The sequence below is a fragment of the Sphingomonas sp. QA11 genome (genome assembly GCF_028473665.1).
Lineage (GTDB): Bacteria > Pseudomonadota > Alphaproteobacteria > Sphingomonadales > Sphingomonadaceae > Sphingomonas > Sphingomonas phytovorans.
On record NZ_CP098774.1, the window covers coordinates 2502037 to 2556600 of the forward strand.

Annotated in this window: 60 protein-coding genes, 1 tRNA gene and 1 pseudogene (2 of these 62 cut by a window edge); 33 read left to right on the top strand and 29 right to left on the bottom strand. The window is 65.1% G+C overall.

The features are described 5' to 3' along the window. From NDN01_RS11640 to NDN01_RS11685, 10 genes are all read left to right on the top strand, one after another. Nucleotides 1-726: the 3' portion of a fumarylacetoacetate hydrolase family protein gene (locus NDN01_RS11640; RefSeq protein ID WP_272627551.1), read on the top strand. The gene continues 27 nt to the left of window position 1, outside the view; 726 of the gene's 753 nt are visible here — the last part of the coding sequence; the start codon falls outside the window, past its left edge; it ends in the stop codon at nt 724-726. Beyond that, on the top strand, nt 723-1049 hold the full coding sequence (locus tag NDN01_RS11645; RefSeq protein ID WP_272627553.1) for an aromatic ring-opening dioxygenase subunit LigA: 327 nt from the start codon (nt 723-725) through the stop codon (nt 1047-1049). The genes NDN01_RS11640 and NDN01_RS11645 overlap by 4 nt, the downstream gene beginning before the upstream one ends. Continuing rightward, entirely contained in the window at nt 1046-1864 is an 819-nt protein-coding gene (locus tag NDN01_RS11650; protein ID WP_272627555.1) for an extradiol ring-cleavage dioxygenase, read from the top strand. The genes NDN01_RS11645 and NDN01_RS11650 overlap by 4 nt, the downstream gene beginning before the upstream one ends. Further along, complete coding sequence (locus NDN01_RS11655; protein ID WP_272627558.1) at nt 1864-2253, top strand: 5-carboxymethyl-2-hydroxymuconate isomerase; 390 nt, start codon at nt 1864-1866, stop codon at nt 2251-2253. The genes NDN01_RS11650 and NDN01_RS11655 overlap by 1 nt, the downstream gene beginning before the upstream one ends. 8 nt (nt 2254-2261) lie before the next feature. After that, the gene (hpaH, locus tag NDN01_RS11660; protein ID WP_272627560.1) at nt 2262-3068 is read left to right on the top strand and encodes a 2-oxo-hept-4-ene-1,7-dioate hydratase; all 807 of its coding nucleotides are present in this window, start codon (nt 2262-2264) and stop codon (nt 3066-3068) included. Next, nucleotides 3065-3823 carry an HpcH/HpaI aldolase family protein gene (locus NDN01_RS11665; RefSeq protein ID WP_272627561.1) on the top strand — a complete coding sequence of 253 codons (759 nt, stop codon included), beginning with the start codon at nt 3065-3067 and terminating at the stop codon, nt 3821-3823. The genes hpaH and NDN01_RS11665 overlap by 4 nt, the downstream gene beginning before the upstream one ends. 20 nt (nt 3824-3843) lie before the next feature. Then, nucleotides 3844-5253, top strand: coding sequence for an aldehyde dehydrogenase family protein (locus NDN01_RS11670; protein WP_272627562.1), 1410 nt, complete (start codon nt 3844-3846; stop codon nt 5251-5253). A gap of 22 nt (nt 5254-5275) precedes the next feature. Beyond that, nucleotides 5276-5929, top strand: coding sequence for a glutathione S-transferase family protein (locus tag NDN01_RS11675; protein WP_272627563.1), 654 nt, complete (start codon nt 5276-5278; stop codon nt 5927-5929). 102 nt (nt 5930-6031) lie between these two features. Then, nucleotides 6032-7213: an amino acid aminotransferase gene (locus NDN01_RS11680; protein ID WP_272627565.1), complete on the top strand. Its 1182-nt coding sequence runs from the start codon at nt 6032-6034 to the stop codon at nt 7211-7213. A 72-nt stretch (nt 7214-7285) separates the two neighbouring features. Then, the gene (locus NDN01_RS11685) at nt 7286-8044 is read left to right on the top strand and encodes an IclR family transcriptional regulator (RefSeq protein ID WP_272628178.1); all 759 of its coding nucleotides are present in this window, start codon (nt 7286-7288) and stop codon (nt 8042-8044) included. Nucleotides 8045-8118: 74 nt separating this feature from the next. Here the strand turns inward: NDN01_RS11685 and NDN01_RS11690 are convergent, their stop codons facing one another. The 3 genes from NDN01_RS11690 to NDN01_RS11700 all read right to left on the bottom strand — a co-directional run bounded on the left by NDN01_RS11690 (nt 8119) and on the right by NDN01_RS11700 (nt 12620). Next, nucleotides 8119-10398, bottom strand: coding sequence for a TonB-dependent receptor plug domain-containing protein (locus NDN01_RS11690; protein WP_272627566.1), 2280 nt, complete (start codon nt 10396-10398; stop codon nt 8119-8121). An 87-nt stretch (nt 10399-10485) separates the two neighbouring features. Continuing rightward, on the bottom strand, nt 10486-11784 hold the full coding sequence (locus NDN01_RS11695) for a spinster family MFS transporter (RefSeq protein WP_272627567.1): 1299 nt from the start codon (nt 11782-11784) through the stop codon (nt 10486-10488). Continuing rightward, nucleotides 11781-12620 carry a metallophosphoesterase family protein gene (locus NDN01_RS11700; protein WP_272627569.1) on the bottom strand — a complete coding sequence of 280 codons (840 nt, stop codon included), beginning with the start codon at nt 12618-12620 and terminating at the stop codon, nt 11781-11783. The genes NDN01_RS11695 and NDN01_RS11700 overlap by 4 nt, the downstream gene beginning before the upstream one ends. A gap of 137 nt (nt 12621-12757) precedes the next feature. On the opposite strand from NDN01_RS11700, the gene NDN01_RS11705 reads away from it, so the two are divergent. Further along, nucleotides 12758-13696 (top strand): LysR substrate-binding domain-containing protein, encoded by a 939-nt coding sequence (locus tag NDN01_RS11705; protein ID WP_272627571.1) that lies wholly within the window; start codon nt 12758-12760, stop codon nt 13694-13696. A gap of 205 nt (nt 13697-13901) precedes the next feature. Further along, nucleotides 13902-14288 (top strand): DUF3237 family protein, encoded by a 387-nt coding sequence (locus NDN01_RS11710; protein ID WP_272627573.1) that lies wholly within the window; start codon nt 13902-13904, stop codon nt 14286-14288. Between the two features lie 136 nt (nt 14289-14424). On the opposite strand, the gene NDN01_RS11715 is transcribed toward NDN01_RS11710, so the two are convergent. The 3 genes from NDN01_RS11715 to NDN01_RS11725 all read right to left on the bottom strand — a co-directional run bounded on the left by NDN01_RS11715 (nt 14425) and on the right by NDN01_RS11725 (nt 17101). Then, complete coding sequence (locus NDN01_RS11715; RefSeq protein WP_272627575.1) at nt 14425-15642, bottom strand: MFS transporter; 1218 nt, start codon at nt 15640-15642, stop codon at nt 14425-14427. 57 nt (nt 15643-15699) lie between these two features. Next, nucleotides 15700-16686 (bottom strand): AraC family transcriptional regulator, encoded by a 987-nt coding sequence (locus tag NDN01_RS11720; protein WP_272627576.1) that lies wholly within the window; start codon nt 16684-16686, stop codon nt 15700-15702. 142 nt (nt 16687-16828) lie between these two features. Next, entirely contained in the window at nt 16829-17101 is a 273-nt protein-coding gene (locus NDN01_RS11725) for a family 16 glycoside hydrolase (protein ID WP_272627577.1), read from the bottom strand. Between NDN01_RS11725 and NDN01_RS11730 the strand changes: the two are divergent. Continuing rightward, nucleotides 17101-17202: pseudogene (locus NDN01_RS11730) on the top strand (NAD(P)(+) transhydrogenase (Re/Si-specific) subunit beta); the annotation flags it as partial. The gene NDN01_RS11725 and the pseudogene NDN01_RS11730 overlap by 1 nt on opposite strands. Nucleotides 17203-17380: 178 nt before the next feature. On the opposite strand, the gene NDN01_RS11735 reads toward NDN01_RS11730, so the two are convergent. After that, a complete protein-coding gene (locus tag NDN01_RS11735; RefSeq protein WP_272627579.1) occupies nt 17381-17557 on the bottom strand; it encodes an Arm DNA-binding domain-containing protein in 177 nt (58 codons plus the stop codon). 184 nt (nt 17558-17741) lie between these two features. After that, nucleotides 17742-17831 (bottom strand) — tRNA-Ser (locus NDN01_RS11740). A 149-nt stretch (nt 17832-17980) separates the two neighbouring features. Between NDN01_RS11740 and hspQ the strand changes: the two genes are divergently transcribed. The 5 genes from hspQ to NDN01_RS11765 all read left to right on the top strand — a co-directional run bounded on the left by hspQ (nt 17981) and on the right by NDN01_RS11765 (nt 23015). After that, nucleotides 17981-18361: a heat shock protein HspQ gene (gene hspQ, locus NDN01_RS11745; RefSeq protein WP_272627605.1), complete on the top strand. Its 381-nt coding sequence runs from the start codon at nt 17981-17983 to the stop codon at nt 18359-18361. Between the two features lie 617 nt (nt 18362-18978). Beyond that, nucleotides 18979-19356 (top strand): 50S ribosomal protein L21, encoded by a 378-nt coding sequence (gene rplU, locus NDN01_RS11750; RefSeq protein ID WP_272628180.1) that lies wholly within the window; start codon nt 18979-18981, stop codon nt 19354-19356. 12 nt (nt 19357-19368) lie between these two features. Then, complete coding sequence (rpmA, locus tag NDN01_RS11755; RefSeq protein WP_272627607.1) at nt 19369-19638, top strand: 50S ribosomal protein L27; 270 nt, start codon at nt 19369-19371, stop codon at nt 19636-19638. 170 nt (nt 19639-19808) lie between these two features. Next, a complete protein-coding gene (locus NDN01_RS11760) occupies nt 19809-20354 on the top strand; it encodes a GNAT family N-acetyltransferase (RefSeq protein ID WP_272627608.1) in 546 nt (181 codons plus the stop codon). 180 nt (nt 20355-20534) lie between these two features. Next, a complete protein-coding gene (locus tag NDN01_RS11765) occupies nt 20535-23015 on the top strand; it encodes a TonB-dependent receptor plug domain-containing protein (RefSeq protein ID WP_272627609.1) in 2481 nt (826 codons plus the stop codon). A gap of 39 nt (nt 23016-23054) precedes the next feature. Here NDN01_RS11765 and NDN01_RS11770 read toward each other — a convergent pair whose 3' ends face one another. Further along, nucleotides 23055-23915 (bottom strand): metal-dependent hydrolase, encoded by an 861-nt coding sequence (locus NDN01_RS11770; protein ID WP_272627610.1) that lies wholly within the window; start codon nt 23913-23915, stop codon nt 23055-23057. Nucleotides 23916-23981: 66 nt separating this feature from the next. On the opposite strand from NDN01_RS11770, the gene NDN01_RS11775 reads away from it, so the two are divergent. The 10 genes from NDN01_RS11775 (at nt 23982) to lptG (ending at nt 34776) form a co-directional block, all read left to right on the top strand. After that, a complete protein-coding gene (locus NDN01_RS11775) occupies nt 23982-24566 on the top strand; it encodes a TetR/AcrR family transcriptional regulator (RefSeq protein WP_272627611.1) in 585 nt (194 codons plus the stop codon). A gap of 47 nt (nt 24567-24613) precedes the next feature. After that, entirely contained in the window at nt 24614-25660 is a 1047-nt protein-coding gene (obgE, locus tag NDN01_RS11780) for a GTPase ObgE (protein WP_272627612.1), read from the top strand. A gap of 70 nt (nt 25661-25730) precedes the next feature. Next, nucleotides 25731-26657: a hypothetical protein gene (locus NDN01_RS11785; protein ID WP_272627613.1), complete on the top strand. Its 927-nt coding sequence runs from the start codon at nt 25731-25733 to the stop codon at nt 26655-26657. Between the two features lie 45 nt (nt 26658-26702). Continuing rightward, nucleotides 26703-27833: a glutamate 5-kinase gene (gene proB / locus NDN01_RS11790; RefSeq protein WP_272627614.1), complete on the top strand. Its 1131-nt coding sequence runs from the start codon at nt 26703-26705 to the stop codon at nt 27831-27833. Beyond that, a complete protein-coding gene (locus NDN01_RS11795; protein ID WP_272627616.1) occupies nt 27830-28735 on the top strand; it encodes an NAD-dependent epimerase/dehydratase family protein in 906 nt (301 codons plus the stop codon). Before proB ends, NDN01_RS11795 begins: the two co-directional genes overlap by 4 nt. Before the next feature lie 137 nt (nt 28736-28872). Then, nucleotides 28873-29115, top strand: a complete 243-nt coding sequence (locus NDN01_RS11800) for an acyl carrier protein (protein WP_272627618.1) — start codon at nt 28873-28875, stop codon at nt 29113-29115. A gap of 4 nt (nt 29116-29119) precedes the next feature. Then, nucleotides 29120-30382, top strand: a complete 1263-nt coding sequence (gene spt, locus NDN01_RS11805; protein ID WP_272627620.1) for a serine palmitoyltransferase — start codon at nt 29120-29122, stop codon at nt 30380-30382. 54 nt (nt 30383-30436) lie between these two features. Then, on the top strand, nt 30437-32377 hold the full coding sequence (locus NDN01_RS11810) for an ATP-binding protein (protein WP_272627622.1): 1941 nt from the start codon (nt 30437-30439) through the stop codon (nt 32375-32377). Nucleotides 32378-32470: 93 nt separating this feature from the next. Continuing rightward, a complete protein-coding gene (lptF, locus tag NDN01_RS11815) occupies nt 32471-33682 on the top strand; it encodes an LPS export ABC transporter permease LptF (protein ID WP_272627624.1) in 1212 nt (403 codons plus the stop codon). Next, complete coding sequence (lptG, locus tag NDN01_RS11820; protein ID WP_272627625.1) at nt 33679-34776, top strand: LPS export ABC transporter permease LptG; 1098 nt, start codon at nt 33679-33681, stop codon at nt 34774-34776. The genes lptF and lptG overlap by 4 nt, the downstream gene beginning before the upstream one ends. 4 nt (nt 34777-34780) lie before the next feature. On the opposite strand, the gene NDN01_RS11825 is transcribed toward lptG, so the two are convergent. Then, nucleotides 34781-35887, bottom strand: coding sequence for a fatty acid desaturase family protein (locus NDN01_RS11825; RefSeq protein WP_272627627.1), 1107 nt, complete (start codon nt 35885-35887; stop codon nt 34781-34783). 154 nt (nt 35888-36041) lie between these two features. Here NDN01_RS11825 and NDN01_RS11830 point away from each other — a divergent pair, with 154 nt between their 5' ends. After that, the gene (locus NDN01_RS11830) at nt 36042-37202 is read left to right on the top strand and encodes an N-acetyltransferase (RefSeq protein ID WP_272627628.1); all 1161 of its coding nucleotides are present in this window, start codon (nt 36042-36044) and stop codon (nt 37200-37202) included. A 48-nt stretch (nt 37203-37250) separates the two neighbouring features. On the opposite strand, the gene NDN01_RS11835 is transcribed toward NDN01_RS11830, so the two are convergent. From NDN01_RS11835 to NDN01_RS11870, 8 genes are all read right to left on the bottom strand, one after another. Further along, nucleotides 37251-37484, bottom strand: coding sequence for a hypothetical protein (locus NDN01_RS11835; RefSeq protein WP_272627629.1), 234 nt, complete (start codon nt 37482-37484; stop codon nt 37251-37253). A gap of 186 nt (nt 37485-37670) precedes the next feature. Continuing rightward, complete coding sequence (locus tag NDN01_RS11840; RefSeq protein ID WP_272627630.1) at nt 37671-38459, bottom strand: transporter; 789 nt, start codon at nt 38457-38459, stop codon at nt 37671-37673. A 47-nt stretch (nt 38460-38506) separates the two neighbouring features. After that, nucleotides 38507-39277, bottom strand: a complete 771-nt coding sequence (xth, locus tag NDN01_RS11845) for an exodeoxyribonuclease III (RefSeq protein ID WP_272627632.1) — start codon at nt 39275-39277, stop codon at nt 38507-38509. Between the two features lie 5 nt (nt 39278-39282). Further along, entirely contained in the window at nt 39283-39624 is a 342-nt protein-coding gene (gene erpA, locus NDN01_RS11850) for an iron-sulfur cluster insertion protein ErpA (protein WP_272627635.1), read from the bottom strand. A 57-nt stretch (nt 39625-39681) separates the two neighbouring features. Then, nucleotides 39682-40875, bottom strand: a complete 1194-nt coding sequence (locus NDN01_RS11855; protein ID WP_272627637.1) for a M23 family metallopeptidase — start codon at nt 40873-40875, stop codon at nt 39682-39684. A 108-nt stretch (nt 40876-40983) separates the two neighbouring features. Beyond that, nucleotides 40984-41787 (bottom strand): ferritin-like domain-containing protein, encoded by an 804-nt coding sequence (locus NDN01_RS11860; RefSeq protein WP_272628182.1) that lies wholly within the window; start codon nt 41785-41787, stop codon nt 40984-40986. Further along, nucleotides 41784-42257, bottom strand: coding sequence for a peroxiredoxin (locus NDN01_RS11865; RefSeq protein ID WP_272627639.1), 474 nt, complete (start codon nt 42255-42257; stop codon nt 41784-41786). The genes NDN01_RS11860 and NDN01_RS11865 overlap by 4 nt, the downstream gene beginning before the upstream one ends. A gap of 13 nt (nt 42258-42270) precedes the next feature. Beyond that, nucleotides 42271-44958: a bifunctional [glutamine synthetase] adenylyltransferase/[glutamine synthetase]-adenylyl-L-tyrosine phosphorylase gene (locus tag NDN01_RS11870; RefSeq protein ID WP_272627641.1), complete on the bottom strand. Its 2688-nt coding sequence runs from the start codon at nt 44956-44958 to the stop codon at nt 42271-42273. A gap of 77 nt (nt 44959-45035) precedes the next feature. On the opposite strand from NDN01_RS11870, the gene NDN01_RS11875 reads away from it, so the two are divergent. Then, the gene (locus NDN01_RS11875; RefSeq protein WP_272627643.1) at nt 45036-45227 is read left to right on the top strand and encodes a hypothetical protein; all 192 of its coding nucleotides are present in this window, start codon (nt 45036-45038) and stop codon (nt 45225-45227) included. An 18-nt stretch (nt 45228-45245) separates the two neighbouring features. Here NDN01_RS11875 and NDN01_RS11880 read toward each other — a convergent pair whose 3' ends face one another. From NDN01_RS11880 to NDN01_RS11890, 3 genes are all read right to left on the bottom strand, one after another. After that, nucleotides 45246-45893 carry a sigma-70 family RNA polymerase sigma factor gene (locus tag NDN01_RS11880; RefSeq protein WP_272627645.1) on the bottom strand — a complete coding sequence of 216 codons (648 nt, stop codon included), beginning with the start codon at nt 45891-45893 and terminating at the stop codon, nt 45246-45248. Nucleotides 45894-45981: 88 nt separating this feature from the next. Next, a complete protein-coding gene (locus NDN01_RS11885; protein WP_272627646.1) occupies nt 45982-46119 on the bottom strand; it encodes a hypothetical protein in 138 nt (45 codons plus the stop codon). 79 nt (nt 46120-46198) lie between these two features. Continuing rightward, nucleotides 46199-47005 carry a response regulator gene (locus NDN01_RS11890; protein ID WP_272627648.1) on the bottom strand — a complete coding sequence of 269 codons (807 nt, stop codon included), beginning with the start codon at nt 47003-47005 and terminating at the stop codon, nt 46199-46201. 332 nt (nt 47006-47337) lie between these two features. Here NDN01_RS11890 and NDN01_RS25975 point away from each other — a divergent pair, with 332 nt between their 5' ends. From NDN01_RS25975 to NDN01_RS11905, 3 genes are all read left to right on the top strand, one after another. Beyond that, nucleotides 47338-47427 (top strand): NepR family anti-sigma factor, encoded by a 90-nt coding sequence (locus tag NDN01_RS25975; RefSeq protein WP_272627650.1) that lies wholly within the window; start codon nt 47338-47340, stop codon nt 47425-47427. 8 nt (nt 47428-47435) lie between these two features. Then, nucleotides 47436-49019, top strand: a complete 1584-nt coding sequence (locus NDN01_RS11900; protein WP_272627652.1) for a sensor histidine kinase — start codon at nt 47436-47438, stop codon at nt 49017-49019. Between the two features lie 259 nt (nt 49020-49278). Then, nucleotides 49279-49413: an entericidin A/B family lipoprotein gene (locus NDN01_RS11905; RefSeq protein ID WP_272627654.1), complete on the top strand. Its 135-nt coding sequence runs from the start codon at nt 49279-49281 to the stop codon at nt 49411-49413. A gap of 57 nt (nt 49414-49470) precedes the next feature. Here NDN01_RS11905 and tatC read toward each other — a convergent pair whose 3' ends face one another. From tatC to argS, 8 genes are all read right to left on the bottom strand, one after another. Next, nucleotides 49471-50253 carry a twin-arginine translocase subunit TatC gene (tatC, locus tag NDN01_RS11910; protein ID WP_272627656.1) on the bottom strand — a complete coding sequence of 261 codons (783 nt, stop codon included), beginning with the start codon at nt 50251-50253 and terminating at the stop codon, nt 49471-49473. After that, nucleotides 50250-50708 carry a Sec-independent protein translocase protein TatB gene (gene tatB, locus NDN01_RS11915; RefSeq protein ID WP_272627658.1) on the bottom strand — a complete coding sequence of 153 codons (459 nt, stop codon included), beginning with the start codon at nt 50706-50708 and terminating at the stop codon, nt 50250-50252. Before tatB ends, tatC begins: the two co-directional genes overlap by 4 nt. Nucleotides 50709-50830: 122 nt before the next feature. Then, nucleotides 50831-51064: a twin-arginine translocase TatA/TatE family subunit gene (locus NDN01_RS11920; RefSeq protein ID WP_272627660.1), complete on the bottom strand. Its 234-nt coding sequence runs from the start codon at nt 51062-51064 to the stop codon at nt 50831-50833. A 27-nt stretch (nt 51065-51091) separates the two neighbouring features. Next, the gene (scpB, locus tag NDN01_RS11925) at nt 51092-51694 is read right to left on the bottom strand and encodes an SMC-Scp complex subunit ScpB (RefSeq protein WP_272627662.1); all 603 of its coding nucleotides are present in this window, start codon (nt 51692-51694) and stop codon (nt 51092-51094) included. Continuing rightward, nucleotides 51691-52434, bottom strand: coding sequence for a segregation and condensation protein A (locus NDN01_RS11930; protein ID WP_272627664.1), 744 nt, complete (start codon nt 52432-52434; stop codon nt 51691-51693). Before NDN01_RS11930 ends, scpB begins: the two co-directional genes overlap by 4 nt. A gap of 58 nt (nt 52435-52492) precedes the next feature. Beyond that, complete coding sequence (locus tag NDN01_RS11935) at nt 52493-53500, bottom strand: glycoside hydrolase family 3 N-terminal domain-containing protein (protein WP_272627667.1); 1008 nt, start codon at nt 53498-53500, stop codon at nt 52493-52495. A gap of 70 nt (nt 53501-53570) precedes the next feature. After that, nucleotides 53571-54296: an SPOR domain-containing protein gene (locus NDN01_RS11940; protein WP_272627668.1), complete on the bottom strand. Its 726-nt coding sequence runs from the start codon at nt 54294-54296 to the stop codon at nt 53571-53573. Next, a protein-coding gene (gene argS / locus NDN01_RS11945) for an arginine--tRNA ligase (RefSeq protein WP_272627669.1) crosses the window boundary here: on the bottom strand, nt 54296-54564 show its final stretch. 1459 nt of this gene lie beyond the right edge of the window; the window shows 269 of its 1728 coding nt (coding positions 1460-1728); the start codon falls outside the window, past its right edge; the stop codon is at nt 54296-54298. Before argS ends, NDN01_RS11940 begins: the two co-directional genes overlap by 1 nt.

Below are 54564 nucleotides of genomic sequence, written 5' to 3' on the forward strand. Positions count from 1 at the left end.
GGACGCGAGCAATGGGGTGTCGTCACGCCGGACGAGGGCGCGATCACGCTCGCTGATGGAACACATGTCCGCTGGGACGAAATCACGCTGCTGCCACCGGCGACACCTGGCGCGACGATCTTCGCGCTGGGATTGAATTATGCCGATCACTCGGCGGAACTCGGTTTCAAGCCGCCGTCGCTGCCGCTCGTTTTCCTCAAGGGACCGAACGGCTTTGTCGCGCATGGCGGCGTTTCGCCCAAGCCGCGCGACGCTGATCAGATGCACCCGGAGTGCGAACTGGTCGCGGTGATCGGACGGACGGCACAACGGGTCCCCGCGCGCGATGCGCTCGATCATGTCAGCGGCTACACGATCGCCTGCGACTATGCCGTGCGCGAGTTTCTGGAGAATTATTATCGCCCGAACCTGCGCGTGAAGAACCGCGACGCGCTGACCCCGCTCGGCCCGTGGGTGGTGGACGCAGCGGACGTCGGCGATCCGCAGGCGCTGGCCCTCTCCACCACGGTCAACGGGACAAAAGTCCAGTCGGGTTCGACCGCAGACATGGTATTCCCGGTCGCGGAACTGATCGCCTATCTCTCATCCTTCATGACGCTGTCGCCCGGCGACATGATCCTGACCGGCACGCCGCATGGCGTTCATTTCGTCAGCGAAGGCGATGAAGTGGCATGCGAAATCGATCGCATAGGGAGCCTCGTCCATCGCGTGGGGTTGCAACCATGAGCCTCTACCAGTTGCAGAAACTGCTGTTCGAACTGAACCGCGACCAATCCCTGCAAGCCGCCTTCACCAGTGATGCGGCGGCGGTGAGCGACCGTTACGAACTGACCGGGGAAGAACGTGCCGCCATCCTGGAGCCGGACATCGGCCTGCTCTACGTGCTCGGGGTCAACGGACAGATCCTGATGCATTTCGCCGCATTCAGCCAGATCGAATGGTCCGACTATCTCCAGCGGATGCGCGACGGCGTGCGGATACATGGCCCGGTCCGTGCCGGAGTCTATGCGATGACAACCGATATCGATGAGAAAGTGGCTGGAGTATGACACTCGTCTTCAGCGGAATTTGCAGCCACGGTCCCGGAATCACCGGCCGCGCCGACCTCGCTCCGCCTGAGTTGCGCGACCCGTTCTATGCGGCGTTTCGCGAGATGCACACGGCGATCCGCGCGACAGGAGCTGACGTACTGATCGTCATCGCGGCGGAGCATTTCGCCAATTTCTTCATGAACAACATGCCGGCCTATGCGATCGGCGCGGCGGATCATTATGACGGCCCGATCGAGAATCCGGACTGGTTGCGCATCCCGCGCCAGCGCATCCGTGGCGACGCCGACCTGTCGCGCCGCCTGATCGCCGAGGTCCAGCAGACGGTCGACGTCGCTTATGCCGAGGAATGGAAATTCGACCACGGCATCATGGTGCCGCTGCATTTCCTGGATCCCGAAAACGAGCTGACGGTGATCCCCGCCAACATCAATTGCCAAGGGCCGCCCCTCACTCCGTTGCACCGCGCCTACGCCTTCGGGCGTGCGCTGCGCCGTGCCGCCGACAAGGTTCCGCAACGGATCGCGCTGGTCGGGACCGGCGGCATCTCGCACTGGCCAGCGACCCCCGACAGCGGGCGGATCAACGAGGCGTGGGATCGTGACTTTCTCGACCGCTGGTCCTCCGGCGACGAGGCGCGGATGACGGATTACACCGATGCGGAAACCTATGCCGATGGCGGCCAGGGCGGTTATGAAATCCGCACGCTGATCGCCGCCGCAGCCGCCGCCGGCGGCAAGGGGCATATCGATTTCTATCGACCGATCCCGATTTTCAGCACCGGCTGCGTAATCGGCCGGTCGGAGATCGTGTGATGGCACACGCCACCATCGAATGGACCGCCAATTTGGAAGGCGCGTTCGATCTTGGCGGTCTCCTGTCGCTGATCGCGGCGGAGATGCGCGAGCGTTCGAGCGACGTGTTCCCGGTCGGCGGCATCCGGGTGCGTGCGATCCGGCTGACCGACTATGTCATCGCCGACAGCAATTGCGCGGACGATGCCTTCATCAACATCGACGTGAAGATGGGGGTGGGCCGCGATGCTGCGTTCAAGCAGGCATTCTTCAACCAGATGTTCGACGCGGTGAAGGCATTCCTCGGCGATCTGTTCGAACGTCGCTCCCTCGCCCTCTCGCTCTACGTCGAAGAAGCGGAGGGGTGGAAGCACAACACCATCCATCACCGCCTCACTGCACGGAAATGACCTGAACCATGGCTCTCTCCACCGACCAGTTCGAGCAGCTCGCCGACGAACTGCACGAAGCGGAACGCACCCGCACGCAGGTCGCGCAATTCTCGCTGCGCCACCCCGGGATCACGATCGAGGACGCATATGCGGTCCAGCGCGCCTGGACACGGCGCAAGATCGCCGAGGGGCGGAAAGCCATCGGACACAAGATCGGGCTGACCAGCCGCGCGATGCAGCGCTCATCCAATATCGACGAACCCGACTATGGCCTGCTGCTCGACGACATGCTGTTCCCCGACGGGCGCGACATTCCGATCGAGCGCTTCATCGTGCCGCGCGTCGAGGTGGAACTCGCCTTCCGCCTGAAACAACCGCTGCGCGGGCCCGATTGCACGCTGTTCGATGTCCTCGACGCGGTGGACTATATCGTCCCGGCAATCGAGATCATCGACGCGCGGATCGAACAGATCGATCGCGCCTCCGGCACGACGCGCAAGGTGTTCGATACGATTTCGGACAATGCGGCCAATGCCGGGCTGGTGCTTGGCGGGCGGCCGATCCGGCCCGGCGACGTCGATCTGCGCTGGGTTTCGGCGCTGCTCTACCGCAACGGCGTGATCGAGGATTCCGGCGTGGCGGCCGCGGTGCTCGGACATCCGGCGCTCGGCCCCGCCTGGCTCGCCAACAAACTCCACCCCTATGGCGAAACGCTCGAGGCGGGCGAGATCATCCTCGGCGGCAGCTTCACGGCACCAGTGCCGGCGCGCGCGGGCGACACCTTCCATGTCGATTTCGGCCCGCTCGGCGCCATTTCGGTACGCTTCGCATGAGCGCGTTTCGTGAATGGATCGACTCGGCGCCCGGCGCCCGGCTTGGCCTGTGGCAAGCGCTCGCCTCCCCCTACACGGCGGAGATCTGCGCGACCCTTGGCTTCGACTGGCTGCTGTTCGACGGCGAACACGCGCCCAATACCGCGCAGACGCTGCTTGCCCAGCTTCAGGCGACCGCCCCCTACCCCATCCACGCCATCGCGCGGCCGCCCGTGGGCGACGCGGTCAACATCAAGCAATATCTCGACCTCGGTTTCGGCTCCTTGCTGATCCCCATGGTCGAAAGCGCTGAGCAGGCGCGCGCGATCGTCGCCGCCTCGCGCTTCCCGCCAAGGGGAATACGCGGCGTTGCCAGCTCGACCAGCCGCGCCTCGCGCTTCGGCGGGCAGGCCGATTATCTGGCCACGGCGCACGAGCGTGTCGGCATCATCGTCCAGATCGAAAGCGGCGCGGCACTGACGGCGGTCGATGAAATCGCGGCGGTCGACGGCGTCGATGGCCTGTTCATCGGCCCGGCCGATCTCGCCGCATCGCTCGGCCATCTCGGCAACCCGCGGGCACCCGAGGTGCAGGCAGCGATCGATCGCGCCTTTGCCGCGATCAGCGCCGCCGGCAAGCCCGCCGGCATCTTCGCGCTCGATGCGGAGGATGCCCAGGCCCGCGCGGCGCAGGGTTTCGCCTTCATTTCGGTTGGCACCGATATCGGCCTGCTCGCCAACGGCGGGCGGGCGCTGTTGCGGACCTGCCGCGGCTGAACATGACACTGGAGAAAGTGATGACCTTTCAACTGACGATCGGTGGCCGGGAATCGCCGTGCGTCGAAACCTTCGCCGTGATCGATCCGGCGACCGGCCGCGAATTCGCACAATGCCCGCTGGCAACCGTCGAGCATCTCGATCACGCGGTCGCCGCCGCGCGCGCTGCCTTTCCCGCCTGGTCCGCACTGCCGATCGATCAGCGCGCCGCGTTGCTCAACAGTTTCGCCGAGGCGCTGGCGGCTGAATGCGACGATCTCGCCGCACTCCTCTCGCGTGAGCAGGGCAAGCCGGTGCGGTCCGCGGTCGGCGAAATCCAGGGCTCGATCTACTGGATCCGCACCACCGCCGGTTTCCGTCCGCCTGTCGAGCGGATCGATCAGCCGGACGGTGGCCGCATCGAAATCCATCGCCGCCCGCTTGGCGTGGTCGGCTCGATTACGCCGTGGAACTTCCCGGTGATGATCGCGATCTGGCACGTCATCCCCGCGCTGCTGGCCGGGAATACGGTGGTGCTGAAGCCGTCGCCCAATACGCCGCTCGCCACGCTGCGCATGGTGGAGATCGCCAATCGCCATCTGCCGGCCGGCGTATGGAATGTAGTGACCGGCGATGTCGAGATCGGCTCCGGAATCGCCAGGCATCCGGACATCAACAAGGTGGTGTTCACCGGCTCAACCCCCACCGGCCGCGCGATCATGCGCGATGGCGCGGGCAATCTGAAACGGCTGACGCTTGAGCTTGGCGGCAATGACGCCGCGATCGTCCTGCCCGACGCCGATGTCGATACGATCGCGCCACAGATCTTCGCCCATGCGTTTGGCAACAGCGGGCAGATCTGCGCCGCGATCAAACGCGTCTATATCCATGACAGCCTGCACGACGCGCTGGCCGAACGGCTGGCCACATTGGCGGCTGCGGCAAAGGTCGGCCCGGGCGACGATCCCGACACACAATATGGCCCGGTGCAGAACCGGCGCCAGTACGACTATGTCCGTGCCTTGGCGGAGGACGCACGGAAGCAAGGAGGACGCTTCCTCGCCGGTGGCGAACCGCTAGCAGGCGACGGATATTTCTTCCCGCTCTCAGTGGTAGTGGACGTAACCGACGGCAACCGCATCGTTGACGAGGAACAGTTCGGCCCGGTGCTGCCGATCATCCGTTATTCGGATGTGGAGGACGTGCTGGCGCGCGCCAATGCCGGCGAGAATGGCCTGGGCGGATCGGTCTGGTCGGCTGATGTCGGTCGCGCGGCGGCACTAGCGCAACGGCTGGAATGCGGAACGGCCTGGGTGAACCACCATGCCAAGATCTCGCCCGACATTCCGTTCGGCGGCGCCAAGCAATCCGGGATCGGTGTCGAATTCGGCCTGCACGGGCTCGACGAATATCTGCAATTGCAGACCGTCCGGCTCCCCGCCGGCGCATGATTCTCGCCATACGGGCCGCATCATGGACCTGACGCTCTATTTCTTTCCGGGCGCCTGCTCGCGCGTCACGATGACCGCGCTTGAGGCAACCGGCGTCACCTATCGCGACCGACTGGTGAATGTCCGAACGGATGAGCAGAAAACGCCCGACTATCGTCGAGTCAATCCCAAGGGCAAGGTACCGGCGCTGGCGATCGACGGCCGGATCATGACCGAAAACGCCGCGATCCTCGTCTTTCTCGATCGCCAGTTCCCACAGGCCGGATTGCTGCCGCACAGCACCGATCCCGTCACTGATATCGCACCGTTGACCGATCTGCTCTGGTGTTCTTCCACGCTACACCCGGCGATGCGCCAGATTCGTGCACCGGACAAATACACCGCCGGCGATCCGGCCGACGTGATGGCTGACGGGATGCGCAAGTTCGCCGTCGAATGCACGCTCATCGCTGAAGGCGTGGATGGCCGCTGGTGGTATGGAGATCGCTGGTCGATCATCGACGTCTATCTGTTCTGGTTGTGCAACGTAGCGGGAAAGGGCGGCTTTCCGCTGTCGGACTATCCGGCGATCGTCGATCATGCCGCGCGCGTTCGCCGGCTTGCGCCACTCCAGCGGGCGCTGGAACGCGAGCGCGCCGGGGCGAAGCGGCTGGCACTTACCGGCATTCAATACTGAAACCGTAAACGCCGGATCTGCCGCATCAGCGGTTCGGCGCGCATGTTGTATCGCAATACGTTCCAATGTATCGAATTACGATACCAAAAAGCGAGGGCCGAAATGTTTGCCGAATTACCCGACGCGCCGATCGATCCGATCCTGGGCATGGCGCAGGCCTTTGCCAGTGACCCGAGCCCCGACAAGGTCGATCTGGGCATCGGCATCTACAAGGACGAGCACGGCCAGGTGATCGTCCTGCCGACCGTCAAGGCGGCGGAAAGCTGGCTGATCGAGAATCAGGCGACCAAGCGCTACCTTTCCTCCGCCGGGAACCCCGAATATAACGATCGGACACGCGGACTATTGTTCCGTGAAGGCTCCGACGCGCATTCGCGCGCTCGCTCGATCCAGACGGTGGGGGGCACCGGCGCGTTGCGCGTCGCGGCGGACTTCATCCGCAAGTTCGGCACCGGCCAGCGTATCTTCCTGCCCGATCCCACCTGGGCGAACCATCCGGCGATCTTCGGCGTGGTCGGGTTCGAGATCGTCAACTACCCTTATTACGACATCCCGACCGGCACGCTGCGCTTCGACGCGATGATGAGCGCGCTGGCCGATCTGCGCCCCGGGGACACGGTGCTGCTCCACGGCTGCTGCCACAATCCATCCGGCGCTGACCCGAGCGCGGCGCAATGGGCCGAGATCGCCGACCTTATCGCCCGTTCGGGCGCGACGCCGCTGATCGATCTAGCCTATCTCGGCTTCGCTGAGGGTCTGGAGGAAGACCGTCAGGGCCTTGCGATCCTCGCCGAGCGGCTGCCCGAACTGATCGTCGCCAGTTCCTGCTCCAAGAATTTCGCGCTCTATCGCGAGCGCACCGGCGCGCTGACATTGGTCGGCGCCAATGCGCGACAGGCTGATACCGCGCTCGGCAACCTGCTGCCCGTCGTGCGCACCAATTATTCGATGCCGCCCGATCACGGCGCGGCGATCGTCGCTCATATCCTCGGCGATGCTCCACTGCGCGCGGCATGGGAGGAGGAACTGTCGGCGATGCGGAACCGCATCCGCGACATGCGGGCTGAACTGGTAAGGCTGCTGTCGGGCAACAACCGGCGCGACTATTCCTTCCTCGCCAGCCAGCATGGTATGTTCGCGATGCTCGGCATTTCGAGCGACGCGGTGCGCCGGCTGCGCGAGGAATGGCACGTCCACATCAGCGGCTCCAGCCGTGCCAACCTCGCTGGACTGACGCCTGGGAACGTCAGCCATGTCGCGCAGGCGATCTCGGCGGTCAGCTGAAGCGGCTCGCTTCTCCCCCTGTGCGGTGCATGCTATCGCGAGGGGGAGAGTTGCAAACGAGATCGGGTGGGGATGACAGAGAGTTTGGATCTACGGCCAGCTGCGGTCAAAAGCGTTGAAGTCACGGTCCGCATTCTCGACTGCCTGACGGATTCTTTCGGCCCTGTTCGCGTTACCGATCTCGCCCGCGATCTCGGCATGACCAAAACACGTGTGTCACGGCATTTGCAGACGCTCACCCTGTTGGGACTGGTCGACAAGGCACCCCATGGCGGCGGCTATGTTTTCGGCCGCAAGCTGCTCAAATTCGGTCGCGCGGCAATCTACCGCAGCAATATCGTGGAACTCGCACGCCCGTTCCTGCGCGTGTTGCGCGACCGCACGGGACACACCGCGGTGCAGACGCTGCCGGCACGCTCCGGCGCCATGGTGGTGACGGCGGTGCCGAACGAGTTCGAACCGGGCGTCGTCATCCAGCCTGGTACGCTCCTCGAACTGCCGAAATCCCCGGCGGCACGATTGACCGCCTATTTCGAACGTCAGCCGGTCGATTCCGAGCGAGTACGCGTCAATCTCGCCCGCTTCGGCGTCGATTTCGAGGCTGACGCACGCGGCAACGGTCTTGGCGGAATCGCTGCCCCTATTTTCGACAGCGACGGTGGAATAGCCGCGACCATAGGGCTGGTGCTCTCATCGGCGCTGGTCGATCCCGAGCCCGGCGCCGATCTGATCCGCCACGTCTACGAAGTAAGTGCGCTGATTCAGAGGGAATATGCGGAAGGTGCCGTTTCGCCTCTTATGCCCATGGTGGAGGGTACGCGATCGAAATGATCGCGCGCATGGGCATCTCGTTGACCCGGTACATCGCGACCGGGGCGGCTGACCCGCCTCGTTGATTGGGCGACTCAGAACGACATCGTCACACGGGCATAATATTCGCGGCCATTGGTGCCGAGCCCTCCGACTTCCGGGTATTGCAGACTGCCGCCCTGGCTGAGCGCGCGATCGATGATCTTGTCGGGATAGGCATTGCCGAGATTCAGCACGCCAAATGTCATGGCAAAGCCTGGCGCCACCCGGAACGTGCCACTGAGATCAAGCGTGGTGACGGGTGCGAAAACCTGCTCGGCGACCAGTGAGACCGCCTTGAAGCTGCCGAAGCGCACGACATCCGCGTTGAGCGTGAAGGCACCCAGCACCACGCTGCCCGATGCCGTGATCTTGTCCTGGGGCTGCGCCGTCGTCAGAAGATCGAGCGCCATCGTGCCCATTAACGGCAACGCCGGCACAGTCGCATTCCTCGCCAGTTTGTCGACATGGGTTCTGGCTTTGCCATAGCCGACGCCGAGATCGAGCTTCGCATCGCCGACGCGCCCGCCCCACCGGCCCACGATCTCGAAGCCGTTGGTGGTGGTATCGAGTGCGTTGGTGAAGAAGCGCACCTGGCTGGCGTTGGTTATGTTGGCGGCCTTCAGCACCGCGGTGACGGCAGCACCACTCAGCGTGTCGCTGAGCGCGATGCGGTCGGCAATCTCGATATGGAAGGCATCCGCGGTGAGCGTGAAACCGCCACCCGGTGTCAGCACCACGCCGCCACTGAGATTGCGCGACCTCTCGCGGCGCAGCGGCTGAGCGCCGAGCGCCCGGGCGACCGGATCACCGACGGCAAAGGTGCCGATGTTGACGAGCACGCCGCCGCTGGACTGGCTGGAAACGGTACTGAATCCCGTCTGCTGGAGCGAGGGCGCTCGAAAGCCGGTCGAGGCGGTCGCGCGCAAGGCGACGAACGACGCCGGCTTCAGGAAAGCGCTTACCTTGCCCGTCACGGCGCTGCCGAAATCGCTGTAATGTTCGTAGCGGACCGCGCCGCCCAGCGTCAGAATCGATACCGGCTTCATCTCGGCATCGACGAACGCGCTGACCGCATTGCGGCCGAGATGCACCGGACTCGGCGGATTATAGCCCGGAAACCCCTGCGCGCCCGCACCGGTGAAGGATGCCGCCTCGCCCGAGCGGATGTCGTAATGTTCGTGGCGATGCTCGACGCCGACGGCGATGTTGCCACCGGCCAGCAAGGCGAGCTTCGTGCTGACCGTAAAATTGGCGACGTTCTGGAAATAGCTGGAACCGCCGGCGTCGAAGCGTGTCGGGCTGGTCGCCCCGAGCGAGGTGTTGGCGGTGTCCTTCGCGACAAACTGCGCATCGTTATAGCCGACCGTGTCGCTCAGATCCCAGGTGAACCCGCCTGCCCTGCCCCGAATGCCGACGGTGCCACCGGCATCGTCCTGGTTGAGCACGATGTGCGGCACGAACCCATTGGGATAGAGCACCGAGATACCGGGCGCGCGGAACTGCGCGGGGCTGGTCGAGCCACGATGTGAGTAGATCGCATCGGCATAAAGCTCCGCACCGCCAAGATCGTAGCGGCCGTTGAATGCGGTGCTGATATCCAGCGAGTCGGGGTCACCCTGCTCACCGGTGATCCGCCCATAGCGGCTGTCGATCGCAACTCGGTTGGTGGGGGCATGCGAACGCACCTCTGCGGTGAGGTTGAGACTGCCACGCTCGCCAAGCCGCAGCCCCGTATTGACCGTGCCGACATGGAACGCACCATCGCCCGCGCTGGACAGGCCCGACTGGACCGAGACCATCCCGCCGTGATCGGCCGATTTCAGCACGATGTTGATGACCCCGGCGATCGCGTCCGAGCCATATTGCGCCGCGGCCCCGTCGCGCAGCACTTCGATCCGCTCGATCGCGGCGACCGGGATGGTGCCGAGATCGACCGGGACCGAGCCGCGACCGATCACGTTGTTGAAATTGACCACTGACGAACTGTGCCAGCGCTTGCCGTTGACGAGCACCAGCACCTCGTCGGGCGACAGGCCACGCAGCGACGCCGCACGGGTATTGGCGGCGGACGGGCCGGTGGCGCTGCGCGGATAGTTGAACGACGGCGCGATGAACTGAAGCGCGCGCGGCAGATCGGTCAGTCCGCGCCGGGTGAGATCCGCGCCGCTATAGACGTCGACCGGCGCGGGCGAAGTTTCGGGTGACCGGCCGCTGACACGGGTCCCGACGATAACGATATCGTCGGGCGTACCGGTGCCGTCGCTGGTCTGCTGGGCGGCGGCGGGACTGGCGGCTGCAATACCGGCGCAAATGAACATTGGCAGCGAACGCATCGATCGACCCCTTCAAAACTTGTGGGGCGGGCCATAGCGAGGGTGCGGCGCGACGAATAACGCACAGCTTCGCAGCCATGTTGTGCGTTACGCAACGCCCGCCGCGAGCGCCCGGCGAAGCGGCCGCATCGCCGCCAGCGCGCACAGCATCGAGACCAGCGACGCGATCGGCAGCGTGATCGCCAGCGCCACGCCGAGCCGCGCCTCGTCGCGCAGCACCGTATCGGTGACGAAGGCGACCAGCGTCGGCCCGAGGCCGAGCCCGATAAGATTGACGACCAGCACTGCGACTGCATGTTGCATGCCCCGCAGACGCGGCGGGGTGAGCAACTGGAGCGTCGCCGGCCCCGATCCGATCACCACCGTCAGGAAATAGACCGCAGGCACCAGCAGCGCGAGGCTCCAGCCCGCGCTCGGCATCAGCGGCGCGGCGAGCACGAACGGAACGGCCAGCGCCCCCGCTCCCGCCATCACACGCAGACGCCCGTCCTCGCGGCCGGCGCGGACCAGCCAGTCGCCGATGAGCCCGGCACTGAACGTGCCCGCCGAGCCCGCCAGCATCGTCACCAGCCCGAGCCGTCCGCCGATCTCAGCCGCCGTCATGCCGAAGCTGCGGTGGAAGAAGGTCGGTGCCCAGGCCGAAAGGCCGTATGTCGCGATCGCGGCGGTCGCCACCGCGAGATTGACGAGCGCGACCGGCGCGGCGCGCGCCTTGAACCAGCGCAGCACCTCGGCAAGCGGCGGCGCGGATGTGGTATCGCCGCTCCGCGCAGGCTCCCTGAGCAGCGCCACCAATAGTGCGATGACGAGGCCGGGCAGCCCGAGCAGCAGGAAGACCATCTGCCATCCCCGTACCGCGCCCAGCAACGGCAGCACCGCGCTGTCCGGCAAATGCCGGATCGCCAACGCCCCGAGTACCAGCGCCAGCCCCGAGCCGAGATGCGGCCCGAGACTGTAAAAACCGATGGCGATCCCCTGTCGGCGCGGCGGGAAATAATCGCCGATCAGCGAATAGGCGGAGGGCGTCATCGCCGCTTCGCCGATGCCGACGCCCATGCGCGCGAGCAGCAACTGGAAATAGCCGCCCGCCAGCCCGCACGCGGCGGTGGCGAGACTCCAAACCGCCACCGCCCCGCCCAGGATGCGCGTCCGCACGCCGAGATCGACCAGTCGCCCGACCGGCAGGCCGCTGATCGACAACACCAGCGCGAAGGACAAGCCCTGCAAGAGGCTGATCTGGAGATCGCTCAGGTGCAGATCGTGCTTGATTGGCTCGACCAGCAGGTTGAGCAACTGACGATCGACGAACGCCAGCACATAGGCGAGGATCAGGACGGCGAGCGCGAACCAGGCATATTTGCCGGATCGCGTGGATGCGGTCGTCATTGTCCGCCCAGCGCGCGCAACGCCGCCGCCTGATCGGGATAAACGTGCACATGATCGATCAGATCGTGTTCGACCAGCCCGGCAGGGTGAACCAGCGTGAAATGGTGCGCGTCGGGTTGCAGTGTCAGTAGCAGCATCGCGGTTTCCTTGTCGCCGATCCGTTCCTGCGCGGCGTCGGGCAGGACGAACGCTGTCGAGGGCACCCAGACATGCTCTGTCCCGTCGATATGAAGCTTGCGCGACTGATGCGTATGCCCCGATGCGACGAAGCGCAGATCGATCGCCGCCAGCCGGCGCAACAAGGTGTCGCGCGCCTCTACGGGCACGTAGCGGTGATGGCGGCTGGTGTCCGAGGGGCCGTCGCGGAACAACGGCTTGTGCAGGAACAGGCCGACCGGCCCGGTGATCGCGGGCAACAACGCGTCGAGCCACCTCTCCTGCTCAGCTTCAGCCGCGTCGCACCGCCCCAGCAATTGCGCGTTCAGGCCGATCAGCGTCCAGCCTTGGGCCTGCTCCGCCCAATAGCCCCAGCCGAATACCGCCTCGTAGCGATCGAGCCGCTGCGGGCTGACCAATGTCTTGGCGGTCTCGCCCGGATTGTCGCCGATATCGTGATTGCCGGGAATCAGGCGAAGCTCGCTCGGCCACTCGTCGAGTTGGGCCGCCGCATGAACGAGTTCGTCCGGCCGAACCGCACCATCGGCGGTGATGTCGCCGAGATGAATGGTGAGATCGATCGCGTGGCCGGATACCCATTGCCGCGCAGCCCGGAGATTGGCGTCGAAGGCCGGCTCGAGAGGGGTGAGATGGGTGTCGGAGATGAGCGCGATCTGCATCGCGCGTCCTTGCCGGAGCAATCCCCCCCGCCCAATCACAAGCGGTGCAACGGCCCTTGCGCGCCACGCAACGCCATGAGTCCCGGAACTTGCACAAATCGGCGCTAGCGTGCCCGACTGACACCCGGAGACCCCTCATGCGCCGCCAAGCCCCGCCGCTCGATGCCACCGAGGCGTTTCTCGCTGCGGCGCGCGCACCATCGTTTCGTGCCGCGGCGGACCAGATTGCGCTCAGCCCCTCGGCCTTTTCGCGGCGTATCCAATTGCTGGAGAATTTCGTGGGCAGCGCGCTATTCGATCGCTCCGGCCCAACCGTGCAGCTCACCGAGGCGGGCGCGCGCTATTTCGCGGAGGTAGCCCCGGCGATGGATGCGATCCGCCGCGCGACCGCGGGCCTGCGCGAACAGACGACGAGCCGGGTGCTCCGCATCATCACGTCGCATTCGTTGGCGGTCGGCTGGTTGATCCCGCGCATGCCGGCCTTGCAGGAGGAGCACGATATCGAGCTCGATCTGTCGATCAGCCGCGATCCGCAGGCGCTGACCTCAGGCAGCGCCGACGTCGCGATCTGGGGCGGGCGCGCCGCCGAATGCGGCTTCGCCCGCGACCGGCTGGTCGATTTGAGCGCCGTTCTCGTTTCCGGCGCGCGAATGGCAAATGGACGCGAGCCACCGCGCTCGATCGCCGAATTGAAGGGACACCGGCTGCTCGCCGCAAAGACGCCCGAACATAGCTGGCACCGTTGGTTCGATACGATGGGGCTCGATGCCCGATGCGCCGATTCGGTGATGTCGTTCGATACTGTCCATCTGGTCTATGAGGCGGCGGCGAGCGGCCTTGGCATGGCGCTCGCCATCCCGCTGCTGTCGGACCGCTTCATCAAGGAGCAGCGGTTGGTGCCGCTGCCCGGCCCGGCAATGCCGCTCGATCTCGATTACAGCATCTATTACGCAACGCCCGACGTGGCGCGCCGCCCACTGGTCCGCAGCTTCGTACGCTGGCTCGAACGGGAAGTTTCGGGGTCGCTGGCCGAATTCCGCGCGTGGAGCGCGCCGCTTGCACGCCACGCCGCATAATCTCACACGGTACCGACACCCGGCATAGGATCGCCGAGATGCTGGTGCGGTCAGCCCGAAGAGCGCCTTCTGCTGGGACCTGACGTCCACCACCACCATATTCTATGACCGGCTCTGGTAGACTGCCGTCCGACAGTTTTCAGGCGCGGCGGGATCTAGGCTCCGGACCAAATAATCCACCGGGTCCCATCTGAAAAGTGCGACCATGCACGCGCGCTCAGCCTCGCTCGATTCCGCCGGCTCCATCGAGATCCGGCTCGGCGGCGCGCGTCTCGCCGGACCGATGCAGCATGGCGCCCGCCGGGTCAGCACGATTGCCGGCGGCTGGTTCAAGGGACGCGATTTCTCCGGCACTGTCCTGCCCGGCGGGTCGGATTGGCAACTCATCCGCGCGGACGGCGTGCCCGAGATCGAAGCGCGCTTCCTGGTCGAGTTGGACGGCGGCGGCTTTCTCTCGGTTCTCAACCGGGGCTATCGCCATGGCCCCGAGGCGATCATGCGCAAGCTGGACGTGGACGAGAGCGTCGATCCCGCCGACTATTACTTCGGCTCGACCCTGACGATCGAGGTCGGCCCCGGTCCGCTCAGCTGAATGGCGCACACCCGGCTCGTCGCCACTGGCGCGCGCGAGGGCGACCGGGTACGGCTCGCCGTCTTCGCGGTGACCCGCTGAAATCAACGACGGGAAGCCAGCCATCACGGCCTTATTCCCAAACGGCGCACGCCGCTCACCCTGTTGCCCGCCGCTGGAGCAGCGCCAGGACGGCGGTGGACGCGGCAAGGGCAAAGGTGAGAGTCAACGGCGCGATGGCGCCATAGGTGTCCACGGCATAGCCGCCGACAACCGCGCCGATCGTTATCGCGACCTGGAATGAAACGACCATCAGGCTACCCGATGCTTCCAGTGCGTCAGGCGCGGCGCGGGACAGGTTGGTTGGCAGCACCACCGGCGCCATACCGAACGCGAAGCCCCACAGCGCGACGAAGGCGAAGGCGACCGCGACATGTCCGCCCGCCAGCACCAGGGCGAGCGCCGCCAGTCCCATCAGTACGCTGGTGGACACCAGGGCCATACGGATATTTGCGTCGGCCATGCGGCCACCGGCCACATTCCCGGCCACGGCGGCAATGCCGAACCCAAGCAGCGCAAGGGCAATGGGCACCGTCGGCAGAAGGGTCACCTGTTCGAGGAAGGGCCGGACATAGACGGAGCCAGCAAAATGCCCCGTCATCAGGAGAAGAATGGAGAGCATGCCGAGTTGAATGCCACGCCGCCGCGTCAGCCGCAGCACATCGGCGAGACTGTTGCTGGTGGTTGCCGGCAGGCTCGGCAGGCTCAGCGCCTGTAACAACATGGCAAGCGCGGCCAGTCCCGCGGTCATCGTCATGGCGCTGCGCCACCCCAGCCAGTCGCTGATCAACGCGCCCATCGCCGGCGCCGCGATGGTGGCAAGCGAGACGCCGAGGGTGACGATCGCCATGCCCCGGCCGATCGAATTGACGCCCGCCACCCGTGCCACGACCGCGACCGAAAGCGCCCAGAAGCCGCTCAAGGCGATGCCCAGTCCGGCCCGGCCCAGCAAGAGCAGCCAGAAATCGGTCGCCACTGCCGCAAGGATATTGGAACCGATCGCCAGTGCGCTGAGGCCCACCAGCACTGTCTTGCGGTTCAATCGGCCGATCAGCACATTGCTGAACAGCGCGGTCACCGCGCCGACCGACGCGGTGGCTGTGACGACCTGCCCCGCAACGCCCTGGCTGACGCCGAGATCGCGCGCCATGGGTGTCAACAGGCCGGCCGGCAGGAATTCGGCCGACACCAACGCGAAGCTTGCCGCCGCCATCGACAAGATCGCAAACCATGTCGTTGTGTCCCATGCCTCCTCGACCGGGCCGTCACCTTCTGTCGCGACATCGTCGAATGGCAGGGCTACCGTGTCCAACATGAAGAATCTCCTGAATTGGAGCTCTCCATAGGCGGGTCATTCCGGATGATCTGTATCCTATGATCCGAATTCCATAGCTATTCGTCCAGAATTTGTGCGCCGCACAACGCCTGGCGAGACACGCGTAACGCGCTTGAACGCACGCGCGAACGACGCTTCCGACTGATATCCCAGCCGGGCGGCGACGGCGGCGACCGACATACTGCCCTGGCCCAGCCATTCCCGCGCAAGCTGCATGCGCAGGCGTGTGAGATAGTGCGCCGCCCCTTCGCCAAGGACCACACTGAAGCGCTCGGCGAAGACCGAGCGCGATTGGCCGGCCAGCGCGGCCAAGCTTTCGAGAGTCCAGCCATGGCCGGGGTCGCGGTGCATCGCCGCCAGGACGCGGCCGAGATGGGGGTCGCGGATCGCGGCGAGCCACCCAATGGTCGAACTGCCGGTACAATCGACCCAGCAGCGGATGAGCCGCGCGGTCAGCAAATCGGCCATGCGCGACAGGATCGTCGCGCTCCCCATGCGCGGTTGCGACGCTTCCGCGGTCATCGCTTCCAGCAAGGGGCCGATAATCGGATCATTGGCGGCCACGTCACAGCCCTTGATGAGCGGCGGCATCAGGTTGATCAGGGGGTGAAGCGCATAGGCATCCAGGACCATGGAGCCACAGAAAAGGGTACTGGTCGCACCGGTTCCTTCCCGCACGACCTCGCAGACATTGCCGCCCAACCCGACCACCTGGCAATCCTTGAGGCAGTCGTTCACAACATGCGGGGAACTGGCCAGCCGGTGCGCGATGCCTTGCGGCAGCAATACCAGGTCGCCGTCATGCAATTGCTGCCAGCCCTGTGCTTCGGTGTGGATGAAGCACGGCCCCTTGCTGACGAAGTGAAAGCGCAGCAGGTCCTGATGCGGGAAGCCGATACTCCAGGGGTGCCTGAGTTCGCAGCGGCCATAGTTGACGCCGCTCAGGCGAAAGTCCTGCAGGACCTGGCTGAGCGCATCCATCACGAGTGGCAGCGGCGCGGGCCTGGACGAAAGGTCAAGCATTACGTGAATTTAGGTGCGGAACGTCCGCATGGCAATGGCGATGGAACGCTTCACGGCAACGATATCCCGACACGCCGGAACTTCACGACGCCGCCGGCATATCGCAGCGCGACAGGGCCCTCGGCGTGCGCGGCATCACGTTCTACCGCCCGCCCGCCTTGGGCACCGGGGAGACCTTGGCGAGTTCGACAATGGCGCCGGTGCCGTAGCCGGGATCGGGGCGGGTGTCGAAGATATTGACCTCATAAACGCTCCCGGGATTGATCCGGTCGCGGTCCGAGCAGCGGATGAAAATCCCCGAATTGGCGTCGTGGCTGACCCAAAACTCGGCGCGCAGGCCGAAATCGCGGTAGCTCGCCGAAGATACCAGAGCGCTGAAGTCGCCCTTGTTCGCGCAGATCACAAGCTCGCGCATATGCGGGCGTCGATAACGATGTCTTCTACGGGGACAACACGATAATGCTGCTGGCTGACGCGAAGAAGATGGTCGAGGAGATCGTCAGGGCGCTGGGCTGATAGATTCGAACCCGGCAGAATCTGAATTTGACGCGCCGTCCCCTGCCCATCGGGCGTGATGTGGTCGCACTGCATCACTGCCTCTCGCCGCGGTTAGGCTTCCAGCTCCGCCACGATCTGGCGCAGGCTCCTGACAGACTGCGCGCTCCCACAGGTGAAGCGGATCGATTGCGTCCGCCTATCGGCTGGCCCAGGCGCCGAACGCCATGGTCTTCTGCTTGCCGTCGAAATGATAGCTCCAGCGCGACAGCTTGCCGCCGCCGGGCATGACGAGCAGGAAAAGCCGGTTGCTGTCGGTGAGCTTGTAGGATTTGGGTCGGGGCCTGGCTGCGCGGACCTTTGCGCCAGTGAGCAATGGTCGCCTCCTGAAAATGTACCACGATTTCCGGCCGGCGGTACCACAATGATGTGCCCGAATTTGACGAAACGGGCTTGGACGTGGACGAACGGCCGCGACCGAGTTGCTCAGCTAAACATCGGTTTTCAGGAGGAAAAAGTCGATATCGGTGGCCCGATACGGCTCCCTGTGGAGGGCCCCATGGCGGAGAGGGTGGGATTCGAACCCACGGTACCCTTGCGGGCACAACGGTTTTCGAGACCGTCCCAATCGACCACTCTGGCACCTCTCCGCAGAGGTCTTTGCAAGCAACCCCCTGCCCGTGAAAGCGAGGGTGCCGGTCGAAGAGCGCGCGCCTCTAACGCAAAGCTAAACGTCGCACAAGCACCGGTTCGCGGCCAATCTGCTTGTGCGGCGCAAAAGAGTCCTTAGATTGACGTCATGCCTCGTGCCCATATCCCTGCTCACCCCTTCGATGCGACGATTCCCCTGCCGCCGGTCTCCCATGCGCGCTTCGCGATCGGTGATGTGGTGCGCCACCGCATGTTCGATTTCCGCGGCGTCATCTTCGACGTCGATCCGATCTTCGCCAATAGCGCGGAGTGGTATGAGGCGATCCCGGAGAATATCCGCCCGCGCAAGGACCAGCCCTTCTACCACCTGCTCGCCGAGAATATGGAATCGAGCTACGTCGCCTATGTCAGCCAGCAGAACCTGATCGCCGACGATACGGACGAACCGATCGATCATCCGGCGATCTCCGATCTGTTCACCGATTTCGCCGACGGGCGGTATCAGTTGCGACGCGAGCACAAGCACTGAGCCTGTGCCGGACCGCGGCCGGTCGGTTGGCTGGCGGCCTACACGAAACCTGATCTCACGGCAGTCTCCCGGAAGGCCGCGGTGGATGAGCCCCTTCCATCTCGAGGGACAGGACATCACTTACCCAGGCTGACGGCCATCACGACGATACCGTCCGTGCTGCGCTACGTTCCGGCAGCGGTGTCCTGGTACGGCGAGAAGCTTGGGTTCGAGGTTGATTTCTCCAGGGTAACCCGGCCTGTTATGGCTACGAGTCGCGCGATGGCCAGTGCTCGCACCCGCGATTCGTGGAAAGCCCGAATTTCGCCGAGCTCACGGCAGACTACAAAGGCGTTGACGTTGCACGAAAGCTCGTCAAACCCACATCCGCTATCCTGGCGGGAACGCGATCTCCTTCGTCCAGTATCGCGCGCTCGCAATCGCCCAATCGCCCCCGCGATGACACCGCGAGCGTGGACACCACGACCGAAAGCGCCGAATACTGGCCTGGTTCGGCTCCTTCCGTCACCGGGAAGGGCAATTCGGCGTTGACAGAATCGCCTGTCTCCCTTAGCTGCCCCCCTTCTCCCGCCGGGCATGCCTGCGCGGGCACATGCATTTGGAAAGTGATTGAGGCCATGTTCGCAGTGGTGCGCACGGGCGGCAAGCAGTATCGCGTTGCCGCTGGAGACAAGATCGTCGTCGAGAAGCTCGATGGTGAAGCAGGAGCGTCGATCACGCTCGCTGACGTTCTGCTGGCGGGCGAAGGCTCGGATCTGCAGTCGGTCGAGGGTCTGACGGTTTCGGCCGAGATCATCGCCCAGGCGAAGGCCGACAAGGTCATCATCTTCAAGAAGAAGCGCCGCCACAATTATCGCCGCAAGAACGGCCATCGCCAGCAGCACACGATCCTGAAGATCACCGCGATCGGTACTCAGGAGAAGAAGGCCAAGGCGAAGAAGGCCGACGCAGCCCCCGCGACTGCCGAGGCTGAAGCCCCGGCCGCCCAGGCGTAAGGAGTAGTTTAGATGGCACATAAGAAAGCAGGCGGCTCCTCGCGCAACGGTCGTGATTCGGCCGGCCGTCGTCTTGGCGTGAAGAAGTTTGGCGGCGAAACCGTCGTTCCGGGCAACATCCTGGTGCGTCAGCGCGGCACGAAATTCTATCCGGGCACCAATGTCGGCATGGGCAAGGACCATACCCTGTTCGCCCTCGTGGACGGCCGCGTGTCGTTCAAGGAAGGCAAGCTCGGCCGTAAATTCTGCTCGGTAGAGATTATGGCGGCCGCGGCCGAATAAAACGGGTAACCGGTCGGGTTGCCCACTTGGGCGACCCGGGTTTTCGCAAGAGAACCGAAAAAGGGAGACGGGTCGCCCCGGCTCCCTTTTTTCATGCTCCCTCCCCACCCATTGTCGCCTTCCCGTCATCCCGGCGTGCGAGCGGCAATGCGACCGACGAGGAGAGTAATATGTTCGCTCGGACTGCAAGATTGACGCTGCGCCCCGGCTGGCCGGAAGATGCGCAGGCGCTGACTCACGCGATCGCCCATGAGGAGGTCGTGACGAAGCTGTCGCGCGCGCCCTGGCCCTATACGGTGGACGATGCCGAGGAATTCCTGGCAAGCCCGCGCGAGGCGCACGACGCGCGATTCCTTATCCTCAGCCATGAGGCAGACTATCCGCGGATCGTCGGTTCCGTCGCGGTCTGGTTCCAGGAAGACGCCTATGAACTGGGTTATTGGCTGACGCCGTCGGCCTGGGGCCGCGGCTATGCGACAGAGGCCGGGCGCGCCGTGCTCCAGATGGCACGCCACGCGCTTGGCGTGAAGCATGTCCGTGCCGGGCATTTCGTTGACAATCCGGCTTCGGGCCGGGTGCTGACCAAGCTCGGCTTCCGCCCGACCGGAGCCGTCGTGCCCCGCCACTCCCGCGCACGCGACGCCGAGGTGCCCTGCGCCGTGTTCGAGCTCGACCTCGACGAGGACCGAATGTGCGATGTGAAGATGGCTGCCTGAACAGAACCCTCTCCCCTGCGGGGAGAGGGGGAAACCGTGTCGCTGCGCCGGCTTTAGCCGCGAAAACGATTTCTTCGCATCAAATCCCATCGAACAGGAGGATTATCAAAACCCGCTGATCCGTCGCACGACCTTTGGACAGGTCACGGATTCTCGAGAGATAAAAAAGGGGTTCCAGAAATGAAGACGCGATCCGCCCTGGCATTTGCCGTATCCAGCCTTGTGCTCGCTCATGCCTCGATGGCAGCAGCGCAGGAAGCCCCGCAAGCCACCCCGGTCGCCGCATCCGACGAGGATCAGGGCGATATCGTCGTCACCGGCACCCGCACGGCCGGCCGCTCGCGTTTCGACAGCGCCTCGCCGATCGACGTGCTGAGCAACGCCACGCTGCAGCGCCAGGGCACGACCGAACTCGGTGCAGCACTCTCGGCCGTGGTGCCATCCATCGACTTCCCGCGCTCGTCAGCCGTGGACGGCACCGACTCGATCCGCCCCGCCACGCTACGCGGCCTCTCGCCGGACCAGACGCTGGTGCTGATCAACGGCGTCCGCGCGCATACCTCCGCGCTGCTCAACACCAACGGATCAGTCGGACGCGGATCGGCGGCAGTCGATCTCAACACCATCCCGTCAGTCGCGCTTGAGCGGATCGAGGTGCTGCGCGACGGCGCGGCGGCACAATATGGTTCCGACGCCATCGCCGGCGTGGTCAACCTGCGTCTGCGCGAAGCCCGCAGCGGTGGCGGCGCGACGGTCACTTATGGCCAGTACATCACCGACGTGGTGACCGCCCGCGGCCAGCGCAACGAACATGACGGTGAGACCGTCACCGTCTCCGGCTGGCAGGGCATGGCCCTGGGACCGAAAGGTTTCCTGACGCTGTCCGCCGAATATCTGAAGCGCAATCCCACCAGCCGCGGCGATTTCGATCCGCGCAAGACGCCGATCCGGGTTCGCTCGCGTTTCGGCGACCCGGAGGTGAAGCAGTATAGCGTCTATGCCAATGCCGGTTACGGCCTGGGCGACAGCGGCTGGGAGCTTTACGGCTTTGCCGGCTATCAGCACCGCGACAGCACCAGCGCGGCCACGCCGCGCATCGCCGGCGGTACCGGCAGCAACGCCAATGCCAGCGCTGACGCACTTGCCAGCCTCTATCCCGACGGCTTCACCCCGCTGATCAACGTCAAGTCCGAGGATGTGACGCTCACCGAAGGCCTGCGTGGCGAAATATCCGGCTGGAAGGTCGACCTGAACCTCTCCTACGGCCGCAACAAGCTGACACTTTACACGCGCAATTCCGGCAACGCGACGTACGGCGCGAACTCGGCACGGGACTTCTATGACGGCAGCCTGGTCTACGACCAGATCGTCAGCGGCCTCGACATCTCCAAGGAACTGCCGCTGGGCGATGGTACGATCAACATCGCCGGAGGTGCGGAAGTTCGCCGCGAAAGTTTCCAGATCGGGGCCGGCGAGCCGGCATCCTATGACCGCAACCCGAGCCTGCGGCCTCCGGCACCGCCCACGCTTGGCTCGGGTGCGCAAGGCTTCCCAGGTTTCCAGCCGTCGAACCGCGTTAACGTCCACCGTTCGAACGTCTCCGGCTATCTCGATATCGAGGCCAAGCCAGTCGAAGCGCTCACGTTGGGCGCGGCAGTCCGGGGCGAAAGCTATTCGGATTTCGGCGAGACGGTGACCGGCAAGCTCAGCGCACGGTATGAATTCGCGCCCTGGATCGCGCTCCGCGGTACTGCCTCCACCGGCTTCCGCGCCCCCTCGTTGCAACAGCAATATTTCACCTCGACCGCATCGGTCCTGACCAACGGCACGATCGTCGAAACCGGTCTGTTCCCGTCGGTCAGCGCCGTCGGCACCGCGCTGGGCGGCAAGCCGCTGCGGCCGGAAAAGGCCACCAACCTCTCGGCCGGCATCGTGCTGCGCTCGGGCGGATTCGACCTCTCGGTCGACGCCTATCGAATCAAGGTGCGCGATCAGATCGCCCTGTCGGAGAATCTCAGCGGCACCGTTGTCGCCGCCTTGTTGCAGCCCTATGGCGTGACGGCTGGACGCTTCTTTCTCAACGGCATCCGCTCGACGACCAAGGGCATCGACGTGGTCGCGCATTATCGGAAAGCGACCGAGAGCATCGGGACCTTCGATTTCACGGTCGCCGGCAATTTCAACGACATCAAGGTGACTCAGGCCCCCGGCCCGGCGACGATCACGGCCGTGGTCAACGGGGCCCCGACCAGCGCGGTGCTACCGATCTTCAGCCGGCAACGGATCATCTCGTTCGAACAGGGCACGCCGCGCACCAAGGTCGTCGGCACGGTCGACTGGTCGCTCGGCAATCTCGGCGTGACGGGGCGCGGTTCCTATTATGGCGACGTCACCCAGCCGGGCAGCACTGGCTTCGCGGAGGAGGACATCCACACCGGCCGCCACACGATCTTCGACCTGGAGGTTCGCTATCAGGTGATCCGGAACGTCAACCTTGCGGTGGGCGCGAACAATCTGTTCGACACCTATCCGGATTATGTGCGGGTCCTGTCGTCACGCAACCAGCAACTCAACAGCACGGGCCTGGTCGGATTCCCCTATTACTCGCCGTTCGGCTTCAACGGCCGTTACCTCTACGCCCGGCTCGGCGTGACCTGGTAACTATGGATGAAAGGAGGGCCGGTTCGCCGGCCCTCCCCTTCACGCCGCAACAGCCTCGCGCGGCAGCACGGCCGCCTCATATTCGCTCTCGTACATGCCGATCAGCGTGCGGTCGTCGTGATTCCACGGATGGAAACTCGGCCGGAAGAAAGCGAGCCACTGTCCCACGATCTTGCGTGCCATGCCGGGCCGTCCGAACGCATACCAGAACATCTTCGCCCAGACCTTCGGCCCGGTCAGCCCGTCCTGCCGCAACAGATCGAGCATACCGGCGATACGGCCGCTTGTGAAATTGGCGGTGACGCGCAGCATCACCAGCGCCTTCACCTTGAAGCGTTGCCATTCGGTCCAGTTCCTGGTCGCATGCAGCCAGGTGTCATAGGCGACGCCCTTGTGCTCGATCTCCTCCGCCGCGTGCCAGCGCCACAGATTGGCGAACTCCTCCTCGCCCCCCGCTAGGTGGCGCGGATTGGCGAGCAGTTCGTGTGCGATGATCGCGGTGAAATGCTCAAGCACCATCGTCGCGGTCAGGTTGGCGATCGGCGGCCGCCCCTTGGTGAGGTCGAGCCCCTTCTGAACCCGCGTCTCGAGCCGGGTGATGTCATAGCCCTGGTCGACGACGTGCCGGTTGAACGCCACATGCTCGCGCGTGTGCATCACCTCCTGCTTGATGAACGCCTGGATCTCGCCGGCGAGCTTGGGCGGGGTATCGTCGCGAAAGGCGCGGACGCTCTCGACGAAAAAGGCCTCGCCCCTCGGGAAAGTCACTGAAAGCGCGTTATAGAACGCCGTGGCATAGGGGTCGTTGTTGAGCCACCAACGCCCCATCGCGGTGTCGCGACCGAACCGGCGATCGCGCGGCGTGATGGTCAGGTCGCGGGGAGTGGTTGCTTTCGCCACAAAAACCTCCGAACAGGGTGGGAACCGGATCACTTACAAGACTGTCAATAGGCCTTACTTACACTCGTGTCAATAATTCGCAAACGCCTTAGCCCGGAAGAATCACGCGAGGCCGCGATCGAGGCGGCGCGGGCGCTGCTGGTCGAGGAAGGTCCCCAGGCAGTCACGCTCAAGGCCGTGGCCGCGCGGATCGGGCGTACCCATGCCAATCTGCTGCATCACTTCGGTTCCGCCGCCGACCTTCAGCGCGCGCTGATCAAGCATCTGGCCGACAAGATCACCGCCCAGATCGGCGCCGCGGCGAAGCGTGCCCGCGAAACTGATCAGAACCCGCGCGAAGTGGTCGACATGACCTTCGACGCCTTTGCCCGCGGCGCCGGCGCGATGGCATCGTGGATGATCCTGACGGGCAACCAGGATGCGCTCGACCCGATCCTCGAGGCGATCCACAATCTCGTCGAGGAATTGTCGGAGGGGCACAGGCATGACGGCCCGTCGATCCATGAGGAAACGCTGCAACTCGTGCTGACCGCGCTTGGCGACGCCCTGCTCGGCGGGCCGATGGCCAAGGCGCTCGGCCTGCCGCGGGAGAAGGCGCGCGAGCTTGCCGTCAACGCGCTGATGGCCTCGCACAGGGGCGCGGACGCCTGATGTCAGCTCAAGCTGGATAAAATTGCGATTTCCGCTAGAGAGCGGCCATGCATTTTCTTGACCAAGCAAAGATCTTCGTCCGCTCGGGCGCGGGCGGCCCCGGCGCCGTCGCCTTCCGGCGCGAGAAGTTCATCGAATATGGCGGCCCGAACGGCGGCAATGGCGGCAAGGGCGGCGACATCATCTTCGAGGCGGTGGCCGGTCTCAATACGCTGATCGACTTCCGCTACACCCAGCATTTCCGCGCACCGCGCGGCCATGGTGGCTCGGGCTCGAACATGACGGGCGCGGGCGGCGATGATCTGGTGATCAAGGTTCCCGTCGGGACCCAGGTCCTGTCCGAGGACAAGGAGGAGGTGCTCGCCGACTTCACCGTGGCGGGGCAGCGCGAGGTGTTCCTGCGCGGCGGCGATGGCGGACGCGGCAATGCCAGCTACAAGACCTCGACCAATCGCACCCCGCGCCAGCACGGCACTGGCTGGCCCTCGGAAGAGGCATGGGTCTGGCTGCGACTGAAGCTGCTCGCCGATGCCGGGCTGGTCGGCCTCCCCAACGCCGGCAAGTCGACCTTCATCAACGCCGTCACCAACGCCAAGGCGAAGGTCGGCGACTATCCCTTCACCACCGTACGCCCCCAGCTCGGCGTGGTCAGCCGTCACAACCGCGAGTTCGTCGTGGCCGATATCCCCGGCCTGATCGAAGGTGCGGCCGACGGCGCCGGCATCGGCGATCGTTTCCTCGGCCATATCGAGCGGTGCAAGGTACTGCTCCATCTGGTCGACGCGACCGAGGAGGATCCGGTCGGCAACTATCGCATCGTGCGCGGTGAACTCGAGGCCTATGGCGCCGGCCTGATCGACAAGCCCCAGGTGATCGGCCTCAACAAGGTCGACGCGATCGAGCCCGATGCCGCCAAGAAGCTGATCACTAAGCTCAAGCGCGCCAGTAAGGCTGATGTGCTCCCCATGTCGGGCGCCGGCGGCGACGGCCTCGAAGCGGTGCTCGACCGGTTGCTTGAAGTGATCGGCCCGGCCGCAACGGCGCCGGTGCGGGACGACGGGAAGGAAGATCCGATCGAATGGTCACCACTGTGAAGCATATCCGCGCGATCACGCCGTAGCGATTCGGGGCATCCGCCCCTGAAGCCGAGCGGGAGATGTGGACATGGCGCTTATCGATCTGATCCGGAAACTGTTCGGCCGCTCCCCCGCCCCGTCACAACCCGCGCCGTTCATTCCCGAAGCGCTCGCAGCACCTGAAGAGATTGCCGAAACCGTAACGGAGCCGGGGGAGGCCACTGAGCCGGAGGCCGCAACGGAACCCGAAGCGGCGGATGCAGGGAAGACAGCGGAACCGGAAGTGACGGCCGCCTCCGAAGTACCGGTCGAGCCGGATACCCTGCAACGCTCCGCCGCACGACGGGACGATTTCTGGGCGGGGGTTGGCAATGTCGAGGGTGACGTGCTCACCCATCTCGTCAGCCCGGGCCTGACGGGCGGTCCGGCATGGCCGACCACGCGCCAGGCGTACCGTGTCATCCGCCGCGCCGGCGGGTCGATCGTGATCGCGACCGACGGCCTGTCCGATCCGTTCGACCACGGCGGCGACACCAACGGCTTCAATCTCGAACTGTTCGTTGAAAGCGCAGACCTGCCCGCCGACGTGGCGGGGGAGCCGGGCGACGTGACCCCACTCGCGCGGAGCTGGATACTCGAACTGCTTCAGAATGTCGCCGGAACGGTTGCGGGTGCCGGCGGGATCGAAGGGCAGCTTGAGCATTATGGCACGCTGTCGATGGAGGTGCCCGGCGTTTCCTTGTCCCATGCGATCAAGGATCAGCTGCCGGAAGGTTTCGTCACCGCCGACGACGCAATCGGGATCCTGATCGGTGGGCCGGCGCCCGATTTCGCCGCCGTGATCGAAGACATGCCGCTCTCACCCGTGCGCATCGTGCCGGTCGTGCTGCTCACCGCCGCTGAACTGGGCGAGATTCGCGCCGGCGACGAAGAGACGCGCGAGGCAATCGTGGCGCGGCTCGCGGCGATGCCAAGCAACCATCGAAGCGACATCGGTCGTCCGTCGATCGTGTGACGTGCCGGTGGATTGCCGGCGCAACCGTCGCTAAGCGCTTAGCCAATGAACCGCGCCTCGCACTCCTTCTCACCCGCCTCCTGCCCTCGACTGATCGTCAAGGTCGGCTCAGCGCTGCTCGTGGCGCCGGACGGGACGGTCCGGCGGGAATGGCTGACCGGCCTCGTCGCCGACATCGCTGCACGGGTAAAGGCCGGCCAGGAGATTGCGGTGGTCTCATCCGGCGCGATCGCGCTTGGCGCGCGCCGGCTGAAATTGCCCAAGGGCGGCCGCGCCAGCCTTGAGGATGCGCAGGCCGCGGCGGCTACCGGCCAGATCGCGCTGAGCCAGGTATGGGCCGAACTGCTCGCGGCCGAAGGGCTGACGGCCGCGCAGATCCTCATCACCCTCGACGACCTCGAGGACCGCCGCCGCTATCTCAACGCCGCCGCCACGCTCAGCCGGTTGCTGGCGCTCGGTGTCGTGCCTGTCATCAACGAAAATGACAGTGTCGCGACCGAGGAGATCCGTTTCGGCGACAATGACCGGCTCGCCGCCCGCGTCGGCCAGGCAGCGGGCGCGCAGGGCGTGATCCTCCTGTCGGATGTCGACGGCCTGTACGATTCCAACCCGACCACCAATCCCGGGGCGACCATGATAGATCGTGTCGAACGGATTGATGCGACGATCGAGGCGATGGCGGACGGCGGCTCCGGTTCCGGCATGGGATCGGGCGGCATGGTATCGAAGATCGCGGCCGCACGGATCGCCACGGCTGCCGGTGCGCACCTCGCCATCGTTTCAGGGCACATACCGCACCCTCTCTCCGCCTTCGCCGATAGCGGCCGCGGCACCATATTCGTCGCGGAAAAAACCGCTCCCGCGCGGAAAGCATGGCTGGCGGGTGGCCTGACCGCCAAGGGCGAGATTTATATCGATGCGGGCGCGATGAAGGCGTTGCTCGGCGGCAAGAGCCTTCTCGCCGCCGGTGCCGTCCGGGTCAGCGGCACGTTCCGGCGCGGCGACCTCGTCGCGATCTGCGGCCCGGACGGAAAACCGGTGGCGCGCGGACTTGCCGAATATGATACGCCCGACGCGGAGAAGATCATCGGTCGCCGCAGCGACGCCCTCGCCGCGATCCTTGGCTATGCGCCCCGCGCCGCGCTGGTTCATCGCAACCACATGGCGCTGCTGTGAGCCAGATCGCGATCACCGGCGGCACGGGCTTTGTCGGCAGGAAACTGATCGAACTGGCGGTGAAGGCCGGCCACGAGGTCAGTGCTCTCACACGCCGTCCCCAGCCCGACATCCCGCGCGTCACCTGGATATCGGGTGCGCTCGACACCCCGATCGCGCTGACCAGTCTCGTGCGGGGCGCCGACGCGGTGATCCATGTCGCCGGCGTGGTGAACGCACTGGACCGCGAAGGTTTTGCCGCCGGCAACATCGCCGGCACCCAGGCGGTGGTCGATGCGGCGACCAACGCAGGTGCCCGGCGCTTCATCCATGTTTCCTCGCTCGCCGCCCGCGAGCCGGACCTGTCGAACTATGGGTGGTCGAAGGCAGGCGCCGAGCAAATCGTCGAGGCCTCGGCGCTTGACTGGACGATCGTGCGCCCGACCGGGGTCTATGGCCCCGGTGACATGGAGATGCGCGACATGTTCCGCCTGGCTAAGGTCGGCCTTGCCCTGCTGCCACCGCCGGGCAAAATTTCGGTGGTCGAGGTCGGCGATCTTGCCCGCTTGCTGCTCATCCTGGTCTCGACCGATCCGGGCCGGGTCATCCTGGAGGCGGACGACGGTGTCGAGGGGGGATGGACCCATGACGCCTTCGCCCGCGCGATCGGTGCGGCGGTCGGCCAGCGGGTGCTGCCCCTCGCCTTGCCGAGGGCGTTGCTGTCTCTCGCGGCGAAGGGCGACCGGCTCTTTCGCGGCAGCGAGGCAAAGCTCACCGCCGACCGTGTCGGCTATCTCTGTCATCCCGACTGGACGATCGATCCCGTCCGTCGGCCCGCCCCCTCCTTGTGGCGGGCCGAGGTGCCGACTCCTCGGGGTCTCGCCGCCACCGCCGCGTGGTATCGGTCGAACGGGCTGCTCTGATTCACTGAATACGGTCGCGACCCGAACCAATCTGCGCCGCGGGTCACTGCAATGATCCAGACGCCGAACGTCGCGCATTTGCCAATCATTCGCCGCAATCGCTAGGCAGGGCGAGCAGCGTTTCCTAAGGATATTCGATGACCGACCGCGCACAAGTTTTCGACACCGTCACCGGCCTGATCGAACCTTTCAACAAGAAGGGCGTCTCGCTCAGCGATGCGACTACCTTCCAGGGCGACCTGGAGTGGGACAGCCTGACCGTGATGGATTTCGTCGCCGCGATCGAGGACGAGTTCGAGATCATCATCACGATGAACATGCAGGCCGAGATCGAGACGGTCGGCCAGCTCGTCGATGCGGTGATGAAGCTGAAAGGCTGAACCGATGACAGATTCTGCCCAGACCGCCGACGCCCTGCCGATCGATCCGCCAACGATCGCGCCGGAGCGCGACCTGTTCACCAAGTTCGATCCGCTGATCGCCGAGCGCCAGGCGCTGCTCGACACCGGCGTGCGCGATCCGTTCGCGATCGTGATGGACGAGGTGAAGTCGCCGACCATCGCCATGATCAAGGGCAAGGAGACGATCCTGCTCGGCACCTATAATTATATGGGCATGACGTTCGATCCCGACGTCATCCAGGCGGGCAAGGATGCGCTCGACCAGTACGGATCGGGCACCAACGGCAGCCGCGTGTTCAACGGCACTTTCCGCGACCATGCCGATGTCGAGGTGGCGCTGCGCGAATTCTACGGCACCACCGGCGCGATCGTCTTCTCGACCGGATACCAGGCCAATCTCGGCATGATTTCCGCCCTCGCCGGCAAGGGCGAGTATATCATCCTCGACGCCGACAGCCATGCCTCGATCTATGACGGCTGCGCGATGGGCAATGCCGAGGTCGTTCGCTTCCGCCACAATTCGGTCGAGGATCTCGACAAGCGCCTGGCCCGCCTGCCGGCTGAACCGGGCAAGCTGGTGGTGCTCGAAGGCGTCTATTCGATGATGGGCGACGTCGCGCCGTTGAAGGAGATGGTCGCCGTCGCCAAGAAGCACGGCGCCATGGTGCTGGTCGACGAGGCGCATTCGATGGGCTTTTTCGGCCCGCACGGCCGCGGCGTCTATGAAGACCAGGGGCTTGAGGATCAGGTCGACTTCGTTGTCGGCACCTTCTCCAAATCGGTCGGCACGGTCGGCGGCTTCTGTGTCTCGAACCATCCGAAGTTCGAGATCATGCGCTTCGTCAGCCGCCCCTATATCTTCACGGCCTCGCTACCGCCCTCGGTCGTCGCGACCGCCGCGACCTCGATCCGCAAGCTGATGTACGCCCATAACAAGCGCGCCCATCTCTGGGAGAACAGCAAGCGCCTGCACGGCGGCCTGACCGAGATGGGCTTCAGGCTCGGCACCGCGACGCCGGAATCGGCGATCGTCGCGGTGATCCTGGAGGATCAGACCCAGGCAGTCGCGATGTGGCAGGCCCTCCTCGAAGGCGGCCTCTATGTGAACATGGCGCGCCCGCCCGCGACCCCGGCCGGCACCTATCTCCTCCGCTGCTCGGTCTGTGCCGAGCACAGCGCCGACCAGATCGAAACCATCATCGAGATGTTCCGCACGGCGGGACGAGCCACCGGCGCGATCGGCTGAGCGGAAAAAAGGGCGGCTTTTCAGCGGTCGCGCTTGCGGGTAGAATCCCTGCCGATGAGCGGGAATGAAGGCGAGGCCGTAGCTCCCGGAGAGCCTGGAGGCGCCTGGCGCACCATCATGCTTGTCGTGATGGCGCTGCTGGGTGCGCTGGTGCTTGTCGCCCTGATGCTGACGTTGAACAACGCCAACGCTCAGCGCGACCGGGCGCTCCGCCTCCAGACTCACAGCTTCGAGGTGATGATCCTGGCCCGGACGCTGTCGGGCACGATCTCCGGCTCCGAGGCATCGCTTGGCCGCTACGTCATCAGCGGCGACAAGCTGCTCGGACGGCGCTTCTACGACGAATGGCGTGTGGCCGGACAGCAGATCACCAAGCTCGACCGGGTGACCGACGACAATCCCGAACAGCAGAAACTGACCGACGATCTTCGCCGTGCCTATGAGGTACGCGGCAGGGAATTGTCGCTGATCGCGCTCAGCACCAACTACCACAAGAATGACCAGGCACTCGCTCGCTACTATCAGGCACGCGAAGCCGCCTCGCTCGGCGAGATCAACCGCCTGCTCGACCAGATCATCGCTCATGAACGCTCCCTGCTCGATATGCGCAGCGGCGAAGCATTGAGATCGGTCGCGCAATCGACCGGCGTCGCGCGGGTGCTGGGTGCCTTCGGCATCCTCATCGTACTGGGTGCGATCGTGCTTGGCTGGATGACGGTGCGCGCGCTGGGCGAACGCGCCGTGGCGAATGCGGAGGCGGAGGCCGAACGCCAGCGCGCCGAGGACCTGGAGGCCGCGGTCGCCAAGGCGACAGCCGAACTGCTCGAAAAGGAAGCGCGACTCCGCCAGGTCCAGAAGATGGAGGCAGTCGGCCAGCTTACCGGTGGTATCGCCCATGATTTCAACAATATGCTGGCCGTTGTGCTTGGCGGACTTGAACTGGCGCGGCGCAATGTCGGCGACGCCGAGCAAGCCAGGCGCCATATCGACAATGCCACTGAAGGCGCCAATCGCGCGGCCGTGCTGACCCGTCGCCTGCTCGCTTTCTCCCGCGAAGAAGCGCTGAAGCTGGAGCCGATCGAGCCGGGCACGCTGGTGGCCGGCATGTCCGACCTGCTCGACCGGACCCTGGGCGACGCCATCACCGTTGTCGCACACGATGCCGGGTCGGGCTGGCAGATCCGTGCCGATCGCTACCAGCTCGAAAATGTTATCCTGAACCTGGCGGTCAATGCGCGCGACGCGATGGAAGGGCGCGGCCAACTGACGATTACGACTGAATGTACCACGCTGACCGCGGGCGAGATCGGCACCTGTCCCAGCGGCGACTATGTCACGATCGCGGTGACCGATACCGGCTGCGGTATGACGCCCGAGGTCCTGGAGCGGGTGTTCGAACCGTTCTTCACGACCAAGCCGGTCGGCCAGGGCACCGGCCTGGGCCTGAGCCAGATCTTCGCCTTCGTTCGGCAGGCCGATGGCGAGATCGGTATCGTGTCCGAGCCGGGCCAGGGCACGACCGTAACGCTCTATCTGCCGCGCCATGTCGGCGGCGGCGCCAATGTAGCGCGGCAGGAAGAGCAACCGGTAGCCGGCATATCCGCTGCACTGGACATCCTGGTGGTGGAGGACGACCCCCGGGTGCTCACCTCGACCATGGCGGCGCTGGCCGAGTTGGGCCATCGTCCCCTCGCCTGCGACAACCCTCTCCTCGCGCGCTCCCTGCTCGGTCGGATGGGCAGCATCGACCTGATCGTCTCCGACGTGCTGATGCCGCAACAGACGGGACCGGAGATGATCGCCATGCTGTCGGATGGCTACGCCCATGTCGCGGTGCTGTACGTCACCGGCTATGCCGGCGATGCGAACGAGACGGCGTTCGGCGGGCATCAGGTGCTGCGCAAGCCGTTCACCATCGCCGCGCTCGAGCACGCCATCGCCGCCGCCATGGCCGCGCCGCGCGGCGCCGAACCAAACAGTATCGCAGCAGAGTGATTTGGTAGCTGACGCCGCCCCCCTCCCCCGATATAGCCGCTCGACCGGGCAGTCTCATCCTGCCCTTTCGCAAAGGCTGCCGCCGCTAGCTCCATGAAATCCATCGACCGCTACATGGCCCGGCTGATCGCGGTGCCGCTGTTCTCGACCCTCATCATCTCCGCGATGCTGCTGGTGCTCGATCGCATGCTGAAACTGTTCGATTTCGTCGCCACCGAAGGCGGCCCGGTCAACGTCGTCTGGAAGATGCTGGCCAACCTGCTGCCCGAATATCTCGGGCTCGGCATTCCGATCGGCCTGATGCTGGGCATCCTGCTCGCTTTCCGCAAGCTCGCCACCACATCGGAACTCGATGTGCTTCGCGCGGTCGGGATGAGCTATACGCGGCTCCTTCGCGTACCATACATGTTCGCCATCGGGCTCGCCGCGGTAAACCTCGCCATTGTTGGCTTCGTTCAGCCCGACGCGCGGTATGCCTATGAGAAATTGCGGTTCGAACTGCGCACCGGTGCCCTTGGGGCGTCGATCAAGGTGGGCGAGTTCACCCATTTCGGCGACAAGATGACCATCCGTATCGAACAGAGCCGCGAACAGGGCCGCAAGCTTTCGGGCATCTTCGTGCACATGGTCGACAAGAAGGGCGGCGATTACGCGGTCACGGCTGACCACGGCCAGTTCTTCGCGACGGATAATCCGGACGAGATCGTCTTCCGGCTGACCAACGGCACGCTGGTACGCAACGAACCTGGCGTCGCGCTTCCCCGCGTGCTGACCTTCAGCCTGCACGACCTGCCGATCGCCCTGCCCAAATACGAGAATTTCCGCCAGCGCGAGGGCCGTTACGAACTGACCTTGCCTGAGCTTGCGCGGATCGGCGGCAACAGCAATTCGTCCGAGGAACTGCGGGACACCAGCCGCGCCGCGTTCCATTTCCGCATCGTCGAGGTGGCGACGATGTTCCTGCTGCCCCTGCTCGCCCTGTCGCTGGGCGTGCCGCCCAAGCGATCGACCTCGGCGCTGGGCGTATTCCTCTCGATCGTGATGATCGTGACCTATCACAAGGTGAACGAATATGCCCGGGACATCGGCGGCATGGGCAAGGTCGATCCGTTGATCGCCCTGTGGAGTCCTTTCATCGTCTTCTCCGTGCTGATTTTCTGGATGTACTACACGATCGCCTATGTGCCCGGCGGCCAGCCGATCGGCACACTCGAACGGTTCTTCTCCAAGGGCGCAAAGATGGTCGGCCGCTGGTTGCCCGGCGCGCGTCCGAAACAGGATGAGGCCGAGGAGGCCACGGCATGATCGCGCTGCAGCTTTTCCCTTCGCGTACCGTGTCGCTGTACATGGGCCGGATGTTCCTGGTGCGGACCTTCGCGATCCTCGCGGCGCTGGTGCTGGTGCTCCAGGCGCTCGATCTGCTCAGCGAATCCGGTCGGATCCTTGCCTATGCGGGCAATGGCGACGCTGAAATCTGGCGCTATGTCGGGCTGCGCACACCGGAGATCATCGCACGCTTCCTGCCCTTCTCCGTGCTGCTCGGCACGATCATCACCTTGACGACGATGAACCAGAACAGCGAGATCGTCGCGCTGAAGGCATCCGGTCTCTCCGCCCATCAGGTGCTGGCGCCGCTCATCGTCGCCAGCCTGGGCGTCGCGGTCATCTCCTTCACCTTCAACGATCGAATCGTGGCGCGCGCGACCGCAACGCTGGATCAGTGGCAAAAGGCGGAATATGCCCCGGTGCCGATCGATCGCGGGGATCGGTCGAACGTATGGGTGCGCGATGGCGACGATCTGATCGAGGTCGGCCAGATCAAGGGTCGTGGCGACGCCGCAATCCTCCGCAACATCACGCTGTACGATCGCGAAGGCGGAAACCTGATCGGCGTCGTCAGCGCACCGAACGGCAAGCGGGATGGCGATGGCTGGCGGATCGGGCCCGCCAGCCGCTTCGACGTGAAGACCGGCAAGACGGCCCCGCTCGGCGCGGTCGCGGTCGCCAGGGGCGTACGCCCCGACCAGTTCACCCTTGCCACCGTCGACCCCGACGGCCTTTCGTTCGGCGCGCTTCAATCGGCGATCTCGGACCTATCCGATGCTGGCCGCCCGACCAAGGCGCTCGAGGGGTCCTTGTGGCACAAATTGTCGGGACCGCTGTCTTCGGTACTGATGCCGCTGCTGGGCGCGGTGGCGGCCTTCGGTCTGGCCCGATCGGGCCGTCTGTTCATTCGCGCGGTGATCGGCATGGCGCTTGGCTTCGCCTATTTCGTGGCCGACAATTTCGCGCTGGCGATGGGTAATCTGGGCGCCTACCCGCCCTTCCTCGCCGCCTGGGCGCCGTTCCTGCTGTTCTTCCTGATCGGCGAAGCAGTCCTGGTCCGCACCGAGGAATGATCGATCACGCGGCGCGGCGGCCCATCGTGCTGCGCACCAGGCGATCGACCAGGCCCGGCAGACCCGGATAGCTCGCCTTGTGATAGGGCGACTGCTCGTCCACCGCAGCGGACAGGCGGCGATGCGCCTCCGCCAGGGCATGATAGGGCACGCCCGGCAGCAGGTGGTGCAGGGCGTGATAGCGCAGGCCGACCGGCGCCCACAGCACTGGCAACAGGGCCGGCGGCGGCACATTGACGCTGTCGAGATACTGCGCGGTGACGGTCATCGGCTCGCCTTCATTCTCCCACAGATGCGCGACCAGCGTCCGCACCTGGTTGAGGATGGCGACCCCGGACGTGATCACCAGGAAGATCAGCAGGGCACGCAGCGGAATAACGCCCGTCGCGGTCAGCGTCAGCAGCGCGATCGCCCATAGGCTGGTCGCGGCTTCCATCCGGCGCCAGTGCGTCTTGAACGCTCCCTCCGGCGGACGACGGCGGAAGGACGGGTTGATCGACAGGCTCGAATAACGCTCGTCGAGCACCCTGCGCATCCCGGGGAACAGCAAGGACAAGGGTGCCAGCACCGCGAAGCGCAGCAGCAGCGCAACCGGCGCGAGCAGCGAGGTGACGACGAACAGCGGCAGCGTCCAGGGCTTCATCAGCGCGAGCGGCAGATATTCGGGGTCCTCCACCGTGCCATAGCGCGTGCGTGCGTGGTGGAGATTGTGCACGCCCTCATACATGAAGGACGGCACCATCATCGGAATGCCGGCGATCAGGTTCCAGCCGAGACGGAAGCCGGGCAGCGCCGAATGCTTGATATGGGTGATCTCGTGGATGAAGCTGTCGGCACGGTACAGCGCAAGGATCGCCACGACGCCCGCCACAAGCGCCCAGCCGGTCGAGGGGGCGAGAATCGCCCCCGCCAGCGCCGCATAGCCGACCACAGCCGAAAGAATCAGATCGATCCAGTAGATGATGGGCTTTGGCGCATTCAGGTCGCGCGTCAGCTCCGCGGCGGTGCGCAGCATCGCCTTGTCATCGGCGATACGCTCCCGCGCGGTCCGCAGGACGGTGCTCGGGGTCGACGCGGTCTCGCGCCGATCGAAGGCAAGCGATGTGTTCATGGTTCCCGGCATTGCCGAAAGATAGTGGCTATATGGTGGCAGCAACAGGGTATGCCGTTAGCCTAGATGGCCCCGCGACGCTTGACAGGAGTGCGCTTGACAGGTTGGTCAGCAGGCGGGAGTGCGCATCACCCTACCAGAGAGGCTCGTCGTCTTGGATACCACGCACTCGCTTTCGATCCGACCGATCAGCAGCAAGGCCGATCGCAAGAAATTCGTCGACCTGCCCTTCCGGCTCTACAAGGACGATCCCAACTGGGTACCGCCGTTGAAGAGCGAGGCGCTCGGCCTGATCACACCGGAAAAGAATGGCTGGTTCAGCCATGCCGAGGCGCAGTTGTTCCTGGCGGAGCGCGGCGGGCGCGTCGTCGGTCGCATCTCGGCCCATATCGACACGCTCGCGCTGACCATGCCGGCCGAACAGGGCTTCGGGCCAGGCTGCGGCCAGTTCGGCCTGTTCGATGCGGAGGATGCCAATACCGCCCAGGCACTGATCAACGCGGCCGAAGGCTGGCTGCGCAACAAGGGCATGGCCAAGGTGCTCGGGCCGATCAGCATGTCGATCTGGGAAGAGCCGGGCCTGCTGATCCAGGGCTATGATCATGCACCGACGATCATGATGGGCCATGCCAAACCTGAATATCGCGGCTGGATCGAGGGCGCTGGCTATACCCATGCCAAGACGCTCTACACCTATGACCTCGATATCACGCAGGAATTCCCGCCGATCGTGAAGCGGATCATCCAGTCGGGCGAGAAGAACCCCCGCATCCGTATACGCGAAGTCGACAAGACGAAGTTCGACGAGGAAGCAGCGGTCATCCTCGCCATCCTGAACGATGCCTGGTCGGACAATTGGGGCTTCGTCCCCCTCACCCCGCCGGAAATCGCCGACGTCGGCGTGAAGCTGAAGCCGATCGTGTTCAACGACCTGATCCGCATCGCCGAACTCGACGGCCGGCCGGTCGCCTTCATGATCACGCTTCCCGACCTGAATGAGGCGATCAAGCCGCTCAACGGCAATCTCCTCCCGTTCGGCTGGGCCAAACTGCTGTTGTGGCTGCGCAAGCCCAAGGTACGCACCATGCGCGTGCCGTTGATGGGGGTGCTGAAGGAACTGCAATCATCGCGCATGGCAAGCCAACTCGCCTTCATGATGATCGAATATATCCGCAAGGCGGCGGTGGCCAATTACGGGTCGGCTCGCGGCGAGATCGGCTGGGTGCTCGACGACAATCAGGGCATGAACGCCATCGCCGAGACGATCCAGAGCAAGATCAACAAGACTTACGAGATCTACCAGAAGGCGCTGTGATCCCGGGGGCTCGCGGCGGCTCACCCAGGAGCCGCCGCGCAAGGTCCCTCACTTGGCGGTCGGGTCGAAGCCAAGCGCCAGCCATTCAGTCCGCGTGCGGCAGATCTTCTTGGGCACGCGCGAACCGGTAGCGGCCTCGACCACGCAGAATTTCTTCTTCGACGCAGCCGCATCGGCGGACGCATTCGTGGTGGTGTCGGGCCGTCCGTCAGCAGCCTGGGCCATGACGGGGATGGTCACCAGCGCCACAAGGCCAGCAGCAGCAAGGATCTTGAAGGTCATGATGGGGTCTCTCCGGTTATGCGGATCAACACCGATTGCTCCGCATCTGTGTTACTGCATTAGTCATGCCAAACAGTAGAATCCTTTGATTTCAACTGCTTTGCGGAAGCTGCGAGTGTCCCGCCGTCGCTAGGTTGACCGATATCGGGTAGTTCACGCCGATTGTTGGGAAATGTCACCGCGCTTTCAGAAGCGGTGTGAAACCCCGGCGTACAGTTCGGCATCGGGCGCATCGCGATTGAGGCCGACCGCCGTGCCGATATCCAGTTGCCAGTCGCCGCGACGCATCCAGGCGACCGATACGGACGCAAGCGACTGTGTGGTACGGCCTGACGGGTCCTCGTCCCGAAGTTCCTGAAACTCGATCGTGCCGTTGACCGTGTCGCTGATCCCCACGCCAAGGCCGACCGTCCCGCTGACCGCGAAGTGGCGCCCCACGCCATCCTGATTCACGGCGGCATCGGCCTCGGGCGTGAATTGCAGGCTCAGCTTGCGTCCGAGATCGACGCTGAGCGGCACCATTACCCCGGCGCCCCAATCACCCGCACCGATCGGCGCGCGTCCCACCGGAATTGTGACGAAGGGTTCAACGGCCACCGAGAAACCGCTGCCGTCAGGGTGATGGAGATTGGCCTTTAAACCCAGCAGCGCGTCCCCCGCCCGATCGGCGCTCTCGACGCCGCCGGAACTCTTGTCGCGGGTCCGGCTGTGGCCGAACGAGGTCAAGCCGACCTCGGCCTCGATCGAATCGGTCAGGCCGACCCGCACCAATATATCCCCGATCAGGATCGTATCGGTGCGTGACTCTGCCGTATCCGCGCGTGTCCAGTCGGCCAGTCCGACTTCGACCGAGACATGCCCCGGGGCGATCGTACAGGGAGGCGTGTCAAGTCCGGGACGCGCCGGGCAATAATCACGATCCTCGGCATAGGCAGCACCCGGAAGCAACAGAAGCGCCGCTGCCAGCCGCTTCATGCGGGCCCTGTCCCGAGACCGACCTCAAGAGGGCCGGAAGCCATTTGCTACCGCAACCGCACCCAGGTGGGGGCATGGTCGCTCGCCTTTTCCCGGCCGCGATATTCCTTGTCGACGCCGGCATCGGCCAGCCGGTCGGCCGCCATCGGGCTCAGCAGCAGGTGATCGATCCGGAAGCCCGCGTCGCGCTGCCAGGCGCCGGCCTGATAGTCCCAGAAGGTCCACACCCCACCCTTGGGGTGGCGGGTGCGCAATGCGTCGGTCCAGCCCTGCGCGACCAACCCGCGATAGCCCGACCGGCTCTCCGGCTGCATCAGCGCATCATCAGCCATCGCGCGGACGGAGAAGGTGTCGTCGTCATTCGGAATGACGTTGTAGTCGCCGGCTAGCACTACCGGCTTCTCCTCGGCGAGCAGCGCGCGCGCGCGATCGGACAGCCGTTCGATCCATTTGAGCTTATAGTCGAATTTCGGGCCCGGCTGGGGATTGCCGTTGGGCAGATAGATCGACGCGATCACCACCCCGTCGACCTCGGCCTCAAGGTATCGGCTATGCTCGTCATCCGGATCGCCGGCAAGCCCGCGCTGCCGCTCGACCGGGTCGGCGCCCCTGGCAAGAACCGCGACACCGTTGAAGCCCTTCTGCCCGTGCCACACCGTGCCATAGCCGGCCGCGCGGATGTCAGCCTCGGGGAAAGTCTCGTCGCTAGATTTCAGCTCCTGCAGGCACACCACGTCGGGCGCCTGCTCGGCGAGATACTCAAGCAGGCGCGGCAGGCGCGCCTTGATGCCGTTGACGTTGTAAGTGACGATTCTCACAAGGTTCAGACCGAGAAACTGGAGCCGCAGCCGCAGCCAGACGCGGCGTTGGGGTTCGTCACCTTGAACGCGGCACCACCCAGATCCTCGACATAATCGACCGCTGAACCGCGCACCAGATCGAGGCTGATCGAATCGACGACCAGCTTCACGCCGTGATTCTCGGCGACCGCGTCATCGTCCTCGACCGAGTCGGCAAAGCCGAACTTGTACTGGAACCCGGAGCATCCCCCGCCATCGACGGAAAGACGAAGGATCGCGGGCTTGCCCTGCTTTTCCGCTATCGTCGCGACGCGGGCGGCGGCTGAATCGGTGAGCGCGATCTCGGGAGCTGTTACGGTGGCCATGACTGGCAGATAGGCGTTCCCGGGATCATCGGCAACCGATGCCCGGGCTTTCACGGATCAGTCGGCGGCGGCCGGACCACCTACCGAAACCTGAGTCGTCTTCAGCGCGCGATCCTGCACCGCGAGCAGATAGTCGGCGGTCTGCAGGAACGGGATCGGGTTCACGGCATGGCCGTCGATGCGGACCTCATAGTGAAGATGCGGGCCGGTCGAACGGCCGGTGGAACCCATCAGGGCGATCAGCTGACCGCGATGCACGCGGGTGAACGGCGCGACGAGGATCTTGGAGAGATGGCCGTAACGGGTTTGGATGCCCTTGCCATGGTTGATCTCGACCATGTTGCCATAACCACCTGCGCGCTCGGCGCGATCGATGATGCCGTCGGCGGTGGCGTAGATCGGCGTTCCCATCGGGCCGGGGATATCCACGCCCGCGTGCATCGCGGCAGTGCCGCGGAACGGGTCGGCGCGGACGCCGTAGTTGCTGGTGAAGGCTAGGCGCTCGACCGGCTGGGCGGAAGGGATCGCGATCACGCCCTGCTCGAGCGAATCGAGCTTCTTCCAGGTCATGAACAGCGAGCGGAACTGCATGTCGGCGCGAAGATCGGCTTCGGCCTCGGCACTGTCGGCGGCCTCGAACGGACCGCCCATCGCGGCCATGCGCGGCGCGAAACGCTCCGGTGCGATGCCCAGCTTGCGAACATGGGCGACCGTCAGCGCGTAACGCTGCTCGGCGGCTTGGCGTGCCTTGACCGCCATCGCAACCTGGCGCTGCTCGACCTTCTTGAGCGGCGCGAGCACATCGGCAGCGATCTTGTCGGCATGGCTGTTCACCGTCGGCGCAACGAGCGTCAGGGAGCGGGGATCGCCCTTGCCCGAGATGACGGCGGAGATCAGCGCCTGGCGCTGCTCAACGCGGGTGGCATGGGCCTTGGCCGCCTGCTTGATGGTTTCGACATCGGCCTGCATCGCGGCGACCTTCGCCTGCATCTGCGCGACCTTGGCTTCGGGCGACAGCGGGGCATCGACGATGCCGCTCATGGCGACCGCACCAACCGCCGCCTGGGCGACGCCGTAGGCGGAAAAGCACAGGGTGATCCCGGCGACGCCGGCCATCAGCGCCTGGGTGCGCCCCCCGACGCTGAAGCGGCGCAAGTCACGACCGTCGTGAAAAATAAAATCCCGGGTGGTGAAGTGCGTCTTCAGCCGCGACACAAACTGCGCGCTCGACGCGATGGAAATTTTGCTCATCAATCCCCGGCGACCATGAATGCGATTGCCGGAAATCCAGCGCCCGCCCCTAAGTGTCCTGGTCGCAGCCCCTCCACGTCCTGGACGTGTCGCAATTGGCCTAATTTTTCAGGAAGGGGCAAGCGCGCCGTAATATTCTAGCGTCAGACCGGCTGAGTCGCGCGCCGAGTCGTTGAACGGCGGCTTAATCATTCCCCGAAAATATCGCTCGACCAGCGACCGCCAGTGCGATTCGGGCGTGAATCCCTTGGCGGCGCAGGCAAATTCGAACCAGACGGTGCCAGCGCGGACATGCCGTATTTCGTCGGTCAGGATGCGCTGGAGCATGCGCGCGCTCGGTTCGTCCTGCGCCGATCTGAAGCGCAGGATCGTCTCCGGCGTCACGTCCAGCCCACGTGCCTCAAGCACCATCGGCACGACCGCGAGACGGGCCATCGGATCATGGGCTGTCGCGGTCGCCGATTCCCACAGGCCGTCATGCGCCGGCATCGCGCCATAGTGACTGCCCAGCATGCGCAACCGCCGGTCGAGCAGCGCGAAATGCATCGCTTCATCCGCGCCGACCCCAATCCAGTCGTCGGTGAAACCGCGCGGAAAATCGCCACCGAACCGTCCGACCATGTCGAAGGCGAGATCGATCGCGACGAATTCGATATGCGCCAGCGCGTGGAGCAGCGCGATCCGCCCGCGTTCCGAGCCGCCCTTGCCGCGCCGGGGCATCTCGTGCGGCGGCAGCAATTCGGGCGAGGCCGGCCGCACCGGGCGATCGGGCATGGCGACGCCGAACTCATGCGTCAGCAGCCCGCGCCGCCACGCCCGCGCCGCCGCCCGGGCGGCACGAATCTTCGCCGCGGGGTCGCCCGTTTCCAGTACGCCCCGCGCCGCCTCCGCGATGCTCGTGCCGATGATCAGTCTAGCTCCTTCAGCGCCTCGAGCACGTCGATCACGTGCCCTGGCACCCGCACGCGCCGCCAGATACGCACCAAGCTGCCCTTCGCATCGAACAAGAAGGTCGACCGGTCGATCCCCATATAGGTCTTGCCGTACAACTGCTTCTGCACCCAGACGTCGAACGCCTCCATGGCACGATTCTGGTCGTCGGTCGCAAGCGGCACGGTCAGGTCGTATTTGTCGATGAACTTCTGATGCTTGGCCGGTGTGTCGCGCGACACGCCGAGAACCTCGACACCCCGTGCCTGGAATTCGGGATAATGCTGGCTGAAATCCTGCGCCTCGCGGGTGCAGCCGGACGTGTCGTCCTTCGGATAGAAATACAGGACGAGCGGCTTGCCGAGATAGTCGCGCAGGTTGATCCTGCCGCCGCTCGGCGTGGTCAGGTCCACGTCCGGAAGCTTGCCGCCCTCTTCGATACCCGCCGCCATCGTCCGTCTCCCGTCATCCCTGCTTTCCGGCACCGGCCACCGCCGCCCAGAAATCGGAAACCTCCTGCCGGGTCGACGCGAACGACGCAACCACCGCCTCCCAATCAGCGACGTCGAGCGCGCGGGCGATCAGGTTGCGGGTGGCCTGCGCCGGGGGCTGCGCGTCGGGCGCGACCAGCCGAAGCGTCACCAGCAGCCGAGTCAGGAACTCCTGCGCGGCGGCGATAGGCGAAGGCGCCAGCCCGGCCGAAACAAGCTCGCGGATCGCGGCGCCGAGATGCGGGTCAAGCCCGGCATGCCGGGTGAGCTGCACGACATGCACCGCGAATTCCAGGTCGACGAGGCCGCCGGGCGACAGCTTGGCGTCAAGCGGCCCTGCCGGCGGCTTGTGCGCCGCCATTTCCGCCCGCATCCCGATCGCATCGGCGACCACGTCGCGCATCGGCCTGTCTCCGCGCAGCACCGCATCGATCACCGCCTGGGTCGCCGCCCGTGCCTCCGCTGAACCGAACACCGGCCGCGCGCGGGTCAGCGCCATATGCTCCCAGGTCCAGGCATCCTCGCGCTGGTAGCGCGCGAACCCGTCGAGAGAGACGACCAGCGGCCCCTGCGTGCCTGAAGGCCGCAGCCGCGTGTCGATGTCGTACAATGGCCCGGAAGCAGTCGGCGCTGACAGCGCACCGCTCACACGCTGCGCGAGGCGGTTATAATAAAGCACTGCACCCAAAGGCTTTTCACCATCGGATTCAGCCATGTAATCGCCGGTAAAAAGATAGATCAGGTCAAGGTCGGAGGCATGAGTCAACGCTCCGCCACCCATCCGCCCCAGCGCCAGGATGACCAGTTCGCTCCCCGGCACCGTGCCATGCTTGAGCGTGAATTCGGCCACCGTCGCTTCGGCGAGCACGACGATCGCCGCCTCCGCCACCCGTGCATAACCAGCCGACACCTCGAGCGGATCGCTGACCCCCGCGACGATCTGCGTGCCAAGCGCGAACCTCTTCTCGCCGACGACGCGCCGGACATGGTCAAGCCGGGCCTGATAGTCGCCGCCTTCACCGCGCATTTCATCGGCGATGGCCGCGACCGATCCGACCGGATCGAGTGCACTGGCATCGATCAGCCCGTCGAACAGTTCGGGCCTGCGCCCCAGCGCCTCGGCAAGGGTCGGGGTATGGCTCAGGATCGCGCCGAGCAGCCGTGCCAGTACTGGCCGCGCTTCGAGCAGGCGGAAGAAATTGATCGCGCTCGACAGTTTCGCCAGCATGACGTCGAGCCGCACGATCGCCCCTTGCGGGTCAGGCGCCCTGGCCAGCGCCTCGATCAGCCCGGGCAGCACCGCCTCGAGCGCTTCGCGTGCCGCGGGGCTGCGCAGCGCCGGATAGGTGCCCCCGCGCCATTGCTCGATCCTGCGCGCCGCCGCAGGCGGATCGGCAAAGCCTGCCGTGCGGAGCTGCTCCTCCAGATGTTCCCCGTCCTGCGACAGCGCGCCTTCATCGTCGGGATCGAGCGAATCATAAGTCCGCGCGGTCGAATCGACATAGGGGCGCAGCAGCTCGAGCAGCGTCGCACTATCGGTGACGCCATGAAGTCGCGCCAGTCCATCGAGCGCCGCCCCGGTCGGCAGGTGGTGCGCCTGCCGGTCATCGACCATCTGGACCCGGTGCTCGATCGTCCTGAACAGGGTATAGGCAGCGGTCATCGCCTCCGCCTCCCCCGCCGCGATCCATCCCGCCTCCGCCAGTCGCGCCAGCGCGTCACGTGTCGCCGGCGCCCGCAGCGACGGATCACGCCCGCCATGGATCAACTGGTGGATCTGCGCGAAGAACTCGATCTCGCGGATTCCGCCACGGCCGCGCTTGAGGTCGAAGCCAGGGCCGAAAACCTGGCCCTGCGCATGATGGTCGCGGATTCGCCGCGAGATGCCCCTGATCTCGCCGATCGCGCCGAAATCGAGCGCACGACGCCAGATGAACGGCCTGATCGTCTCGAGGAAGCGCGCGCCCAGGGCCAGATCCCCGGCCGCTGCCCTGGCTCGGATGAAGGCGGCGCGTTCCCAGGGCAGCGCCAGCGATTCATAATAGGAAATGGCGGCGTCGACCGGCAGTACGATCGGCGTCACTTCGGGTGACGGCCGCAGTCTCAGGTCGACACGCAGGACATAACCATCGCCGTCGCGGGCCTGCAGGATCTCGACCACCCGGCGTCCGATCCTGACCGCGGCCTCCTCCGGCTCCTCGCGCGGCCTGCATGGCAGGGTTTCGGGGTCGAAGAGGAGGATCGGATCGATATCCGACGAATAGTTCAGCTCGTGGCTGCCCTGCTTGCCGAGGGCGATGGCGGCGAAGCCGGCCGGCTGCGCTCCCGGCGTCCGCTCCGCGATCGCCGCGACGATCGCCGTGTCGAGCGCGCGGTCGGCAAAATCGGACAGCGCGGCGGTGACGGCGGTAAGATCATAAGCGCCCGCCAGGTCTCCCGCCGCGACAAGCAACGCCAGCCGCCGCCGCTCCAGCCGCAGCCGGCGCATTACCGGCATATCGGGGTCGTCGATCGGCACGGCCGAAAGTAGTGGCAGCCTCCCCTGCTCAAGCTGGGCCGCGAGCGCCGGCTCGCGATCGAGCAACAACGTCAGAAAGGGCGATTCACCCCGTGCGCGACGCACCGCATCCTTGATCAACTCTTCGGAATACGTGTCAGCCATTCAACAACCATTGACGATCCCGCCAATTAACCCAGTCTCGCAAGCAACGAATTCGGTTGCTCGTTCGTTCTTGGTTCATGTCAAACAAGATCACGCCCTCCCTGGAAGATGCCGTGCCTCAAGCGTACATCGTCGCCACACCTCGGACGAGCGACATGATCAGCGGAGCACTTTTCGCAGCTTTCGGACGCCAAGACGCCAGGGTGGATGACTTTACCGCATTGCTCCGCCAGATCGACATCGCCGACCGGGACAGTCATTCCCGTTAGAATTCGGACGTAGAGAGATCAATCGCCGCGGTCGCGGCTGAGATCCTCGACCTCGCCCATGATCGAATCCAGCGCCGTCATGCCCGGCTCGTTGCTGTGCGTGCGCCGCGACGGGAGCGAGTTGTCGTTCATGATCGTCTCAAGCGCGACTCGGCCACGCGCCACCCGGCTCTTGATCGTGCCGACAGCGACGCCGCAGATTTCGGCCGCTTCCTCATAGGCAAAGCCGCCCGCGCCGACCAGGATCAGCGCCTCGCGCTGCGGTTGCGGCAGATGGAGCAGCGCGCGCTGCATGTCGCCAAGCTCGACGTGCCGGTCCTGGCTCGCCGGGGCGGCAAGGATCCGGTCGGCGACCAGATCGTCCCATTCGCCCTTGAAGCGCGCACGGCGCATCTGGGAGAGATAGAGGTTGCGCAGGATGATGAAGGTCCAGGCGCGCATGTTCGTGCCGGCCTGGAAGCGCAATCGCGCCGCCCATGCCTTCATCAGCGTCTCCTGGACCAGATCGTCAGCGAGATCGCGATTGCCCGACAGCGACCGCCCGAAGGCGCGCAGATGCGGAATTACCTGCGCCAGTTGCGTCTTGAACTCGGAATCGGACAGGGCGACATGCTCCACCGGCTCGGGCGGCGTATCCTCGTCGTCAGTCTCGAAGGCGTCGGTCATGAACATCCGTTTCGTGTTCCAGGAAGCGAACATGGGGGTGGACTCAAGTCAAGTCCACCATACCGTGCGTTTTCGTCCACGTGTTTGATTAGCGGAGAAGCAGGACCGCGAAGATCACGATCACCAGCACCAGCGAGATGCCCAATATATATCGGGTCATATGCGGCGCGGCGCCTGCCCGCGCCTGCTCGCCGCTCAGATGTGCCGGTTCTTCTGGATTTGCCATTTGCCTATAACCCCCGAGCATTGTTTTGGGTCCGTACCAGATGGAACTCCAAATGCCGGGGGCTGGCCAAAAGTTCCCGTCAGAGTGCGGGAACTGTCGCTGAATCGAAGAACAATGCCTGGCTGATCGCCGCTTTCACCGTCGATCGCTGGAACGGTTTGGTGATCAGGAAGGTCGGTTCGGGCCGCTCGCCGGTCAGCAGGCGTTCCGGGAAAGCGGTGATGAAGATCACCGGCACCTGGAACTCGGCAAGGATGTCCTTCACCGCGTCGATGCCCGAGCTGTCGTCGGCAAGCTGGATGTCCGCGAGCACGAGGCCGGGACGATCCTCCATCGCCAGCGCGACCGCCTCGTCGCGGGTCACGGCGACGCCGGTGACGTCATGGCCCAGATCGCGCACGATCGTTTCTATATCCATCGCGATGATCGGCTCGTCCTCGATGATCAGCACTCGCGCGCGCGTCTGCTTCTCGATCTCGGCCAGCGCTTCGTTGACCAAAGCGTCGACCTCGCCCGGCTCGACCTCGATCAGATAGGCGGCGTCTTCCGGCGTGAAGCCTTCCATCGCGGTGAGCAGCAGCGCCTGGCGCGACAGCGGGGTCATCCGGGCAAGGCGTGCCCGGGCGATCGCCTCCTGACTGCTGCTGGCATCGGCCCCCGCATTCTCGGGCGTCTCGTCATAGTTGGTCGATCCCCAGATCGCCTGGAACGTCCGATAGAGACCAAGCCGCGGGTCGACGTCGCGCGGGAATTCCGCAGGCGCGGCGACGATCGCTTCGAGCGTCGCGCGCACATAGCGGTCGCCGTGCTGCTGGCTGCCGGTCAGCGCCCGGCCATAGCGGCGAAGGAAAGGAAGGTGGGGGGCAAGCTGCTGTCCAAGCGACATGGCTGTCGGGGTCTCCTCCAAGAAAAACGCCAGGGTCTGACGGGGGTCCTTGTGGAAGCGGCCCCCCGCCTTTGCAACGCGTTTCGATAGCCCGAGCGAAGGTGCCGGGCTTTTTCACATCGAACAGGGAACTATCGACGCGATCTTTGGTTTCATGCATTCGTCGCGGATTGTATGCGCGATATGCCCGGCCGTTTTCCTCGGCCGGGTTTCTCGATATGCCCGGTTTATACACCGGATGCTCAAGGGGGACGATTTTGCGTTCGGGCGACGAGTCTTCGAAAAAACCGCGAGCCACAAAGGCGACCAGGGTCCAGAGCAAGGACCGTGATATGGGTGCAGCATTGCGCACCGTGTATCAGAAGACGGTGGACGAGACGATTCCGCCCGAAATGCTCGACCTCCTGAGCAAGCTCGACTGAGCAGGCTCATGGCGGATTCCGCCGCCGGGCCCCAGGCTCCGGCCCGAAACCAGAAATTCGTCGCGCAGATCCCGACCGGCGCCAAGATCTTCCTGATCCTGAGCGCGGCGTTGCTGCCGCTTGCCATCATCGCCTTCTTCGCTTCGCTGAAGACCACTCAGACCGCGGACGAAACTGCCCGGGCACAGCTCCGCCTCGCTTCCGCCGAAAGCGCCCGAAAGCTGGCCATCGAGCTGGTCGGGGACATGACCGCGCTCCGTGTCGCCCTGAACGCCCTCGACATCGACAATGGCGATGCGCCCAGCTGTGCCCGCGCGCAGGGCGTCTTCGCGCAGCAGGCGGTCAGCGGCACGCGCTTCGTCATCAGGGATCGCCGCGCCCGGACCTTGTGCGGCGCGGATTTCCCGCGCGATCTGGCGCGGGTGCCGGCCAACACCGAACCCATCGCCGCCCGGGTCGTCCCGGGTCGCGGCCTGCTCCTCTCCATCGCCGGCGCCAGCGGCACCACCGCGACCGCATTCTTTCCCTCCGGCTTCCTCGCCGAAACAGGCAAGCCAAGCGATTTCGCACCACCCTATGAAGCCGTGCTGACACATGGGGAAGGCTCACTGCCCCTGACTCAACTTCCGCCTCGCAGCGCGCTGGAACGGCGCGAGACGATGCGAACCTCGCTCGGCCTTGGCGGTCTGGCGCTGCAGACGAGCGTGCGCAGCGCGCCGATCACGTCGCCCCTCCTTATCGCGATGCTGCTGCCGATTCTGATGTGGGCGGCCGCGGCGGGCATCGGCTGGTTCGTCGTTGACCGGTTGCTGATCCGTCCACTCCGCCGACTGCGGACAAGCGTCGCCGCCTATGTACCCGGCGAGGAGATCGACCCGGCCGAAGTCCGCGCCCTCCCCGCACAGGAAATTCGGGAGCTGGGCGACACTTTCCGCATGATCAGCCGGACGGTCGCCGAGCACGAGGCCGGCCTGGCCGAGGGCCTGGTGCGCCAGACCCGGCTTACGCGCGAGGTCCATCACCGCGTGAAGAACAATCTCCAGGTCATTTCGAGCCTGATCAATTTCCATGCCCGCGGTGCACGCAGCAAGGAAGCGACCGCCGCCTATTCCTCGATCCAGCGTCGGGTCGACGCACTCGCGGTCGTCCATCGCCACCATTTCGCCGAGCTCGAGGAGAATCGCGGCCTCTCCCTCCGATCCGTGATCGGCGAGCTTGCCTCGAACATCCGTGCGACAGCGCCGGAAGGGTCTTCGCAGCTCGGCATTGCGATCGATATCGATCCGTTCCTGGTCAACCAGGACGTCGCGATCGCGGTTGCCTTCCTGATCACCGAAATCGTCGAGCTGGCGATGACCTCCAATCCGGTCGCGCAGATCCGTATCTCGGTGAAGCCGGGCGAGACGCAGGATCGCGCCGTGCTGCGGGTCAATTCCCCCGCCCTGGTCGACGGAGACGACCTGCGCAAGGTCGTCGAGGAACGCTATGGCCGCGTGATGGAAGGCCTGTCGCGCCAGTTGCGCTCAAGGCTGCATCACGACCCGCTGGTCGGCGCCTACGAGATTTCGATCGCCGTCACCGGGCGTGACTGATTCAAGCGATTCTAAAGAATCGAAAAAAATTCGAAAACCCTGGAACCGGTCAGCGAAAGCTACGTTCTTAGCTTCGGATAGTGAATTTATGCCCCCCCGCTCTCGCTATCCAAGACATGGGCCCGAAAGCGTCAACCCTCCCCCCCGGTGGCGCTCTCGGGCCCAAATTCTTTTTTGGCTCAAGGATATTGCGCCGCTCCTTCCACGGAACGAACGCGACCGCCGATCATTGAATCGTCGGCATCTCAGGAGATATTCCATGCGTAAGCTCGTTGGACTGGCCCTCGTCGCCGGAGCGCTGATGATCAGCGCCTGCAACACCGTCGAAGGCATGGGCAAGGATGTGTCCTCGGCCGGCAGCACCGTCGCCAAGACGGCTGACCAAGCCAAATAGGCAGCCCTTTTCCTTCAGGCACACCCGGGCCCTCTCCCGCAAGGGAGGGGGCTTTTCTTATTCGGTCTCGGGAGTTTCCACCGGCAGCTTCGAGCGTCTCCGCTCGGTGAACCAGATGCCGATCAGCGCCAGTTCGTAGAGCAGGCACAGAGGAATCGCGAGCAGCAGCTGCGATCCGATATCAGGCGGGGTCAGCACCGCCGCGATCGCGAAGGCGCCGACAATGGCATAGCGGCGCGCGCTCACCAGCTGCTTGCGCGTCACGATCCCTGCGCGCTCCAGGAGCATGAGCACCACAGGCAGCAGGAACGACACGCCGAACGCGAACAGGAACTGCATCACGAACGACAGGTAGTTGGCGACCGACGGCAGCGCCTCCTGCTTGATTCCCCCGCCAAGGTCCCCCTGGTAGGAAAGCAGGAAGTGCAGCGCCATCGGCACCGCGATGTAATAGGCCATCGCAGCGCCGCCGATGAACAGCACCGGCGTCGCCAGCAGGAACGGCAGCAGCGCCTTCTTCTCCTGGCGGTACAGGCCCGGCGCGACGAACTGCCAAAGCTGGTTGGCGATCACCGGGAAGGACAGCATCATCGCCGCAAAGAACGCGACCTTCACCTGGACGAAGAATGCCTCGAAAATCTGGGTGTAGATGATCTTGCTCTGCCCCGCCGCGGCCAGCGGGTGCACCAGGAAAGCGAAGATCGGCTCGGCGAAATAAAAGGCGATCGCGAAGCTCACCACGATGGCCGCCACGCAGTAAAGCAGCCGCCGCCTCAGTTCGATCAGGTGATCGAGCAACGGTGCGCGGCTGGCATCGAGATCGTCGACCGGCGCGTTCATGACTCGGCTTTCGCGGCGGGCTTGCGCACCCGCTTTGCCGCCGGCTTGGCATCGGTGTCGGTCGCGGCCTTTACGGTCCTCTTGCGAACCGGCTTCGCGACAGGCGCGGGCGGCACTTCCGGCTCGGGCGCCGCGGCGATCACCGGCGCCTCGACCAGCACTGGCGCAACGTCCTCATGGTCGATGGCTTGAGTCATGGGCAACATCTGCTGGGGCGTGGGCGGATGCTCGCGCATGATGCGCTCATTCTCCTCAGCCCATTTCTTCTCCATTTCCTGGAGTTCCGCCTCGCGCATCATCGAATCGAAGCCCGATCGGAACTGTCGCGCGACACCGCGTGCGCGTGACACCCAATAACCGACGAAACGCATCGCCTTGGGCAAGTCCTTCGGTCCGATGACGATCAGCGCCACCATCCCGACGAGCATCAATTCGGTGGGGGCGATATCGAACATGCGAAAACTCTATGGAGCAGTCAAAAAACGGGACCCGGCCGGCTTCACGCGCTCTCGACCGCGCCAGCCGACATGATTCCGCCATGCCGGGCCCGTCCCGACAGGGCGTCTGCCGGCAAAGCTCAGCGCTCCTCGCGCAGCTTCTCGGCTTCGACCTCGATCGCGGGCTCGGCCGCTTTCTTGGCATCGATACGGCTCGGCTCGCGGACGGACTCGTCGTCTTCGGCCATGCCCTTCTTGAACTGCTTGATGCCTTTGGCGACGTCACCCATCATATTCGAGAAGCGTCCGCCGCCGAGCACGAGGATCGCGATCACGCCGAACACCAGCCAATGCACGAGGCTGAAACTACCCATCACCAATCTCCTAGGACGTAGGCCTATCTAGTCCTGATCGTCAGTCTTTTCTACCTCGGTGTTGTTGTCATCGCGTTCGCCGGCATGTTCAAGCGCCAGATCGATCGGGTCGAGCAGCCCGGCTGCCTTGAGATCGTCGATTCCGGGCAGGTCGCGCCTGCTGGCAAGGCCAAAATGCGCCAGGAACTCGGGGGTCGTCGCATAGAGCAGTGGCCGCCCCGGCACCTCGCGTCTTCCCGCGGGACGGATCCAGCCGGCCTCCATCAGCACGTCGAGCGTACCCTTGGAGATTTGAACCCCGCGAATCGCCTCGATCTCCGCGCGAGTCGCCGGTTCGTGATAGGCGATGATCGCCAGCGTCTCGATGCCCGCGCGGCTCAGCTTGCGCGCCTCCTCCTTGTCGCGGCGCAGCAGGTGCGCCATGTCGCCCGCCGTCTGGAAATGCCAGCGGTCGCCGCGCCTGACCAGTTCGATCCCGCGCCCGGCGAAATCGGCCTGGATCTCCTCGAGCACGCTCCGGACATTGTCCGCATTGCCGAGGTGCGCGCGGATCGCGTCGACCGTCATCGGCTCGGTCGCCGCGAACAGCACCGCTTCCACGGCGCGGGTCAGATCGTCGGCGCGCTTCATGCCCCCACCTTCAGGACGGGCGCCTTCAGGTAGAGCGGGGCGAAGGGCGATTTCTGGCGAAGCTCTACCCTGCCCTGCCGCGCCAGTTCGAGTGCAGCGACGAAGCTTGAGGCAAGCGCCGACTTGCGGAAGATGCCGGAAGCGGCTTCGGGCAGGAAGGTTTCGATCATGCTCCAGTCTATCCGTTCCCCGACCAGGCGGGAAACCCGCTCCAGCGCCGCCTCAAGCGTCATCACCGGCCGATTGGCGACAATATGCATCACCGGCCGCGTGCGTGCGCTGATCCGGCCATAGGCGGAGATCAGGTCGTATATCTCGGCCTGCCACAAGGCCTTTCGCACGGTGCGCAAGCCCTCCGGCGCGCCGCGCAGGAAGACGTCGCGATCAAGCCGGTCCCGTGCCATCAGCCGGGCCCCGGCCTCGCGCATCGCGTTGAGGCGTTCGAGCCGAAGCTGGAGACGCAGCGCCAGTTCCTCCGGGCTTGGCTGCTCCTCGGGGTCGCGCGGCAGCAGCAGCGCCGATTTGAGATAGGCGAGCCACGCCGCCATCACGAGATAGTCAGCCGCCAGTTCAAGCTTGATCGCCCTCGCCTGCTCGACGAAGCGCAGATACTGATCGACCAGCGCAAGGATCGATATCTCGCGCAGATCGACCTTCTGGCTGCGCGCTAGCGCGAGCAGCAGATCGAGCGGGCCTTCCCAGCCGTCGATATCCAGGGTCAGCGTCTCGGCATCGTCCATCGGACCGTTCTGGCGAAGCGCGAGGCGCTACACAATCCTCCCCGGCACGGGGGAGGCGCTAAGCCATACCCAGCAGCGTATCCCGCCTGGCGATGAGTTCAGCCATCTCACCCGGCGGCTTCGCCCCCGCGATCGTCGCCATCGCCCGCTCCAGCCGCTCAAGCGACTTTGCCGGCATCTCGCCGAGCCGCGACGCGATCTCTTCCATCTCGTCCATCCGTCCCCAGCAGTCGAGCACCACGTCGCACCCGGCGGCGATCGCGCCTTCCGCCTTGTCGCCGGCGCTGCCGGTCAATGCCTTCATGTCGATATCGTCGGTCATCAGCAGCCCGTCGAAGCCGATCCGCTGACGGATCACCTCCTCGATCACGATCGGCGACAGCGTCGAGGGCCGATCCGGGTCCCACGCCTCGAACACGATGTGCGACGTCATTCCCATCGGTGCCCCCGCAAGTGCCCTGAAAGGCGCAAGGTCGATCTCGAGCTCAGCCTCGGACGCGGTGACGGTCGGCAGGTGGTAATGGGTGTCGACCCTGGCCCGGCCATGCCCCGGCATATGCTTGACCACGCCGACCACGCCCCCGTCGCGCAGCCCCTCGATGATAGCCCGTCCCATCGCGGCGACGCGCATCGGCTCCGATCCCAGCGCCCGGGTCGAGATTGCCTCGGTGGTGTCGGGCTGCGACACGTCGAGCAGCGGCAGGCAATCGACCGTTATCCCCATCTCGGCCAGCATCAGCGCGATCGCCTGGGCATTGGCGCGCGCCGCCTCGATCGCGGAGATCGGCGCCGTCTCATACAGGGCGTCGAAAGCCGGTCCCGCCGGAAAGGCGGGCCATTCCGGCGGCCCCATCCGCGCGACGCGCCCGCCCTCCTGGTCGATCAGGATCGGCAGGTCGTCGCGGCCGGAAAGCGCGCGCAGATCGTCGGTCAGCGCGCGGAGCTGCGCGCGATCAGCAATGTTCCGCTTGAACAGGATATAGCCGACCGGGTCGGCCTGCCCGAAGAACGAACGCTCGCCGGGCGTGAGGGTCAGGCCCGACAGGCCATAGATGACTGGCTTCATCGGGGCTGCCTATCAGGAAGCCCCCCCGTCAAAAAGCCCCTCCCCCGAAGGAGAAGGGCCGAAACATGCCTCAGTCGTTCGCGACGAAACAGGCTTCGCCGGCGACCTTCAACTTGCCGCACAGCTCGCTCGCCGCGCTCGCGCTGCCCGCATTGACTCGCAGGCGATAGACGGTGCGGCCGTTGACCTCGGCCTTCTGCACCGACTTGCCGAGCGGTGCGAGATAGGTGAAGCGCTTGGACGCTTGGGCCCATGCCACATTGGCCGAGCCTTCGTCGGGGAAGGAGCCGAGCTGCACCAGCGACCCGCGCGACGTCGGGCCCGCGGCCGGCGCCGCGGTTTGAGTCGCCGCCGTCAGCTTGCCGCCCGATGCCGGTATCGCCACGACCGCCTTGCTCGCCCCGCCAGCGCTGGCTGCCGCGGGTGCCACCTTGGTTCCCGCGACGGGCGTTTCCGGCGTCGCGTTGAGATCGATCGCGGCATTGCCGCCGCCCGCACCATCGCTGGTCGCGACCGCGGTCTCGCCCTCGCCCTCGACCTTCAGGCCGCCGGGATCGTCGGGCTTGACCTTGTAGTCGCCCTCCTGCGCAGCAATCAGCGCGCCATTGCCGTCCACGCCCTGATGCTTCCGGTACCAGTAATAACCGAAGATCGCCGCAGCGATGATCGCAAGACCAAGCACGACCATGAGGACCACGCGAAAGATCGACGGGCCTTCGTCATAATCCTCGTCGACGGTCTCGAGCCACGGCAGCCGATCCTCGTCGCGGACCTCAAAGTCGCTCGACGTCGCCATCAGTTCATCTCCTGGACCGCCTGCACCCCCATGATGCCGAGTCCGTTGCGGACAATTTGCCCGATTGCGTCCGCCAAGAAAAGGCGTGCACACGTAATCTCCTGTTCGCCCTCAATCACGAAACGGCGCCCGGGATTATCATTGCCGAGATTGTACAGCGCGTGGAACGCAGCAGCCAAGTCATTGAGATAGAAAGCTACACGATGCGGTTCGCGCGCCGCGGCAGCGGTTTCGATGATCCGCGGGAACTGGGCTGCGAGTTTCACCA

What these genes read in the sequence shown, in the direction of transcription:
- NDN01_RS11645 (WP_272627553.1), top strand. Translation starts at nt 723, where the DNA reads ATGAGCCTCTACCAGTTGCAGAAACTGCTGTTCGAACTGAACCGCGAC.
- NDN01_RS11650 (WP_272627555.1), top strand. Translation starts at nt 1,046, where the DNA reads ATGACACTCGTCTTCAGCGGAATTTGCAGCCACGGTCCCGGAATCACC.
- NDN01_RS11655 (WP_272627558.1), top strand. Translation starts at nt 1,864, where the DNA reads ATGGCACACGCCACCATCGAATGGACCGCCAATTTGGAAGGCGCGTTC.
- hpaH (WP_272627560.1), top strand. Translation starts at nt 2,262, where the DNA reads ATGGCTCTCTCCACCGACCAGTTCGAGCAGCTCGCCGACGAACTGCAC.
- NDN01_RS11665 (WP_272627561.1), top strand. Translation starts at nt 3,065, where the DNA reads ATGAGCGCGTTTCGTGAATGGATCGACTCGGCGCCCGGCGCCCGGCTT.
- NDN01_RS11670 (WP_272627562.1), top strand. Translation starts at nt 3,844, where the DNA reads ATGACCTTTCAACTGACGATCGGTGGCCGGGAATCGCCGTGCGTCGAA.
- NDN01_RS11675 (WP_272627563.1), top strand. Translation starts at nt 5,276, where the DNA reads ATGGACCTGACGCTCTATTTCTTTCCGGGCGCCTGCTCGCGCGTCACG.
- NDN01_RS11680 (WP_272627565.1), top strand. Translation starts at nt 6,032, where the DNA reads ATGTTTGCCGAATTACCCGACGCGCCGATCGATCCGATCCTGGGCATG.
- NDN01_RS11685 (WP_272628178.1), top strand. Translation starts at nt 7,286, where the DNA reads ATGACAGAGAGTTTGGATCTACGGCCAGCTGCGGTCAAAAGCGTTGAA.
- NDN01_RS11690 (WP_272627566.1), bottom strand. Translation starts at nt 10,398, where the DNA reads ATGCGTTCGCTGCCAATGTTCATTTGCGCCGGTATTGCAGCCGCCAGT.
- NDN01_RS11695 (WP_272627567.1), bottom strand. Translation starts at nt 11,784, where the DNA reads ATGACGACCGCATCCACGCGATCCGGCAAATATGCCTGGTTCGCGCTC.
- NDN01_RS11700 (WP_272627569.1), bottom strand. Translation starts at nt 12,620, where the DNA reads ATGCAGATCGCGCTCATCTCCGACACCCATCTCACCCCTCTCGAGCCG.
- NDN01_RS11705 (WP_272627571.1), top strand. Translation starts at nt 12,758, where the DNA reads ATGCGCCGCCAAGCCCCGCCGCTCGATGCCACCGAGGCGTTTCTCGCT.
- NDN01_RS11710 (WP_272627573.1), top strand. Translation starts at nt 13,902, where the DNA reads ATGCACGCGCGCTCAGCCTCGCTCGATTCCGCCGGCTCCATCGAGATC.
- NDN01_RS11715 (WP_272627575.1), bottom strand. Translation starts at nt 15,642, where the DNA reads ATGTTGGACACGGTAGCCCTGCCATTCGACGATGTCGCGACAGAAGGT.
- NDN01_RS11720 (WP_272627576.1), bottom strand. Translation starts at nt 16,686, where the DNA reads ATGCTTGACCTTTCGTCCAGGCCCGCGCCGCTGCCACTCGTGATGGAT.
- NDN01_RS11725 (WP_272627577.1), bottom strand. Translation starts at nt 17,101, where the DNA reads ATGCGCGAGCTTGTGATCTGCGCGAACAAGGGCGACTTCAGCGCTCTG.
- hspQ (WP_272627605.1), top strand. Translation starts at nt 17,981, where the DNA reads ATGCCTCGTGCCCATATCCCTGCTCACCCCTTCGATGCGACGATTCCC.
- rplU (WP_272628180.1), top strand. Translation starts at nt 18,979, where the DNA reads ATGTTCGCAGTGGTGCGCACGGGCGGCAAGCAGTATCGCGTTGCCGCT.
- rpmA (WP_272627607.1), top strand. Translation starts at nt 19,369, where the DNA reads ATGGCACATAAGAAAGCAGGCGGCTCCTCGCGCAACGGTCGTGATTCG.
- NDN01_RS11760 (WP_272627608.1), top strand. Translation starts at nt 19,809, where the DNA reads ATGTTCGCTCGGACTGCAAGATTGACGCTGCGCCCCGGCTGGCCGGAA.
- NDN01_RS11765 (WP_272627609.1), top strand. Translation starts at nt 20,535, where the DNA reads ATGAAGACGCGATCCGCCCTGGCATTTGCCGTATCCAGCCTTGTGCTC.
- obgE (WP_272627612.1), top strand. Translation starts at nt 24,614, where the DNA reads ATGCATTTTCTTGACCAAGCAAAGATCTTCGTCCGCTCGGGCGCGGGC.
- NDN01_RS11785 (WP_272627613.1), top strand. Translation starts at nt 25,731, where the DNA reads ATGGCGCTTATCGATCTGATCCGGAAACTGTTCGGCCGCTCCCCCGCC.
- proB (WP_272627614.1), top strand. Translation starts at nt 26,703, where the DNA reads ATGAACCGCGCCTCGCACTCCTTCTCACCCGCCTCCTGCCCTCGACTG.
- NDN01_RS11800 (WP_272627618.1), top strand. Translation starts at nt 28,873, where the DNA reads ATGACCGACCGCGCACAAGTTTTCGACACCGTCACCGGCCTGATCGAA.
- spt (WP_272627620.1), top strand. Translation starts at nt 29,120, where the DNA reads ATGACAGATTCTGCCCAGACCGCCGACGCCCTGCCGATCGATCCGCCA.
- NDN01_RS11810 (WP_272627622.1), top strand. Translation starts at nt 30,437, where the DNA reads ATGAGCGGGAATGAAGGCGAGGCCGTAGCTCCCGGAGAGCCTGGAGGC.
- lptF (WP_272627624.1), top strand. Translation starts at nt 32,471, where the DNA reads ATGAAATCCATCGACCGCTACATGGCCCGGCTGATCGCGGTGCCGCTG.
- lptG (WP_272627625.1), top strand. Translation starts at nt 33,679, where the DNA reads ATGATCGCGCTGCAGCTTTTCCCTTCGCGTACCGTGTCGCTGTACATG.
- NDN01_RS11825 (WP_272627627.1), bottom strand. Translation starts at nt 35,887, where the DNA reads ATGAACACATCGCTTGCCTTCGATCGGCGCGAGACCGCGTCGACCCCG.
- NDN01_RS11835 (WP_272627629.1), bottom strand. Translation starts at nt 37,484, where the DNA reads ATGACCTTCAAGATCCTTGCTGCTGCTGGCCTTGTGGCGCTGGTGACC.
- NDN01_RS11840 (WP_272627630.1), bottom strand. Translation starts at nt 38,459, where the DNA reads ATGAAGCGGCTGGCAGCGGCGCTTCTGTTGCTTCCGGGTGCTGCCTAT.
- erpA (WP_272627635.1), bottom strand. Translation starts at nt 39,624, where the DNA reads ATGGCCACCGTAACAGCTCCCGAGATCGCGCTCACCGATTCAGCCGCC.
- NDN01_RS11855 (WP_272627637.1), bottom strand. Translation starts at nt 40,875, where the DNA reads ATGAGCAAAATTTCCATCGCGTCGAGCGCGCAGTTTGTGTCGCGGCTG.
- NDN01_RS11865 (WP_272627639.1), bottom strand. Translation starts at nt 42,257, where the DNA reads ATGGCGGCGGGTATCGAAGAGGGCGGCAAGCTTCCGGACGTGGACCTG.
- NDN01_RS11870 (WP_272627641.1), bottom strand. Translation starts at nt 44,958, where the DNA reads ATGGCTGACACGTATTCCGAAGAGTTGATCAAGGATGCGGTGCGTCGC.
- NDN01_RS11875 (WP_272627643.1), top strand. Translation starts at nt 45,036, where the DNA reads ATGTCAAACAAGATCACGCCCTCCCTGGAAGATGCCGTGCCTCAAGCG.
- NDN01_RS11880 (WP_272627645.1), bottom strand. Translation starts at nt 45,893, where the DNA reads ATGACCGACGCCTTCGAGACTGACGACGAGGATACGCCGCCCGAGCCG.
- NDN01_RS11885 (WP_272627646.1), bottom strand. Translation starts at nt 46,119, where the DNA reads ATGGCAAATCCAGAAGAACCGGCACATCTGAGCGGCGAGCAGGCGCGG.
- NDN01_RS11890 (WP_272627648.1), bottom strand. Translation starts at nt 47,005, where the DNA reads ATGTCGCTTGGACAGCAGCTTGCCCCCCACCTTCCTTTCCTTCGCCGC.
- NDN01_RS25975 (WP_272627650.1), top strand. Translation starts at nt 47,338, where the DNA reads ATGGGTGCAGCATTGCGCACCGTGTATCAGAAGACGGTGGACGAGACG.
- NDN01_RS11900 (WP_272627652.1), top strand. Translation starts at nt 47,436, where the DNA reads ATGGCGGATTCCGCCGCCGGGCCCCAGGCTCCGGCCCGAAACCAGAAA.
- NDN01_RS11905 (WP_272627654.1), top strand. Translation starts at nt 49,279, where the DNA reads ATGCGTAAGCTCGTTGGACTGGCCCTCGTCGCCGGAGCGCTGATGATC.
- tatC (WP_272627656.1), bottom strand. Translation starts at nt 50,253, where the DNA reads ATGAACGCGCCGGTCGACGATCTCGATGCCAGCCGCGCACCGTTGCTC.
- tatB (WP_272627658.1), bottom strand. Translation starts at nt 50,708, where the DNA reads ATGTTCGATATCGCCCCCACCGAATTGATGCTCGTCGGGATGGTGGCG.
- NDN01_RS11920 (WP_272627660.1), bottom strand. Translation starts at nt 51,064, where the DNA reads ATGGGTAGTTTCAGCCTCGTGCATTGGCTGGTGTTCGGCGTGATCGCG.
- scpB (WP_272627662.1), bottom strand. Translation starts at nt 51,694, where the DNA reads ATGAAGCGCGCCGACGATCTGACCCGCGCCGTGGAAGCGGTGCTGTTC.
- NDN01_RS11930 (WP_272627664.1), bottom strand. Translation starts at nt 52,434, where the DNA reads ATGGACGATGCCGAGACGCTGACCCTGGATATCGACGGCTGGGAAGGC.
- NDN01_RS11935 (WP_272627667.1), bottom strand. Translation starts at nt 53,500, where the DNA reads ATGAAGCCAGTCATCTATGGCCTGTCGGGCCTGACCCTCACGCCCGGC.
- NDN01_RS11940 (WP_272627668.1), bottom strand. Translation starts at nt 54,296, where the DNA reads ATGGCGACGTCGAGCGACTTTGAGGTCCGCGACGAGGATCGGCTGCCG.